Here is a 57,172-nt window from a genome sequence, read left to right as displayed (position 1 = left end):
AAGGGCACGGGTCCGAAGGGCCGCATTACGCAGGCCGACGTGACCGCCTTCATCAAGGGCGTGATGACGGGTCACGGTGCTGCGCCTGCAGGTGCTGCCGCACCGGCTGCCGCAGGTGGCGGGTTGAACGTGCTGGCGTGGCCGAAGGTCGACTTCGCCAAATTCGGTCCGGTCGATCCGAAGCCGCTGTCGCGCATCAAGAAGATTTCGGGCGCGAATCTGCATCGCAACTGGGTCATGATCCCGCACGTCACGAACAACGACGAAGCGGATATCACCGAACTCGAAGCGCTGCGCGTGCAGTTGAACAAGGAAAACGAAAAGGCCGGCGTGAAGATCACGATGCTGGCGTTCGTGATCAAGGCTGTCGTGTCGGCCCTGAAGAAATTCCCGACGTTCAATGCGAGCCTCGACGGCGATAACCTCGTGTTCAAGCAGTATTTCCACGTGGGGTTTGCTGCGGATACGCCGAACGGTCTGGTTGTGCCGGTGATTCGTGACGCCGACAAGAAGGGTCTGGTCGAGATCGCGAAGGAAATGACCGATCTTTCCAAGGCGGCTCGCGACGGCAAGCTGAAGCCGGATCAGATGCAAGGTGGCTGCTTCTCGATTTCGTCGCTGGGCGGGATTGGCGGTACTAACTTCACGCCGATTATCAATGCGCCTGAAGTGGCTATTCTTGGTCTGTCGCGTGGGGCGATGAAGCCAGTTTGGGATGGCAAGCAGTTTGTGCCCAAGCTCATGCTGCCGCTTTCGTTGTCCTATGACCACCGCGTTATCGATGGGGCCGAAGCTGCGCGCTTCAATGCGTATCTTGGGGCGCTTCTTGCCGATTTTCGGCGTGTGATTCTTTGATGTGATGTTGCGCGGGGCGCTGGGTTTGTTTCTGTGATCCGCGCGCTTTTGCAGAACCTGCTTTCTTGGTGGTCTATTAGCGTCGCCCCTGTGCGGGGCGGCACCTACTTTTCTTTGTCTTCCAAAGAAAAGTAGGCAAAAGAAAGGCGCGTCCTTCGGCGGACAGCAAAGGATGATTCTGTTCGCCGCGTTGCCAGCTTTTAGGTCCTTAGGGGTGGGTTCTTCCTCATCACGTCAATAAGAGAAGGGGACACTATGAGTCTCGTCGAAGTAAAAGTGCCGGATATCGGTGACTTCAAAGACGTCGATGTCATTGAAGTCAATATCAAAGCGGGCGATGTCATCGAGAACGAACAGGCGCTGATGACGCTCGAGTCCGATAAGGCCTCCATCGAAGTGCCCAGCGATACCGCCGGCACAGTCAAGGAAGTTCGCGTCAAAGCCGGTGACAAAGTCTCGCAAGGCACCGTGATCGCGCTCGTCGAAACCTCGGCGGAAGCGGCTCCGGCTAAAGACGCACCGAAGGCCGCGGAAAAAGCACCGGCGCAAGCCGCTGCTCCGGCACCCGCGCCCGCTGCTGCACCGAAGGCGGCAACGCCCGCGCCGCAAGCCGGCAGCTTCGCCGGTAACGTGGACATCGAATGCGACATGCTCGTGCTCGGTTCGGGTCCCGGCGGCTATTCCGCTGCGTTCCGTTCGGCCGACCTCGGCATGAAGACGGTGCTGGTCGAGCGTTATTCGACCCTCGGCGGCGTCTGTCTGAATGTCGGTTGTATTCCGTCGAAGGCGTTGTTGCACACCGCGCTCGTGATCGATGAAGCCGAAGCGCTTGGCGCGCACGGCATCACGTTCAGCAAGCCGCAGATCGATCTGGACAAGCTGCGTGACTTCAAGTCGGGCGTCGTCAAGAAGCTCACCGGCGGTCTCGCCGGCATGGCCAAGGCGCGCAAGGTCGAAGTGGTGACGGGTACCGGCGCGTTCGTCGATCCGAATCACATGGAAGTGCAGACCGAAGGCGGCAAGAAAGTCGTCAAGTTCAAGCAGGCGATCATCGCCGCGGGTTCGGAAGCGGTGAAGCTGCCGTTCATTCCGGAAGATCCGCGGGTGGTCGATTCGACCGGCGCACTCGAACTGCGTCAGATTCCGCAACGCATGCTGGTGATCGGCGGCGGCATTATCGGTCTCGAAATGGCGACCGTGTATGCGACGCTCGGCGCGAAGATCGACGTGGTCGAAATGCTCGACGGCCTGATGGCCGGCGCGGACCGCGATCTGGTCAAGGTCTGGGAGAAGTACAACAGCAAGCGTTTCGCAAACGTGATGCTGAAGACCAAAACGACCGGCGCCGAAGCGAAAGACGACGGCATCTATGTGTCGTTCGAAGGCGAAAAGGCTCCGGCCGAAGCGCAACGCTATGACCTCGTGCTGGTCGCCGTCGGCCGTACGCCGAATGGCAAGAAGATCGGTGCGGACAAGGCCGGCGTCGCGGTGACGGATCGTGGCTTCATCGATGTCGACAAGCAGATGCGCACCAACGTGCCGCACATCTTCGCGATCGGCGATATCGTCGGTCAGCCGATGCTCGCGCACAAAGCAGTGCACGAGGGTCACGTTGCCGCCGAAGTCGCTCACGGCGAGAAGGCGTACTTCGACGCGCTGCAGATTCCGTCGGTCGCCTACACCGATCCGGAAGTGGCGTGGGCCGGCAAGACGGAAGACCAGTTGAAGGCCGCCGGCATCAAGTACGGCAAGGCAGTGTTCCCGTGGGCCGCCTCGGGTCGCGCAATCGCTAACGGCCGCGACGAAGGCTTCACGAAACTGCTGTTCGACGAGGAAACGCATCGCGTGATCGGCGGCGGGATCGTCGGTCTGAATGCGGGCGACCTGATCAGCGAAGTCTGCCTCGCCATCGAAATGGGTGCGGATGCAACGGATATCGGCAAGACGATCCATCCGCATCCGACGCTCGGCGAATCGATCGGCATGGCCGCCGAGTTGTACGAAGGTGTCTGTACCGATCTGCCGCCGCAAAAGAAGAAGTAATCCCGCTAGCCCGTCTGTGTTCAGGCACAGACGGTCGGTTCGAAACGGCGTGGATAAAAAAACGGCGCGTCCTGTGAAGGACGCGCCGTTTTTTTTGTGTGAAGCAGGGCAGAGCGGAACGCGTGCGGTGAAGAACTACCGCTGTCAGATCATCGGGACCGGAGTTCGCACGTGCACCTAACGCAAGACGCGAACTCGTGGACGCCAGCCGCTCCAAAAAAAATCCCGGCTGCTTCGCCGGGCAAACGATACGTGGTCAGCGTATCGGAGCGTTCGGCCAATCAAACCGTGTGAGCGGCAACGGCACGACGCTGTTGCTTGCGATAACGCCGGCACAGCGGGTGCGCTGTGCCGGCGTGAGGGCGTCAACTGAAGTGCCGCCCGACGTGCTGCCTGGCTGCGCGCGAGAAGATCAGCGCGCGATGCTGCGAGAAACTTAGACCGTCTTCTTGGCCGAGCGCGATGCTTGCGCTGCGGCTTGCGAAGCTGCCTTCGACGCAGCCGTAGCAGCCGCATTGAAGTTGCTTTCAGCAATTTCGACAGCTTGCTTGGTTGCCTTGTGAACTGTTTCGTACGTGGTGTTGGCGGCGGTGATAGCCGACTTCATCACGGCGACAGCGGTTTCCGAGCCAGCCGGTGCGTTCTTCGCGACATTTTCGACGAGCGACTGGACCTTGCGGTTCTGCTCTTCGAATTGAGCTTCTGCGACGCGGGTGAATTCACCTTGCGTTGCCGACACGATTTCGTACACGTGACGACCATACGACAGCGCCTTCTCAGCCACCGGCTGAGCCAGGCTAGCTTGCAGCGCCAGCAATTCTTGCGCGTCCTTCACCGACAGCGCGCGTTGTGCATTTTCCTGGCTTTCGGCGAGCGTCGATTTCACAACTTGCAGGTTCAGCTCAACCAGCTTTTCGACGCCTTCAAATGCTTTGGTCGTCAGGCCGAACAGAGTGTCGAAGTTGGCTTTCTGGGCTGCGGCGAATTGCTCAGGGGTCAGCAGAGTCATGGTTTAGGCTCCTGGATTGCGGTCTGTCTGTGCGGACCGCATTGGGTTGGTGGCGAGACACAGTGGATTGTCTGCCCGGACTGCGATGTATTGTGCATCGCAGCAATGGTTCCCATTTTAGGATGGCCACGGTGAATGTCAAGTGCTTTTTGTGCGTCGCACAATATTAAGAAAGTGCTGATAAAACAATGCCTTATGCTATCGGCATGACACCTGTATGACGTCAGTCGATTTGACCGGCGGCACCGCGCTGGTGCGGAAAAAAAGCCGATGGCCCGCCGTTGTGCGAGCAATTTTTACCGTTCACCCAAGGTTCTCCCGACTGAAACGGTAACCCGTCCTATCTCAGAAAAAATCCTCAATTAGGGATTCGATGTAAACCGGAAAGTGTCATGGAACGTTAATGCAGGGTACCGGTCGAATGCGCGTTGGCGGTCTCCAGCAAGCGTTTAACAGCTAGGCGGCGAGCCCCAACGTTGTTTTCTCGCATCGGCGGCGCTGTACCTGCCCATGCACTAACCGTATTTCCCCTGATCAAGGTTGTCTCGAAATTGCCGTAATGCTGGAAGAATCAACTCGATTCTGGCGGGCGGCGGCAAAAGTGAGACGTAGCGCGCTAGCGATCGTTTTTTTCGATCGATGCGCGGCACTTATTCGTGTTTTGGCGATCGGAGCTTACAAGCCGGTTTAAGGAGCGCTCATAAGTGCTTCAAATTGCTAATTTTTCGTTGTTTTACTACACTTGCGGAAACCTCTCGCCGCTCCCTACCGAACACCCATGAAAACCGACATGTTTTCGTCGCTAAAAGTGATCCACGGCGCGGCCCGCAGCACCGCTCTGTCGGTGGCCGTCTCTCTGGTCGTCGCAGCGGCGTTCGCCTCGCCCGTCAGCACTTTTGCCGCCACGCCCGCGACTACTGCTAAAACCTCCAAACACGCCAAAGCCGCCAGAAAGCCGGCTGCCGCCACCGCCAAGGTGTCGAGCCAGTCGGTAAAAGCCGGTAAAGGCGCGGCCGCGAAGACCGCCGCAGCCGACGACGATGCGCCGCGTGCCAACGTCAAGCGCAAGCGCGTGACCTTCACGGCCAGCGGACGCCATCATTCGGTCGTCCGCCGTGTTGCGTACGAGCCACGTCAGCCGACGGTCGGCCAGGCGTTCGGCCTGCACGAAACGCCGGACGCGCTCATGTTGCGTTCAAGCGTTGCGTACGTGATCGATCAGAACAGCGGTGAATCGCTGTTCGACAAGAATTCGCGCGCCGTGGTGCCGATCGCGTCGATCACCAAGTTGATGACCTCCATGGTGGTGCTCGACTCGAAAGAGCCGATGACCGACCAGATCGAAGTTACCGACGAAGACCGCGACTACGAGAAGAACACCGGTTCGCGTTTGTCGGTCGGCTCGGTGCTTTCGCGTGAAGACATGCTGCACATCGCGCTGATGGCGTCGGAAAACCGCGCGGCGGCGGCCTTGTCGCGTTATTTCCCGGGCGGCCGTCCGGCTTTCCTGGCGGCGATGAACGCGAAGGCCAAGCAACTCGGCATGACCGACACGCATTTCGAAAACCCCACGGGTTTGACGAGCCAGAATGTGTCGAGCGCGCGTGACCTCGTGAAGATGGTCAACGCGGCGTATCAATATCCGATGATCCGCAAATTCTCGACCGATCACAGCTACGAGGTGTACACCGGCAAACGTACGCTGGCGTACAACAGCACGAATGCACTGGTGCGTAACCCGACTTGGGATATCGGTCTGCAAAAGACCGGCTTTATCAACGAAGCGGGTGAGTGCCTCGTGATGCAGGCAACCATTCACGGTCGCCCGATGATCATCGTGCTACTCGACTCGTCGGGTAAGTACTCCCGTTTCGCGGATGCGACGCGTCTGCGCACGTGGCTGGACAACGGTGGCGATCAGCCGCGTATCACCAGCGCGGACGCCGGCGGGGCGGGTACCTGAAGTCGTTTGAAGGGCCGGTCGTGATACCCGGCCGGATCGAAAAAAAGCCTCGCAGTTGCGAGGCTTTTTTATTGCGCCGGCGCCGGATGCCCGGCGTTCCCGTTACGTGTGGTGGTGATGCCCATGCGAATGGTCATGCGGAGGCGGCGGCCGATAACCGAGCGATTCGGAGATCATTAGCGCCGTCTGGCTGACTTGCCCCAGCCACGAGTCCTGCAATCGATCCGCAGGCGCCGACAACGACAGACCAGCGACCAGCTTGCCGGTGTCGTCATAAATTCCGGCGGCGATGCAACGCACGCCGAGTTCCAGCTCTTCGTTATCCCGCGCGCAGGCTTGCTGACGCACGTGCGATAGCTCGCGTTCCAGTTTCGTCAGATCGGTGATGCTGTTCTGCGTGTGGCCCGACAGGCCGGTGCGGGTTGCGTACGCGCGCACGCGGGTCGATTCGTCGGCGGCGAGGAAAAGCTTGCCCACCGAAGTCAGATGCAACGGCGCTCGGCCGCCGATAGCCCGCACCACCTGCATGCCGGAACGTTCGGAATACGCGCGTTCGATATAGACGATCTCGTCGCCCTGACGTACCGACAGATTCACCGTCTGGCCGGTCTGGCGATGCAACTCGCGCATGGGCGTCAGCGCCGCGTCGCGCACCGACAGGCGCGCCTTCACCAGATTGCCCAATTCGAGCAGGCGCATGCCGAGCCGATAAGTGCCGGGATCCGAACGGTCGACCAGCCGGCACATCACCATGTCGTTCAGGATGCGGTGCGCGGTGGACGGATGCAACTCCGTACGGATGGCGAGTTCTTTCAGGCTGACCGGGTCGCTATGCGCGGCGAGAGCATCGAGCAGGCGCATCATGCGTTCGATCACCTGGATCGAAGTTTTGGGATCCGGGTTCGTGTCGCTCATGGGAGGAATCGGTTGACGCGTCAAACAGCGGAAATTGATTGTATCTCGTATGGTGAAAAAAGCGAACGCGGTTCGAAGGCCTATTCGAATTTGCCGTCTATTCGTCCTATGCCTTCTGGCCGTTGGTATTGTCCGCCAAACAGCGGATAATCAGGGACGTTTTCCCGAAGGAGGGCTCATGCGAGTCGGATTGTTCGTCACCTGCCTGATCGACCTGATGCGTCCCGAAATCGGGTTTTCGGTCATCAAGCTGATCGAAGGCGCTGGCTTCGAGGTGGTGGTGCCACCCGCGCAAACCTGTTGCGGGCAGCCCGCGTACAACTCGGGGGAACGTCGCATTGCGCGCGACCTCGCCGAAAAAACCGTGCGCGAATTCGAACAGTTCGATTACATCGTGGTGCCGTCCGGCTCGTGCGGCGGCATGATCCGCTCGCACTACGGCGACCTCTTTGCCGACGATCCCGAGTTGATGAACCGCTTCGGCCGCGTGCGCGCCAAAGTGTTCGAGCTGACCGATTTCCTCGTCAACGTCGCCAAGGTGCAGTTGCAGCCGGGCGAGTTCGCGGGGCAGGTGACGTATCACGACTCCTGTTCCGGATTGCGCGAACTCGATGTCAAGGCGCAGCCCCGGGCGTTGCTCGCACAAGTAGGCGTAGCGGTGGCCGAGATGAAGGATTGCGAGCACTGCTGCGGTTTCGGCGGCACGTTTGCGGTGAAATACGGCGATATCTCTACGGCAATCGTCGACGAAAAATGCGCGAATATCAGGGCGAACGGCGCGGGCACGGTCGTGCTCGGCGACCTGGGGTGCATGCTCAACATTGAAGGCCGCTTGCGACGAACTGGGGACGCCACCACGCGGGTGCTGCACATTGCTCAGGTGCTCGCCGGGGATGTTTAGCCGCACGGGTCACACGCCGCTTGGGCTCAGTTCAGCGTGCGGCCCGGAGCAACGGCAATCACCATTCCTTCACGCATTCCGTTTCGCGCGCTGAGCGTCGCGCGCTTCGTCTTCGCTTAGTGCTCGATAACGCATAAGGCCGCCATGCAGATTCAATCGATGCAGTTCAAGGCTCGCGCTGGTCAGAAACTGGCCGACCAGCGTTTGCAGCAGAACCTGACCAAGCTGTCCACCAAGTTCGTGTCGGCCCGCGCGACCGCGATGACCGCGATCGATTTCCCGGCCACCCGTGCCGCGCTCAAGGAGCGCCGCAATCGCGCGCTGGAAAACCTCGACGTGTGGCTGGAATGCTTCGAACGCGAAGCAACCCGACGGGGCGTGACCGTGCTGTTCGCCGAGACGACCCAGGAAGCGGCGCGACTCGTCGGCGACATTGCGCGTCGGCATGACGTGAAGAAGGTGATCAAGACCAAGTCGATGGTCACCGAGGAAATGCGTCTGAACGAAGTGCTCGGCCAGATGGGCGTGCAATCGATCGAAACCGATCTCGGCGAGTACATCCTCCAGATCAACGACAACGAACCGCCGAGCCACATCATCGCGCCGGTCGTCCATAAAGATAAGGACGAGATCGCGGACCTGTTCGCGAAAACGCACGGCCGGCCGCGTCTGACCGAGATCCCCGATATGACGCGCGAAGCGCGTGACATGCTGCGTCCTCATTTCATGAGCGCGGACATGGGCGTGACGGGCGGCAATTTCGTCGTCGCGGAAACCGGTTCGGTCGTCCTGGTGACGAACGAGGGCAACGAGGGCATGTGCACGGTCATGCCGCGCGTGCATGTAGCGGTCACGGGTATCGAAAAGGTGCTGCCTACGCTGGAAGACCTCGCGACGGCGATGCGTCTGCTACCGCGTTCGGCGACCGGGCAGGCCACTTCAAACTATTTTTCGCTGCTGACCGGGCCGCGCGGTGAGGGCGACCAGGACGGACCCGAGCATATGTATGTGGTGCTGGTCGACGGCGGCCGCACGGGGCTGATCGGCGGCGATTTTCAGGAGATGCTCCGGTGCATCCGATGCGGCGCGTGCATGAATCATTGCCCGGTTTATCAGAAAGTGGGCGGCCATGCGTACGGCTGGGTTTATCCCGGACCGATGGGTTCGGTGTTGACGCCGAGCTATGTCGGGATAGACAAAGCGCTGGATTTGCCGCAGGCCGCGACGTTATGCGGAGAGTGCAATAGCGTTTGTCCCGTGGGCATTCCGCTGTCCGACCTGCTGCGGAAGTTGCGCGAGAAACAGGTTGAGCGGCGCCTGCGTCCGTGGAAGGAGCGCGTCGGGTTCGCGGTTTGGGGCTTTCTGGCGCTGCATCCAGATGCTTACGCTCTTTTCACCAAGCTGGCCGTGCGGGTGCTGGAGCGCATGGGTGGGCGCAACCGGTCGATTGCACGACTGCCACTGGGTGGCGCGGGCTGGACCAATACGCGGGAGATGCCGGCGCCGGTTGGTCGTACGTTCAGGGAGTTGTATGCGGCGCAGCGCAGCCATCTCGGCTGAAGAGAGGGGTTTGCGTGTGAAGTGAGCCGGAGCGCCTGAGTGCTGGGCAGTTAGGCGCGCACCGCTATACCGACCACCACGGTGCGCGGAGCGCCTTGGCTCGACCGCGTACGGCAATTGGCTCGCGCATCAAGTTGCCCCCGCAGTCAGCGAATGCTCGACAACGTGCGAGCGTTAGCCGCTCATGCTAGCCAACGCTCGCGCACGTCAGGTAGAACTCAATGCTGGGTGAATTGCCCACCAGATTGATGGCCTGATCCGCCTGAAGCTCTTCTTGTATCCCCATTGCCGTTGCCATTGCTGTTGCCATTACCCCGGCCACCGCCATTGCCGGCCTGCTGTGGCGGCTGTGCCGGCGGCCCTCCCGCGCCCGGCCTCGGACCGTTTGGCCCGCCTGGCCCCCGCGGCCCGCCGACCGCACCTTGATGCGGCGGCCCTCCGTTCGGTGGCCCGTGGTGGCCATTGTCGCCGCCGCGGTTGTCGTGGTTTCCGTAATTACCGTTGTTCGAATGCCCGCGATCCGGATAGCCGCGAGGGCCGGGGCCCGGACCGTAATAACGCCCTGGGCCGCCGTTGTAGCCCGGTGCCGAGTAATTGCTGTACCCCATATAAACATTGGTTTGCGGCACGATCGCCGCGCCCGGCGCGTAGCCGTCGTAACCGTCATAGCCCGGGGAAGTGCCGCCATAACCGTTGCCGTACATTGGCGTGCCGTCCGGATAGACCGCGCAGCCGCCAAGCAGGGCCGCGACCATGATGCCGGCGAGTGGTGCAAAACGTTTCATTTCGTAGACCAGTGCGAGAGGATTACAACTGTAAGGCCGCTATTATCGCCATCCCTCGCAAGAGGTTTGTATGTCTTTGTAAGGATTTATTTTTTTGTGCTTTTATGTCTGATGATTGCGCCGCGAAAAATTATCAATTGACTGTTCTATTTGAAGCAACGCTGTATCTCAGGCAGGTGGTTTTTCCTGATTGCGAATTTCTATAAGATTTCGACTGGGCATAGTGGGTCACAAGCTCATGCGCCCCTAATTCGGAAAACGACATCATGAAAAAGACAATATCGGTGTACTGGCCCCTTGCCATTGTTGTGCCCCTTGCAGCTGTTGCCTACTTGCATATTTGCGCCAATATCGGCTCACGCGTGTCCCAGGCGCCGCTCGACGCGGACCAACTGACCGCTGAACTCGCGCGCGCCGTTTCATACGGAATGATCGACACTGCGTCGGCGCTGCCGGCCAAACCCATGCGTGCTGCCACGGCGATGCCGATGGCCGACGCGTCCTGAGCGCAGGTTGACGCTCGAACTGAAGGGCGGGTTAGGCGCGAGATAATCGGCAGCAGCCCTCTGCAGCTTGGCGCGCGAAGCGTGCATTCGTGGTGGTTTAGTCGGCTTGGCAACCGTGGCGCGGCGTCAGGCGAGATTTCGCGGGGCTTTGTATAATCCCGGCACTTTTCGCGAACGGTCGCTCTTACGTGTGGCGTCGCGTAGCCCCGGAAGATTCCCGATGAAAACTGTATCCGTCTGCTTCGTATGCTTGGGGAACATCTGCCGCTCGCCCACTGCCGAGGGCGTGATGCGTCATCTGGTGGGCGAGGCCAAGCTAACGGAGCGCATTCTGATCGACTCCGCGGGCACGGGCGACTGGCACATCGGCGAACCGCCCGACGAGCGGGCGCAACAGGCAGCAGGGCAACGCGGTTACAAGCTGGCTGCATTGCGCGGACGTCAGATCGCGGCGGCGGACTTTGAGCGCTTCGATCTCGTGATCGCGATGGACGACAAGAACGTCGCCGCATTGCGCCAGATCTGCCGACCAGCGCAGCGCGACAAGATTCGACTGCTGCTGGAGTTTGTGCCCGAATCGGACAGCCGTTGGGGCGGTGTTCGCGAAGTCGTCGACCCGTATTTCGGCGGCGGGGAAGGTGTTGAGCAGGTGCTGGATCAATGTGAGGCGGCCTGCCGCGGTTTGATCGCCGCGTTGCGTCCCCAGTTGCGAGTTTAGGCCCGAAGCCCGCTTCCGCGCCGGTTTCAGCAATTAAGCAAATGACCCAAATCGCGATAGGGATACTTGACTAAATCGCTCATGTATTTATACTTGACAAAACTTGTCGAGAATTGCGGTCCCACACTTATATGAGACTCACCACGAAAGGCCGTTTCGCCGTCACGGCGATGATTGACCTGGCACTGCGCCAGGAGCAGGGCCCGGTGACGCTTGCGGGTATCAGCCAGCGCCAACATATCTCCCTGTCCTATCTCGAGCAGCTGTTTGGCAAGCTGCGTCGTCACGAAATCGTCGAGTCCGTGCGCGGACCGGGCGGCGGCTACAATCTGGCCCGCCGCGCTGAAGACGTCACAGTGGCCGACATCATCATCGCGGTCGACGAGCCGCTCGACGCCACCCAATGCGGCGGCAAAGGCTCGTGCGAAGGCACCAAACAGCACGACGGCCACTGCATGACCCACGAGTTGTGGTCCACGCTGAACCAGAAAATGGTCGAGTACCTCGACTCGGTTTCCCTGAAAGACCTGGTCGATCAGCAACGTTCACGCGAAGGTGCGCCGGCAGTATTGCGCGACAGGCGCAACGAAGCTGCGCCGGCCGAGCCTGTGCGCGTCGCGCCGAAAGGGCCGAATTCCGTTTTCAACATGGCCGGTTCGTGAGGCGCGGTAACCAGAACTCACCGCAGCCTGATAGATAAAGAACCCAGAAGCCAGAGCACATGACGTCCCCGGAGCAATTGATGAACAACGACTCTCTCCATCTGCCCATTTACATGGACTACAGCGCTACGACGCCGATCGACCCGCGCGTGGTGGACAAGATGATTCCGTATCTGCGCGAGCAGTTCGGCAACCCCGCATCGCGCAGCCACTCGTATGGCTGGGACGCGGAGCGCGCAGTCGAAGAAGCGCGTGAAAACGTTGCCGCGCTGGTGAATGCCGATCCGCGCGAAATCATCTGGACGTCGGGTGCGACGGAGTCGGACAACCTGGCCATCAAGGGCGCCGCGCACTTTTACAAGAGCAAGGGCAAGCACATCATCACGGTGAAGACCGAGCACAAGGCTGTGCTCGACACGTGCCGTGAGCTCGAGCGCGAAGGCTTCGAAGTTACGTATCTGGACGTTAAAGACGACGGTCTGATCGACCTCGACGTGTTCAAGGCTGCGATTCGTCCGGACACGATTCTGGTGTCGGTCATGTCGGTGAACAACGAAATCGGCGTGATTCAAGATATCGACGCGATCGGCGAGATCACCCGCGAAAAGGGCATCATTTTCCACGTCGACGCCGCGCAAGCCACCGGCAAGATCGTAATCGACTTGCAGAAACAGAAGGTCGACCTCATGTCCTTCTCGGCACACAAGACGTATGGCCCGAAGGGCATCGGCGCTTTGTATGTGCGTCGCAAGCCGCGTATCCGTATCGAAGCGCAAATGCACGGCGGCGGTCACGAGCGCGGCATGCGTTCGGGCACGCTGGCTACGCACCAGATCGTCGGTATGGGCGAAGCGTTCCGTATCGCACGTGAAGAAATGGCAACGGAAAACGAACGTATCCGTATGCTGCGCGACCGGCTGCTGAAGGGCCTGTCGGAAATGGAAGAAACGTACGTGAACGGCGACATGGAAAAGCGTGTGCCGCACAACCTGAACATCAGCTTCAATTTCGTCGAAGGCGAATCGCTGATCATGGCGGTGAAAGATGTGGCGGTGTCGTCGGGTTCGGCCTGTACGTCGGCTTCGCTGGAACCGTCGTACGTGCTGCGCGCATTGGGTCGTAACGACGAACTCGCGCACAGCTCGATCCGCTTCACGGTGGGCCGCTTCACGACCGAGCAGGATGTCGATTACGTGATCAACCTGCTGAAGACCAAGATTTCGAAGCTGCGCGACTTGTCGCCGCTGTGGGAAATGCACAAGGACGGGATCGATATTTCGACTATCCAGTGGGCAGCGCACTGACGCGCCGTTGGCACAGAATCGAATTTATCGAATTGCAATTGCAGGTTGAAACGGATCAAGGAGTGTAATCATGGCTTATAGCGACAAGGTTCTGGACCATTACGAAAACCCGCGCAACGTCGGTTCCTTTGCGAAAGACGACGACGCGGTCGGCACCGGCATGGTCGGCGCACCGGCATGCGGCGACGTGATGAAGCTGCAGATTCGCGTGGGCGCAGACGGCATCATCGAAGACGCGAAGTTCAAGACGTATGGCTGCGGTTCGGCAATTGCGTCGAGCTCGCTCGTCACCGAATGGGTGAAGGGTAAGACGCTCGATCAGGCCATGTCGATCAAGAACACGCAGATCGCCGAAGAACTGGCGTTGCCGCCGGTGAAGATCCACTGCTCGATCCTCGCGGAAGACGCGATCAAGGCAGCGGTCGCCGACTACAAGCAACGTCACGGCGAAGCGGCAGCGGTCGAAGGCGACAAACAGCACGCCTGAAGTTAAGGCATGCTGCGGCGGCGCGGCCGGCCCGCTTATGGGGGCCGGCCGCGAGCAATAGCCGCCAAGTTGAGTAGCAAATCGAAGCGGACGGTGCAGTTGAAGTTCAAAGCGCCGTTCAGCATGAGCGATATTTGATGCAGGCAGGGTAGCAGTGCGGCAGCAGGCAAACGGTGATAAACCGGGCGCCGGGCACGTGCTGCGCAATGAGAAACGCTATGGCAATTACGTTGACCGAAAAGGCAGCACAACACGTCCAGAAATATCTGACCCGTCGCGGTAAAGGCGTCGGTCTTCGCGTTGGCGTGCGTACCACCGGTTGCTCCGGCTTGGCCTACAAGCTCGAGTACGTGGACGAGCTCGCGCCCGAAGACGAAGTGTTCGAATGCAACGGCGTGAAGATCATTGTGGACCCGAAGAGCCTCGCTTATATCGACGGCACGCAACTCGACTTCGCGCGCGAAGGGTTGAACGAAGGCTTCAAGTTCAACAACCCGAACGTGAAGGACGAATGCGGCTGCGGCGAATCGTTCCGGGTCTAGGATCGACATTTTCCGCGTGCAGCGGATCAAAGGCGGCGCGGGCCGCCTTTTTAGTTTGATCCGCGAAATTTTTTTGACTGCACTCCCGTGCGCTTTCCTGAACGGACCTCTTCTATCCGATGGCCTCGCTGAACGACAGCCACTTCGACCTGTTCGATCTGCCAGCGCAATTCGCGCTCGACTCCGCCGCGCTCGATCACGCGTACCGCACGGTGCAGGCGCAAGTGCATCCGGACCGCTTCGCGGCGGCCGGCGACGCGCAAAAGCGTATCGCAATGCAATGGGCGACGCGAACCAATGAGGCTTATCAGACGCTGCGCGATCCGTTGAAGCGTGCAACCTATCTGCTGTCGCTGCGCGGCATCGATGTCGGCGCGGAGAACAATACGGCGATGGAGCCGGCGTTCCTGATGCAGCAGATGGAATGGCGCGAGAGTATCGAAGACGCAGCCGCGGCGAAAAACGTCGACGCGCTCGACGCGTTGCTCGACGAATTGCGCAATGAAGAGCGCATGCGGTTCGACAAGCTCGGCGCGTCGCTCGATAGCGGCGCGAATCAGGCCGCGGGCGAGGCGGTAAGGCAATTGATGTTCATCGAGCGGGTGGCGTCGGAAATCAGTGCGCAGATCGACCGGCTCGAGAACTAGTTTTTAGAGCGCGCGGCGCTAACCGGCTCATCAGTTGGCACGCGCCTGACGGCAGCGACCGTCCAGCAGGCTCAGGCAGTTCGGGCTCCAGCAGTCGGCACCCGGCAGCCGTAGCAATACACCCAGTAACGCGAAAATTTCAGGACGGGGCCACGCGGCCCCGAGAAGATCCAGATGGCCCTACTGCAAATCTCCGAACCCGGCATGGCGCCGGCGCCTCACCAGCGGCGCCTGGCGGTCGGTATCGATCTCGGCACCACCAACTCCCTCGTCGCTGCCGTGCGTAGCGGCGTGCCCGACGTGCTGCCCGACGAAGACGGCCATGCGCTGCTGCCGTCGGTGGTGCGCTACCTGGAAAAGGGCGGCCGCCGTATCGGCCGTCAGGCCAAGGCCGAGGCTGCGAGCGATCCGCGCAACACGATCGTGTCGGTCAAGCGTTTCATGGGCCGTGGCAAGGCAGAAGTGGAGGGCGCAGAAAACGCGCCGTACGATTTCGTCGATGCCCCCGGTATGGTGCAGATCCGCACGGTTGACGGCGTGAAGAGCCCGGTCGAAGTGTCGGCGGAAATTCTCGCGACGCTGCGCCAACGCGCTGAAGACTCGCTCGGCGACGAACTGGTCGGCGCGGTCATCACAGTGCCCGCGTATTTCGACGAAGCTCAGCGCCAGGCCACCAAAGACGCCGCGCGTCTGGCCGGCCTGAACGTGCTGCGTCTGCTGAACGAGCCGACCGCGGCGGCGATTGCCTATGGGCTCGATAACGGCTCCGAAGGCCTGTACGCGGTCTATGACCTCGGCGGGGGCACCTTCGACCTGTCGATCCTGAAGCTCACCAAGGGTGTGTTCGAAGTGCTTGCGGCTGGCGGCGATTCCGCGCTCGGCGGCGACGATTTCGATCACGCGTTGTATCGCCACGTGCTGGAGCAAGCCGGCATCGCGCCGAACACGCTCGCAGCGGAAGACGTCCGTCTGCTGCTGGACAACGTACGCGAGGCCAAGGAGGCCTTGTCGGCCGCGGCTGAGGCAACCCTTGCCGTCACGCTGTCGAACGGCACCAGGCTCGATCTGACGATCGGCGAGGCGGCTTTCGAGGCCATCACGAAGGATCTGGTGCAAAAAACCTTCGGTCCGACGAAAAAAGCGCTTCGCGACGCGAAGGTCACGACCCGAGAGGTCAAGGGCGTCGTGCTGGTCGGCGGCGCCACCCGCATGCCGGTGATCCGTCGCGCGGTCGAATCGTTCTTCGGCCAGCCGCCCTTGATCAACCTCGACCCGGATCAGGTCGTCGCGCTCGGCGCGGCAATCCAGGCCGATCTGCTCGCGGGCAACCGCGGCGCGGACGGCGACGAATGGCTGCTGCTCGACGTGATTCCGCTGTCGTTGGGTGTCGAAACCATGGGTGGCCTGACCGAGAAGATCATCCCGCGTAATTCGACGATTCCGGTCGCGCGTGCGCAGGATTTCACGACCTTCAAGGACGGCCAGACGGCCATGGCGATCCACGTCGTGCAAGGCGAACGCGAACTCGTCAGCGACTGCCGCTCGCTCGCACGTTTCGAGCTGCGCGGTATTCCGCCGATGGCGGCCGGCGCGGCGCGGATTCGCGTAACTTACCAGGTGGATGCGGACGGCCTGCTGTCGGTGTTCGCGCGGGAACAGGCATCGGGCGTGGAAGCGTCGGTGGTGGTGAAGCCGTCGTACGGTCTCGCCGACGACGACATCGCGAAAATGCTCGAAGAGAGTTTTTCGACCGCCGAAGTCGACATGCGCGCCCGCGCGCTGCGTGAGGCGCAGGTCGAAGCACGCCGTCTCGTCGAAGCGACCGACGCGGCGCTCGCTGCCGACGCCGAACTGCTCGACGACAGCGAACGCGCCGAACTCGACGCGTTGCTCGATGCATTGCGCAACGTCGCGCAAAGCGACGACGCCGACGTAATCGAAGCCGCGACCAAAACGCTGGCAGAAGGGACCGACGAATTCGCTGCCCGCCGCATGAACAAGGGCATTCGCCGCGCGCTCGCGGGCCGCAAGCTCGACGACATCTGAGCGTGGCGCTAGCGCGGCCGGCGGTCCATCGCTGAAGCGCAGCGCAAAAAACCGGAGCGCATCGCGCGGACTTAAAAAGTCCGCGTGTCGCCAGTAAAATGGCACGGAGCCTGTTGGCGGCTGCCGTGCCTCAGACCCAAACGGAAAATGTATGCCTCAAATCGTTGTGCTGCCCCACGTCGAACTGTGCCCGGATGGCGCGGTGCTCGATGCCGAACCCGGCATGAGTATCTGTGACGCACTGCTCGAAAACGGCATCGAAATCGAGCACGCTTGCGAGAAGTCGTGCGCGTGCACGACCTGCCACGTCATCGTGCGTGAGGGTTTCGCCGCCTTGACGCCATCCGAGGAAGACGAGGACGATCTATTGGACAAAGCGTGGGGGCTCGAACCGGCCTCGCGTCTGTCGTGCCAGGCTTTGGTGCCGGCTGAGCAGGATCTGGTCGTGGAAATTCCGCGTTACACGATCAATCACGCGAAGGAAAATCACTAACAGGAGGATGCAGCCATGAAGTGGACCGATACGCAAGACATCGCGATGGCCCTGACTGACAAGCACCAGGACATCGACCCGCAGCAGGTGCGTTTCACCGACTTGCATCGCTGGGTCACCGAGCTCGAAGGTTTCGACGACGATCCCGAGCGTTCGAACGAAAAGATTCTTGAGGCGATTCAGGCTGCATGGATTGAAGACGCGGACTATTGAGCGTGTGGCTTGTTTAGAGGCCACGACTGCTGAGCAGTCATCCGTGCCGCGTCGGCTGCTACTCCTGCTGCGTCGACCGCGGTAAAGAAAAAGGCGATTCCATCGGAATCGCCTTTTTCTCGCCTGCCGAAAACGCGTGACTTCGTTCCTGACCGGAGTTCAGCTCGCAACCAGCGAACCGTTTTCGATTCGCACATGCTCGCCTTGCTGGAACGGCGGCGCTTCGTGGTACGTGAAATAGCGCGTTTTGCCGCTTTCCATCCGCACGCGCACCGAATACGACGTCGTGCTGCGAATGTGCTTTTCCACCGAATTTCCGGCGAGACCACCGCCGAGCGCGCCAAGCACGGTCATCGCGGTCCGGCCGCCGCCCGCGCCGAACTGATTGCCCACGACGCCACCTGCCACGGCGCCCCCGACCGCACCGATACCGGTGCCATGACCTTCCTGACGTACCGCCGAAATCGCGACGACCGTGCCGCACGTCGAGCAATAGGCCGCTTGCGGAGCCGGTTGCTGCGCGAACTGCGGTGCCGCCTGTGCCTGCTGCTGCTGTGCGTACTGTTGCTGCTGCGCCGGCGTCGCAGTGGGCGGGGCGGATTGCGCCGTCTGCTGTGGCTGCTGTGGCTGTTGCGCGATCTGTTGCGAAGGGGGCGTCGACGCGTTGGTCGATGGATTCACCGGCGCGGCGGAATCGACGACGCCCGGCTGGGTCGTCACCTGTGCGGCCTGACTTTGATCGCTTTGCGCCGCGCTGCTCGACGCTTTCGGAAACAGTCCCGTCACGGCGGCCGTGGCCGCGAGACTGGCGATGATGACTGCGCCGGCAGCGACGGCTACCAGCGGATGAATACGGCGTTGCTGCGTGGGTTTGGTCACGGGATTGTCCATGTTGGCCTCCGTCTGTTGCAGAGTCGACTGTTATTGAGATCGAGTGTCCGGCAATTCGATCCCGGCGACGTTTCAATTTGTAACCGCTGGTGGGCGGCCATTCCGGACCGTCGGCATCAGAATCGCCGCCGTTCCCAACCCTCTTCAGCGTTCGCCAAATTGGAGCCGATCCGCGTGCACGACAGGCTTGCCGTAGCTTTTACCGATAGTTACAAGCGGCCGGCCAGCACGAGGCGATCTCAACGAGTACGCAGCAAGAAAAACGCCCGGCATCGAGCCGGGCGTTTTCTTCGCCAGTGACAGCGCAAAGCAGCATAAAACCAATCAGTCTTCGCGGCGCAGATGCGGGAACAGAATCACATCGCGGATGCTCGGGCTATCGGTCAGCATCATCACCAGACGGTCGATACCGATACCGCAACCGCCGGCCGGCGGCATCCCGTATTCGAGCGCGCGAATGTAGTCCGCGTCGTAGAACATCGCTTCTTCGTCGCCGGCGTCTTTCTGATCGACCTGCTTCTTGAAGCGGGCGGCCTGGTCTTCCGGATCGTTCAGTTCTGAGAAGCCGTTAGCGATCTCGCGACCCGTGATGAACAGCTCGAAACGCTCGGTGATGCCCGGCGCGTTGTCCGATGCCCGCGCCAGCGGCGACACTTCGACCGGATAGTCGATGATGTACGTCGGCTCCCACAATTGCGACTCGGCGGTCTCTTCGAACAGCGCCAGTTGCAGCGAGCCCACGCCGGCATTCAGGAACTGCGGCTGCGACGCGTCAACGCCGAATTTCTTCAATTCGGTGCGCAAAAATGCGCTGTCGGCAAGCTGCTCGTTCGTGTATTGCGGTGCGTATTTCTGGATTGCCTGCGTGATCGTCAGACGATGGAACGGCTTGGCCAGATCCAGCTCACGACCCTGGTAGGTGATCGTGGCGGTGCCGAGCGAATCGATGGCAGCCTGGCGGATCAACTGCTCGACGAAATCCATCAGCCATTTGTAATCGGTGTACGCGGCGTAGAACTCGATCATCGTGAATTCCGGATTGTGGCGCACGGACACGCCCTCGTTACGGAAGTTACGGTTGATCTCGAACACGCGCTCAAAGCCGCCGACCACCAGCCGCTTCAGGTACAGCTCAGGCGCGATACGCAGGAACATCTGCATATCGAGCGCGTTGTGGTGCGTGGTGAACGGCTTGGCCGCGGCGCCACCCGGAATCGGGTGCAGCATCGGCGTTTCGACTTCCATGAAGTCGGCGTCGGACATGAACTTGCGGATCGACGAAATCGCTTTGGTACGCGCGACGAACGTCTTGCGCGTTTCCGGCGTGACGATCAGGTCGACATAGCGCTGGCGATACTTCATTTCCTGGTCGGCCAGACCGTGGAACTTGTCCGGCAGCGGACGCAGCGACTTCGACAGCAGGCGCAGTTCGGTACAGCGCACTGACAGCTCGCCCTTGTTGGTCCGGAACAGCACGCCGCGCGCCGCGACGATGTCGCCCATGTCCCACTTCTTGAACGCGTCGTAGGTTTCCTGACCGATATCGGCCGGCGTGATGAAGAACTGGATCTGACCCGAACCGTCGCGCACGGTCGCGAAGCTCGCTTTACCCATCACGCGCTTGAGCATCATGCGGCCGGCAATCGCGACTTCGAGCGGGTTCGCTTCGAGCGCTTCCTTGTCGGACTGCTCGTACTTCGCCTGCAGATCTTCGGCGTGGTGCGTAGGACGGAAGTCGTTCGGATAGGCGACGCCTTGCTCACGCAACTCGCGCAGCTTTTCGCGGCGCTCGGTCATGATCTTGTTGTCGTCCACCTCGGGCGCGACAGTCGGCTGGGCCGCATTGGGCTGGGTCGGTTCGGTCATGGTGAATTTGGTGTTCGGTGGTCCGCATGGAAGGCACCGGAGTGCGGCGCATGCGGAAAGCCAGTCAGTGTAAAAACCTCAGGCGGTAAAAAGATGCGGCGCGGCGTTGATTCAAGGCCGCGCCGGTTGTGCTCAGGTTCGCACGCCGTTCACGTTCGGCGCTTACACGCCCTGTTTCAGGCTCGCGCTGATGAACGGATCGAGGTCGCCGTCGAGCACGCTCTTCGTGTTGCTGATTTCGACGTTGGTACGCAGATCCTTGATGCGGCTGTTGTCCAGCACGTACGAGCGGATCTGGTGACCCCAGCCCACATCGGTCTTGCCGGCTTCGAGCTTGTCCTGCTCTTCCTGACGCTTGCGGATTTCCGCTTCATACAGACGCGATTTCAGCATGGCCATCGCTTCGGCGCGGTTGCGGTGCTGCGAACGGTCGTTCTGGCACTGCACGACGATGCCCGACGGCATGTGCGTGATACGCACCGCGGAGTCGGTCTTGTTGATGTGCTGACCGCCCGCGCCGGACGCACGGTACGTGTCGATGCGCAGATCAGCCGGGTTGATGTCCACTTCGATCGAGTCGTCGATTTCCGGGTACACGAACACCGACGAGAACGACGTATGACGGCCGCCCGACGAGTCGAACGGCGACTTGCGCACAAGGCGGTGCACGCCGGTTTCGGTGCGCAAAAAGCCGTAAGCGTATTCGCCTTCGATCTTGATCGTCGCGTTCTTGATGCCCGCGACGTCGCCGTCGGTCTGTTCCAGCACTTCGGTCTTGAAGCCCTTGCGCTCGCAGTAGCGCAGGTACTGGCGCAGCAGCATGGACGCCCAGTCGCACGCCTCGGTGCCGCCCGCGCCGGCCTGGATGTCCAGAAAGGCGTTGTTCGGGTCGGCCGGATTCGCGAACATGCGGCGGAATTCCATGTCGGCGACACGTTGTTCGATGCCTTGCGCGTCGGATTCGCACGCGAGGAGGGTTTCCTCGTCGTCTTCGTCGCGGGCCATGTCGAACAGGTCCTGCGCGTCGCGCAGGTCGTTATCGAGCGACGTGAGCTTGCCGACGGTGTCGTCGAGCAGTTTCTTTTCCCGGCCGAGGGCCTGGGCGTGCTTCGAGTCGTTCCAGACGTCCGGGTCTTCGAGTTCCCGGTTGACTTCGATTAGACGCAGTGCTTTGTCGTCGTAGTCAAAGATACCCCCGTAGCGAGTCTGCGCGAGTGCGCAGGTCCGCCAGTGAGGCTTCGATCGCGTTGAGACGTTCCGCTTCCATGTCGATCTTTTATAGCTTCGTAAAAAGACAAAATTATAGCCGATCGGAGACCCGCGCCGGAGGCTGTTGAGCGATCCGGCGCGGGTTTGGGGTTGATTTTGCGGAGATTTTCGGCGCTTCGACGTTGAAAAGCGAAGGCTCTGGTTTGCTGCCCTGATGCCAGGCGACGCTGCATTCCGGGCGTGCCGTCGGGGGCGACCGGTTCGCCAGGCACCTCAGTGCAACGCCGACCTCAACTCACCGCGTGCTCGACGATCAACTGCACCCGTGACACCCCGTTCCACGTATCGCTGGCCAGCCGGTAGGCGACCGTGGTGCGGGCGGGCAGCGTATCGGTATGGTTGAACCAGATCGCGTTGAAGCGCTGGCGACCGCGCATCAGTTGCAGCTTCAGATGCTTGTCCTTCACCAGCGCCTGCGATGCCACATCGAATTCGCCCGAAAACACCGGCGCCGGGAAGCCCTGACCCCACACAGCCGCGTCGAGAATCTCGACGAATTGCGGGGTGAAGTAGGCATCTTCGAGTTCGCCGTCGGTTTCCACGGTGCGCGACAGCGCGTCTTCGGACAGCCATTCGCGGCCGACTGCTTCGAACGCCGCGGTGAAGCGCGGCACGTCGGCGGCGGCGAGCGTCAGGCCGGCGGCCATCGCGTGGCCACCGAATTTGACGATCAGGCTCGGTTCGCGCTTCGAGATCAGATCGAGCGCGTCGCGCAGATGGAAACCGGGAATCGAGCGACCCGAGCCTTTGACGGTCTGGCCGCTGTCGTCGGCCAAAGCGAACGTGAACGAGGGTCGATGGAATTTCTCCTTCAGCCGTCCGGCGACGATGCCGATCACGCCCTGGTGCCAGCCCGGATTAAACAGCGTGATGGTGGTCGCGCCCTCGGGGTTGATCGACGACAGGTCGTCGAGCGCCTGTTGCTGCATGCCGGCTTCGATCTCGCGACGCTCGCGGTTCATCGTGTCGAGCTGTTGCGCGAGGTCCCACGCGCGGCCAATGTCGTCAGTCGTCAGGCATTCGATCCCGAGCGACATGTCCGACAGACGTCCCGCCGCGTTCAGCCGCGGCCCAAGCGCGAAACCGAGGTCGAAACCCGAGGCGTTGCGGGCGTCGCGCGCGGCGGCGCGGAACAGGGCCGCGATGCCCGGCTGCATCTTGCCTTTGCGGATGCGCTGCAGGCCTTGCGCGACCAGCACGCGATTATTGCCGTCGAGCTTGACCACGTCGGCGACCGTGCCGAGCGCGACCAGATCGAGCAGGCCGTCCAGACGCGGTTCAGGAAAATCGTCGCTGAACGCGCCACGGCGGCGCAATTCGGCCCGCAACGCGAGCAGCACGTAAAACATCACGCCGACGCCCGCCATGCATTTGCTCGGGAAGGTGCAGCCCGGCTGATTCGGATTGACGATTGCGCGGGCGGCGGGCAGGTCGTCGCCCGGCAGGTGGTGATCGGTGACCAGCACGTCGATGCCGAGCGCATTGGCCGCTTCCACGCCGTCCACGCTGGCGATGCCGTTGTCGACCGTGATCAGCAGTTCTGGCTTGCCCGACGCGCTGCGCGCGGCCAGTGCGACGATTTCCGGCGTCAGGCCGTAGCCGTATTCGAAGCGGTTCGGCACCAGATAGTCGATCTGTCCGCCGAACATGCGCAGCCCGCGCACTGCGACCGCGCAGGCGGTGGCGCCGTCGCAATCGTAGTCGGCGACCACCAGCATGCGGCGTTTCTGCTGGATCGCGTCGGCGAGCAGGGCGGCGGCGTCTTCACAGCCTTTGAGCGCGACCGGCGGCACGAGCTTCGCGAGGCCGGTTTCGATTTCATCGGGCATGCACACGCCACGCGCGGCATAGAGGCGTGCGAGCACCGGATGCAGGCCGTGGCGGGTGAGGACTTCGGCGTCGACCGGAGAGCAGGCGCGCGTAACGATTCGGGTCATTCGGGAAGGCCGTGGAAAGGTCTGTCAATCATTCGATGAGGAGCGACGCGAGCACCCGCCGCCGCCAGAATTTGCGCAGATCGCCGCGCGTGACCGTGAGCGTCACCGAGCCGGTGTCGCCGCACAAGGTCAGGCCCAGTTCGGCAAGCTGGCCGGACTGCAGCGCGGCCAGCGCGGGTTCGAACCAGTCCGTTTGCAGCGCGGCGAAGGCGTCGTTCCAGCGCGCCCAATCCTGTTCGATGTAGGGCGACGAGAACGGATCGAGTTCGATGAGGGTGCGGTTCGCGGAGGCCGCGTTTGCCGCGCCATTCGACGGCGTGCCCGATTGCGCGCCGCCCGTTCCGTTCGCACCGCCGGCAAGCGCCGACCACGCGGCGAACGACACCGGCGGTTCAGCCGTCCCGGCACCCGCCGTCATGGCCAGTCCACGCGTCGCCGCAGCGTCCGACAACACGCGCGCAAACGGGCTGCGCACCGTCTGCGCGGTGCCCTGCGCATGAAACCAGATCGAGTTCACAGCCGGCAACCCGCGCGCCTCGCGCGCTTCGTTCACCGGATGCTCGAACCACGCCATTTGCACTTCGTTCTGCAGCTTCATCCACGCGCGCGAGCGCTCGCCGGAATGCGCTTCGTGCGGTAGCCAGATTTCGATGTTGCGGCCGCTCGCGCGCAACGGCGACGCCCCCGCCAGCGTGCCGAAACCGTCGCCGGACAGATACCAGCGCGCGGGCTGCGGCGCCTCGATGCGCACCCCGAGTTCCTCGATTAGCGGACGGGCAACCGCCAGCAGCGCGGCGGCGTCAGCGTCCGACAGCTCGAGCGACGCCGGATCGATCAGCACCAGATGATCGTGCGCGATGCGCACATGCACCGGTTGCACGCAGGCCCACGTCGCGCTGCCTGGATCGCCGCCGTCGGCGCGCAGCATGTACGGCGCGAGCGGCGCTTCATCGGCGGCGGCTGCGCTGTCGGGCAGTGCGCCGAACTGACGGGCGACCCAGCGTTCGTGCGGCAGGGTCCGCTGAAAATCTTCGCCGATCACCCGTTCGACCAGCGTCGCGCGCGCGATCAGCCGGTCGAGGGCCGGACTCTGGATGTCGTGAAGGGCGGTGGAGGCGTCCGCTGCGGCAGGCAGCGCGAAGGGCAGGAGAAGATGAAGACGGTTGGCGAGCATGATGCTGCGCATTGTAGGGCAAAGAGTGTGCGAGTATTCCGCCATCAGCTTGTCCGCTCGACAAAACGCGGCGGCGACTGGCGCAACGGCCGGCCGCTTGCCAGACGGGTTGTCGCAGCAGCAGCCGCGCGCGGCGGCACCGCGCCCATGACGAGGGAGACCGGCATGTCGCGTGAACTCAAAACCGAGCAGGAATTGCTCGAACTGGTCGTGAAAGCGCTCGATGCAAATCCGGACACGGCCGGCTGGATACCGACGGGTTTCCACGAGACCGTCGAGGACGAGGCGGGCTGCAACTGGGACATCAGCCATCTGCATCGGGACCGCAAGGACGCGGACCGGCGCGAAGTGGCGAACAGCAAGGCGGCGGCCATCATCAACGAGTTGCGGGGTCGTTACAACCTGCGCTAATGGCGTGGGCGGTGCCGACCGGCCGCGAGCGACGCTCATACAGCGGGCGTTTGCGCGAGCGGCGGGCATTGTATGGCAAACTTCGCGCTTGATCGGTCACTGTGACGGCAGCGGCAGTCGCGTAAAACGCGCTGCGCATGAGTGACGCGGGTGGCGCGCGGATTGCTAGCACGTAGCGCTCGGGCTCGGAACCATCCGCGTCGCCATCACACCAACGATCACGACGCCCGAGCCGCGCGTCAGGCGCCTCGCGCCTTTTGCGCGCACTACAAGGTCGAAAAACGGCCCGACACACGGGCCGAAGAACGCAGAAAAGGATTCGCTTGAAATTTCCCTACGAATGGCAGATTGGCTGGCGCTACACGCGCGCCGGCAAACGCACGACCGGTAACGGCTTCATCTCGTTCATCGCACTCGTGTCGATGTCGGGCATCGCGCTGGGTGTCGCGGCGCTGATCGTCGTGTTGTCGGTCATGAACGGCTTCCAGAAAGAAGTGCGCGACCGCATGTTGTCGGTGCTCGCGCACGTCGAGATCTTTTCGCCGACCGGGTCGATGCCCGACTGGCAACTGACCGCTAAAGAAGCGCGTCAGAACAAGGAAGTGATCGGCGCAGCGCCTTATGTGGAGGCGCAGGCGCTGCTCACGCGCCAGGACGCCGTCAGCGGCGTGGCATTGCGCGGCGTCGAGCCGTCGCTCGAGCCGGAAGTCTCCGACATCGGCAAGGAAATGAAAGGCGGCAAGCTGTCCGATCTCGTTCCCGGCGATTTCGGCATCGTGCTGGGCGCGGACCTCGCGACCAACCTCGGCGTGCAGGTCAACGACAAGATCACGCTGGTCGCGCCCGAAGGCACGATCACGCCGGCCGGCATGCTGCCGCGGCTGAAGCAGTTCACCGTGGTCGGCATCTTCGAATCGGGGCACTACGAATACGACAGCACGCTTGCGCTGATCAACATCAAGGACGCGGAGGCGCTGTTCCGGCTGCCCGCGCCGACCGGCGTGCGCTTGCGTCTGACCGACATGCAGCGCGCGCCGGAAGTCGCACATCAACTGGCGCGCACGTTGTCGGGCGATCTGTACATTCGCGACTGGACGCAGCAGAACAAGACCTGGTTCTCCGCCGTGCAGATCGAAAAACGCATGATGTTCATCATCCTCACGCTGATCATCGCGGTGGCGGCGTTCAATCTCGTGTCGTCGCTGGTGATGACGGTGACCAACAAGCAGGCCGACATCGCGATTCTGCGTACGCTCGGTGCGCAGCCCGGCTCGATCATGAAGATCTTCGTCGTGCAGGGCGTGACGATCGGCTTCATCGGCACGGCGACCGGCGTTGCGCTCGGCTGCCTGATCGCGTGGAGCATCCCATGGCTCGTGCCGATGATCGAGCATCTGCTCGGCGTGCAGTTCCTGCCGCCGTCGGTGTACTTCATCAGCGAATTGCCGTCTGAACTGATTCCGGCCGACGTGGCGCGGATCGGCATCATCGCGTTCCTGATGTCGGCGCTGGCAACGCTTTACCCAAGCTGGCGTGGTGCGAAAGTCCGTCCTGCGGAGGCACTGCGCTATGAATGACCGTTCCGCCAATCTTTCCATGGTCTCTGCCGAAAACGCCTCTTATCCCTTCGTGCTGGAAGCCTCCGGCATTTCCAAAGCGTTCGTGCAGGGCGGTTTGAATGTGCAGGTGCTCAACAACACGCAACTGAGCGTGCGGCGCGGCGAAAAGCTGGCAATCGTCGGCGCGTCGGGTTCCGGCAAAAGCACGCTGCTGCATGTGCTCGGCGGGCTCGACGATCCGAGCGCGGGCCATGTCTCGGTGATGGGCAAGCCGTTCACGAAGCTCTCCGAGCGTGAGCGCAACGACCTGCGCAATCGCGCGCTCGGCTTCGTGTACCAGTTCCACCATCTGCTGCCCGAATTCACCGCGCTCGACAACGTCGCGATGCCGCTGCGCATTCGCCGCATGACGACCGAAGCCGCACGCAAGGAAGCGCTGGAAGTGCTCGAGCGCGTCGGCATGGGACATCGCGCGAAGCATCGTCCGGGCGAGTTGTCGGGCGGCGAGCGTCAGCGGGTCGCCATCGCGCGGGCGCTAGTCACCAAACCCGCGTGCGTGCTGGCCGATGAGCCGACCGGCAACCTCGACGGCGGCACCGCGGACACCGTGTTCAACCTGATGCTCGAACTGTCGCAAACGCTCGAAACGAGTTTCGTGATCGTCACACACGATCCCGAACTGGCGGGCCGCTGCGACCGCATCATGCGACTGCGCGACGGCGTGCTTTACGAAGAGCCGCCGGTGCCGGTTTAAGCGCGCACCGGTGCGCAACCGCTAGCGAGGCTCGTCATGTGGATCGATACGCACTGCCATCTTGACGCGTCGGAATTCGACGCGGATCGCGCCGACGTAGCGGCGTCGGCGCGTCGCGCGGGCGTGGGGCGTATCGTGATCCCGGCAATCGGGCGGCAGAATTTCGCAGCGGTGCGCGATCTGGCGCATCGGGTGGACGGCGGAGCCTATGCACTCGGGATCCATCCGCTATTTACGCCGGGCGCCGCAGACGGCGATCTCGATCTGTTACGCATGGAGATCGAGGCGAGTCTGGACGATCCGCTGTTTGTCGGTATCGGCGAAATCGGGCTCGACTATTTTGTCGACGGTCTCGACGATGCGCGTCAGCAGTTCTTCTACAACGGCCAACTGCAACTCGCGCGCGAATTCGACCTGCCGGTGATTTGTCATGTGCGCAAATCGCAGGATCAGGTGATCAAAGGGCTGCGGCGACATCAGATTCATCGCGGCATCGCGCATGCGTTCAATGGCAGTTTCCAGCAGGCTCAGGCGTATATCGACCAGGGTATGCATCTCGGCTTCGGCGGCAATCTGACGTTCGAACGCGCGCGGCAAATTCGCCGTCTCGCCGAACAGTTGCCGTTCCACGCGCTGGTCGTCGAAACCGACGCGCCGGACATCGCGCCTTCGTGGATCTACAAACAGCGCAACTCGCCGGAGCAGATCCCGGCGATCGGCAAGGGCCTCGCGGACCTGCGCGGGATGAGCGCCGACGAAACCGCCCTAGGCACAACGGCTAACGCGCTCGCCGCACTGCCGCGACTCGCACTTTCCTCGGCATAATCGATCTCGTTGATCTAGTGGTTCTCGCGGGGCGAAACCCACGTCCGGCGGGCCCGCTAACGCCTGTTCGTCGTGCTTTGCTGCGTCCCGCGCGATCGGGACGGAGGGCAAATGCGGGCAGGGTGGTGCGGTTTTGCGTTGGGCGTGATCGGGTTGCAGCGGCAGGCAGCATTGCCTGGGTGGGGCGGGTGGTTGACGCTAGTGGTGCTTGGGGCGGCGGCGGTTGTCGTTGCGGTGTGGGGTTTGCGTGGCGACGCTGCGGTTGGCGGTGCGTATACGACTTCTGAATCTGCATCCGGGCCGCTGGCGTCGCGTTGGCGTACGCGCAACTTCCGGCTTGGCTCGCGTCCCGGAAAGTTCGCCGGTTGGAGCGCCGTGTGGTGCGCGGCGATCTGCGCAGGTTTTGCCTACGCCGCCGTGCGCGCGGAAATGCGGCTTGCAGTGAGTTTGCCGCCGGCATGGGAGGGGCGCGATATCGATGTCGTCGGCAGTATCAAGGGCTTGCCCTCGCGCGATGAAAAAGGCGCGCGCTTCCTGTTCGAAGTCGAAAAGGCCGACGCGCCAGTCGCAGCTTTTCCCCGCGTGCTGCAACTTTCGTGGATCGCCGACGACGCCCCGGCGCCATCGCTCGAACCCGGAGACCGCTGGCGTCTGACCGTGCGCCTCAAGCGGCCTCACGGCAACGGGAATTTCGGCGTGCGCGATGCCGAAGCGACTCTGCTCGCCCGCAATGTGCGGGCGACCGGCTATGTGAGTGCGCCCGCCCATGCCAGTCGGCTGCCGGGACAGGCACGCGGCATACGCGTCACCGTGGACCGTTGGCGCGCGGCATTGCGTGCGCGGATCGATGCGGTGCTCGCGGATGCGCCGCATCGCGGGATTGTCGTGGCGCTGGCCATCGGCGCGCAGGATGAAGTCAGTGCCGCCGACTGGCTATTGATGCGACGCACGGGCACCAGCCATCTGGTGGCGATTTCGGGCTTGCATATTGGCTTCGTCGCGGGTCTTGCCGCGTGGTTCGCGGGGGCGGTCTGGCGCCGCTCCGGGTGGATCGGTCGTGACTGGCCGCTGCGCTTGCCCGCACAAATCGTCTCGGTGACGGGCGGCGCGGCGTTCGCTGCATTGCATGCGGCGCTGGCGGGTTTCAACGTGCCGGCGCAGCGCGCGTTATGGATGGCAGGGGTGGTTGCGCTGGCCTTCGTCTGTGGGCGCAATCTTGCGCGCTCGACGGTACTGGCGTGGGCACTTGGGCTCGTGTTGCTGATCGATCCGTGGGCGGTGGTGTCGGCGGGATTCTGGTTGTCGTTCTGTGCAGTAGCCGCAATTCTGTTCGCCCTATCGGGGCGGCTGAGTGTGCGGCGCGACAGCGACCGGCGTGATGACTCGAGCCCTGTCGACGCTCACGCACGTAGTCGGTTCGCCGCTTTGCGCGCGGCGCTGGGCCGCCGGATCGTTGCGTTCTGCGACCGCTTGCGCAGCGCAACGCATGTCCAGATCGCGGTGACAGTCGCGCTCGCGCCGCTCACCGTTGACTGGTTCTCGCAGATTCCGCTGGTTGGCCCGCTAGCGAACGGCTTCGCAATTCCGTGGGTGAGTCTGCTAGTCACGCCCGCGGTGCTTGCCGGCGTTGCACTGCCCGCGCCCGTCGACGCGCTGGCCCTGCACGCCGCGCACACCTTGCTCGATCTGCTGGGCGCATTTCTGCACCTCGTGTCCGGCCCTCCATGGACGCTGTGGTGGCTGCCGCAACCGGACGCCTGGACGCTTGCCGCCGCGGCGCTCGGCGTGTTCTGGCTACTGGCGCCAGACGGCTGGCCGCTTCGTTGGGCCGCGCCGCTCACCTGGTTGCCGCTTCTGATACCGACGCCGCCCGGGCCGCCTCCCGGCAGTTTCCGGCTGACTGCACTGGACGTTGGGCAAGGCACGTCGGTACTGATCGAGACCGCGCATCACACGTTGCTGTTCGATACCGGACCCGGCCCGGAATCGACCCACGCGGGCGAGCGGGTCGTCGTGCCGTTTCTGCAGGCGCACGGGGTGAGATCGCTCGATACGCTGATCGTCAGCCATGCCGATTCCGATCATTCGGGCGGCGCGCCGGCCGTCCTCGAGGCGATCCACGTCGATCAGATGGTGGCTGCGTTGGCGCCGGCCAACGCGCTGTGGTCGAACGCCACACAGCATGGCGCACAGACACTGCCATGCGCAGCGGGCCAACGCTGGCAATGGGACGGCGTCGAGTTTTCGATGTTGTGGCCGGATGCCGGCCCCTTGCGAGGCAAGCCAAACGAGCACGGCTGCGTGTTGCGTGTCAGTACGCAGCCCGCCATGGTCAGCGAGCCGGGCCGCCCCATTCAGACGACCAGGCCGCGCATTGCCGCGTTGCTGACCGCGGACATCGAGGCGCCGACCGAACGTGTACTGCTCGCGCGCGATCGCGGCGCATTGCGTGCGCAGGTGCTGGTCGTGCCGCATCACGGCAGCAAGACCTCGTCGACCGAGCCGTTCCTCGACTCTATCGAGCCGTTGATCGCTTTATTTCAGGTAGGCTATCGCAACCGGTTTCATCATCCGAATGCGGGCGTGTTCGAGCGTTATAGCGCGCGTCATATCGAACTCGCACGCAGCGACTCAGACGGCGCGGTGCGGGTCGACGTCAGTCCCGGTCACGCAGTTCAGGGGCAGGGTGGCAGTGAGGCAAATGGCGCCGTGCTGACGCTCGAACGCTACCGCGACACACAGCGCCGCTACTGGATGGATCGCTGACGCTGGGCATCGCCGGGTTTGCTGATGGCCTGCCCATTGCGATGCCCGCAGCATAAAGGTAGACACAAAGGCAGACACAAAGGCAGACATAGAGGCAGACATAGAGGCAGACATAGAGGCAGACACAACGCGCGAACGGCGGAATGCGCGCGAACAACGCGCGAACGGCGGAATGCGCGCGAACAACGCGCGAACGGCGGAATGCGCGCGAAGGCAAGAACGAAAAAAACACAAACACAGAACGGAGATAGCCGCAGTTGAAAAACGTCATTCATTTCTCACATGCGAATGGTTTCCCGGCGTCGACCTACCGGACTATTTTCGCCGAATTGTCCGACGACTACGAACTGCGCGCGATCGATCGGATCGGTCACGACACGCGTTTTCCGGTCACGCAGGACTGGCCGCATCTGGTCGAACAATTGCTCGACGACGTCGGCCGGTCATACGAGCACCCGGTATGGCTGGTCGGGCATTCGCTCGGCGGCTATCTGTCGCTGATGGCCGCGCTGAAAAAGCCGCAGTGGGTACGGGGCGTGGTGATGCTGGACTCGCCGGTCATCGCCGGTTGGCGCAGCAGCATGCTGCGCGTGTCGCAGTGGACTGGCCTCGACGAGCGCCTCTCGCCCGCCGCCGCCACGCGTACGCGCCGTACGCAGTGGGCGAGTCGCGACGAAGCGTGGCGGCATTTTCACTCGAAGCCGGCGTTTGCGAGGTGGGACGAGCGCATGCTGTCCGACTACATCGACTTCGGCATTCCGCAAACTTCACCTGACGGCTCCCGCTCGCTCGCATTCGACCGTCGCACCGAATATCAGATTTATAAAACCTTGCCGCATACGCTCGGCTCGCGACTGGCTCGCGGCGCGGCGGTGCCGGTCGGGTTCATCGCTGGCACGCGCTCGAAGGAAATCCGGCAGGCGGGCCTGGATGCGACTCGCCGCGTGACCGGCGGCCATCTGGAATGGATCGAAGGCAGCCATCTTTATCCAATGGAAAAGCCGATTGAAACCGCGCGCGCAGTGCAGCGCATGTTGCGTGAACTGGAGCAACGGGCTTGACGTGGCAGGGAATGACAGCGTGTGACGGGTAGGGCGGAAACAAAAAGCGCGGCTGACCCAGCAGGAGAAATTGCGACGCCAAGCGGCCAAGTAGAGCGACGGGCAAACGCGGCAGCACGATCGCGCTTCTATGGGCGGCCGGCGGCGCATAGGGAAAGGGTCGTGCGGCATAAACTGGCAGCCTCCACGTCACATTGACCGGAAGCGTCACTGTCGCCTGACACGCGCAACGGCAAACCGTGCCGCAAAAACAGTGCATGATCGGCCCGCGGCAAAGGCGACCGCGATGGCACACCTGCGTGCAGATGTCGCTCGGATTTTGCTGGGTTGAGACCCTGCTTTACGGTATAATCCGTTTTTCCCGCGAGCATCCAGCGATGACCAAATATGTTTTCGTCACCGGCGGCGTAGTATCTTCCCTCGGCAAGGGTATTGCCGCCGCTTCCCTCGCCGCGATCCTCGAATCGCGCGGTCTTAAAGTCACCCTCCTCAAGCTTGATCCGTACATCAACGTCGACCCCGGCACGATGAGCCCGTTTCAGCACGGCGAAGTGTTCGTCACGGAAGACGGAGCAGAGACTGACCTGGACCTTGGCCACTACGAGCGCTTCATCAGCACGAAGATGCGTAAGGCCAATAACTTCACGACTGGCCAGATTTACGAATCGGTGATCCGCAAGGAACGCCGGGGCGATTATCTCGGCAAGACGGTGCAGGTCATCCCGCACATCACGAACGAAATTCAGGCGTTTATCGAGCGCGGCGCGGCTTCGGCCACGTGCGGCGAGCCCGATGTCGCGATCGTCGAAGTGGGCGGTACGGTCGGCGATATCGAGTCGCTGCCGTTCCTTGAAGCAGCCCGTCAGATGAGTCTGCGTATGGGCCGTAACAGCGCGTGCTTCGTGCACCTCACGCTGGTGCCCTGGGTCGCCACGGCCGGCGAACTGAAGACCAAACCTACGCAACACAGCGTGCAGAAGCTGCGTGAAATCGGCATCTCGCCGCACGTGCTGCTGTGCCGCGCCGACCGTCGCATTCCGGACGACGAGCGCGCGAAGATCTCGATGTTCTCGAACGTGCCGGAAGACGCCGTGATCTCCGTGTGGGACGCGGACAGCATCTACAAGATTCCGCAGATGCTGCACGATCAGGGTCTGGACGCGATTATCTGCGAAGAGCTCAAGCTCACGCCGCAACCGGCCGACCTGTCCATGTGGTCCGGCCTCGTCGAGAAGCTCCAGCATCCGAAACACGAAGTCACCATCGGCATGGTCGGCAAATATGTCGATCTGACCGAGTCGTACAAGTCGCTGATCGAAGCGCTGCGCCATGCGTCGATGCATACCTCCACGAAGGTCAACATCGAGTACATCGATTCGGAAGAAGTAGAAACGCAAGGGGTCGAAAGCCTCAAGCATCTCGACGCGGTGCTGGTTCCGGGTGGCTTCGGCCGTCGCGGCACCGAAGGCAAGATCGCTGCGATCCGCTATGCGCGTGAAGCGAAAGTGCCGTACCTCGGCATCTGCCTCGGCATGCAACTCGCCGTGATCGAATTCGCCCGCGACGTGGTCGGCCTGAAGAACGCGAACAGCACCGAGTTCGATCAGGAAACCGAAAACCGCGTGGTCGCGCTGATCACCGAGTGGTACGACCGCGAAGGCAAGGTCGAGAAGCGTACCGAAGAATCGGATCTGGGCGGCACGATGCGCCTCGGTTCGCAACGTTGCCCGATCAAGCCCGGCACGATGGCCGAAGAGATCTACGGCAAGGACGTGAACGAGCGTCATCGTCACCGTTATGAAGTCAATAACCGCTTCGTGCCCCAGCTCGAAGCCGGTGGCCTTATCATCAGCGCCCGTACCCCGAGTGAAGATCTGCCGGAAATGATGGAATTGCCGCGCAGCATGCACCCGTGGTTCGTCGGCGTGCAGTTCCACCCGGAATTCACGTCCACACCGCGTGACGGCCATCCGCTGTTCAAGTCGTTCGTCGAAGCAGCGCTCGCGCATCATCTGTCGAGCACGGCGAACGCAGTTGGGGAGAAAGCATGAAACTGGGCGATTTCGAAATCGGGCTCGACAAGCCGTTTTTCCTGATCGCCGGCACTTGCGTCGTCGAATCTGAACAGATGACGATCGACGTGGCCGGCCGGCTCAAGGAAATCTGCGCGAAGCTGAACATTCCGTTCATCTACAAATCGTCGTACGACAAGGCTAACCGCAGCAGCGGCAAGTCGTTCCGCGGTCTGGGCATGGACGAAGGTTTGCGCATCCTGTCGGAAGTGAAGCGTCAGCTCGGCCTGCCGGTGCTGACCGACGTTCACGCCGAGCACGAAATCGAGCAGGTCGCGTCGGTGGTCGACGTCCTGCAAACGCCTGCTTTCCTGTGCCGTCAGACGGACTTCATTCACGCTTGCGCGCGTTCGGGCAAACCGGTCAACATCAAGAAGGGCCAGTTTCTCGCACCGCACGACATGAAGAACGTGATCGACAAGGCGCGTGATGCAGCGCGTGAAGCCGGTCTGTCGGAAGACCGCTTCATGGCGTGCGAGCGCGGCGTGTCGTTCGGCTATAACAACCTCGTGTCGGACATGCGTTCGCTCGCGATCATGCGCGAAACCAACGCGCCGGTCGTGTTCGACGCGACCCACTCGGTGCAGTTGCCGGGCGGGCAGGGCACGAGTTCGGGCGGTCAGCGCGAATTCGTGCCAGTGCTGGCGCGTGCCGCGGTCGCGGTCGGCGTCGCCGGCCTCTTTATGGAAACGCACCCGAATCCGGCGCAGGCTAAATCGGACGGCCCGAACGCCGTGCCGTTGAACCGCATGGCTGATCTGCTCGAGACGCTGGTAACGCTCGATCAGGCCGTCAAGCGGGCGCCGTTCCTCGAAAGCGATTTCAACTGATTCATACGTTTTCCGAGTGTCACGACGCGCCTGCATAATGGGCGCAGTCGTCGGCGCGCGGCAAAAGTAACGCAATGGTCGTCGAACGTATCGGCGCGAGTGGTGTGTTGGGGAGACCGGCGCTCTGCTTGAGACCGGATTAAGCGCTAATGCGTCAACTCCGGATCGACACGCCAGATACAGTGTCACAGTAAAGAATTCAACGTCATTTCTTGAGGAAACCATGAGTGCTATCGTAGATATCATCGGTCGAGAGATTCTCGATTCGCGAGGCAACCCCACCGTCGAATGCGACGTGCTGCTCGAGTCGGGCACGATGGGCCGCGCTGCGGTGCCGTCGGGTGCATCGACCGGCTCGCGTGAAGCCATCGAGCTGCGCGACGGCGAAGCCGGCCGTTACGGCGGCAAGGGCGTGCTGAAAGCCGTTGAGCACATCAACACTGAAATCTCCGAAGCGATCATGGGCCTCGACGCTTCCGAGCAGGCCTTCCTCGACAAGACCCTGCTGGAACTCGACGGCACCGACAACAAGTCGCGCCTCGGCGCAAACGCGATGCTGGCCGTGTCGATGGCCGTCGCGAAGGCAGCCGCTGAAGAAGCCGGTCTGCCGTTGTACCGCTACTTCGGCGGTTCGGGCGCAATGCAACTGCCGGTCCCGATGATGAACATCGTCAACGGCGGCGCGCACGCGAACAACAGCCTGGACATCCAGGAATTCATGATCGTTCCGGTCAGCCAGCCGACTTTCCGCGAAGCACTGCGCTGCGGCGCCGAAGTGTTCCACGCGCTGAAGAAGATCCTGTCGGATCGCGGCATGAGCACGGCAGTCGGCGACGAAGGCGGCTTCGCACCGAACTTCGGCAGCAACGACGAATGCCTGTCGACCATCCTGCAAGCTATCGAGAAAGCAGGCTATCGCGCCGGTGAAGACGTTCTGCTCGCACTCGACTGCGCAGCGAGCGAGTTCTACCACGACGGCAAGTACCAGTTGGCGGGTGAAGGCCTGCAACTGTCGTCGACGGAATTCGCGGACTACCTCGCGAACCTGGCCGACAAGTTCCCGATCGTGTCGATCGAAGACGGCATGCACGAAAGCGACTGGGCAGGCTGGAAGACGCTGACCGACAAGCTCGGCAAGAAGGTGCAGCTGGTCGGCGACGATCTGTTCGTCACCAACACGCGCATCCTGAAGGAAGGCATCGACAAGGGTATCGCCAACTCGATCCTGATCAAGATCAACCAGATCGGTACGCTGACGGAAACCTTCGCAGCGATTGAAATGGCGAAGCGGGCCGGTTACACGGCTGTGATCTCACATCGCTCGGGCGAAACCGAAGATTCGACGATCGCTGACATCGCGGTCGGCCTGAATGCCGGTCAGATCAAGACGGGTTCGCTGTCACGTTCGGACCGCATCTCGAAGTACAACCAGCTGCTGCGTATCGAGGAAGATCTCGGTGATATCGCGAGCTACCCGGGCAAGTCGGCGTTCTACAATCTGCGCTAAGTTGGTAAATGGCTAATTTGCTGCCGCTAACCGATGAGCCGGTTATCCCCCGTTTCTGATTGACCTCGCCGCCCTGCGTATAGCGCAGGGCGGCGCGTATTTATTGTGCTTACTTCATGCGGCTCGTCACTGCTGTCCTGATCGTTCTGCTGGCGCTGATCCAGTACCCGCTCTGGTGGGGCCATGGTGGCTGGTTGCGCGTGCACGAGTTGCAGCAGCAACTGGCGCAGCAACTGCAGAAGAACAATGATTCGAAACTGCGCAACGAGCGTATTCAGGGCGAAGTGCAGGATTTGCAGAGCGGCACCGCTGCTGTTGAAGAGCGCGCGCGCTACGAAATGGGCATGGTCAAAGATGGCGAAGTGTTCGTGCAGTTCGTCTCGCCGAATGCGCCGCTGCCGACTGCGAATACGCCTTCGGTAACGACTTCTACACGTGGTGAGGTATCGGCGGCGCCGTTGCATGTGGTGCCGAATCCGGAGTCGCGTGCGAAGCCGGATCGCAAGCATGGTGGTAAGGCGGCGAAGGACAAGAAGGCCGCGACGACGCACTGAACGCTGTGCGTTTGCTGCACCAGGTCAGCAGGAAGCGACGGATGAAAAAAAGGAGCTGTTCAGCAATGAACCGCTCCTTTTTCTTGGGGCCTGCATTTTGAGCGCGATACCTGTGTATTGCTACGCGCGTTGGCCTACCACCCCCAGTTGGGCCCAAACCCCACACCGATGCCCGACCCCCAGCCGCGTCCCCAGCCACCGCTGGAATAGCCGCCCCAGACGCTGACCGGCGGCGAGTAATAACGCGACCACGCCTGGGCGGCGTTCTCGGCGGCAATCGCCTGATCCTGTTCGAACAGCACCTGACGGTCGATCGCGTCGTAGCGTGCGAGCTCTTCAGGTGTGAGCTGTGGCGGCGCGTTCGCGGTGCCGACGGTATCGGGCTGATCGGCTGGCAAACGGCTCAGAATCGGCGACGGCCCGGGCGGATCAATCTGGCAGCCACCTAGCGCGGCGCTGGCGGCAACGACGGTCAGAAGGACGGAAAACAGGCGTACGCGGTGACGGGAAAGGGCGTGGCGGGTCGACGAAACAGGACGGCTCATGTTCGATCTCCATCAATCAGTCAGTCGGATGCCTAAGCAAAAACGCGCAGCGTCCACCGCCAGGACTCAACGAAACGATCAACAGGTAGCGCTGAAGGTAATCGCGCCGCCCGCGTCATTAAATGACGATGGGCGGCGCGATAACAACTGCCGTTATGCGACTGCAATCGGATCCTGCTCAGCGGGTCTGAGACCCACGTCACAGGTCTTAATGCCGTTGGTCGGCCGCAGGCGACACACCCTGTGAGAGTGCGTTGGCCGTGAAAAGTTGCGCTACGTCGACCGGATCGAATTCGTACCGCTGATTGCAGAATTCGCAGTGAATTTCCACGTGACCGCGTTCTTCGATCACGCCATCCACTTCCTCGCGACCCAGCATTTTCAGCATTCCGCCGACTTTCTCGCGCGAGCACGTGCATTCGAAACGTGCGGTCGCCGGCTCGAAATGCTGGACGTTTTCCTGCCAGAAAAGGCGCCGGAAAACCGTTTCCGGCTCTTCCTTCAGCAGTTCGTCTTGTGACAGCGTGCCGCCCAGCGTGCATACGCGTTCCCACGTATCCGCGTCCAGTTCGCCCGGATGCGGCACGATGCCACCGTCGCCCGGCAGCTTCTGCAGCAGCATGCCGACCGCGCGCTCGGTGTTCGCGGCGAGCCACAAACGCGTGTCGAGCTGTTCCGAGTGATGCATGTAGTGCTCGAGCACTTCGGCCATTGTGCTAAGCGGGCCATCCAGGCCCGACAGCGGCACGATACTTTGATACGGCTGTTGACCGGGTTGCTTGCCGGTCGGATCGAGTGTGATCACGCAGCGGCCGTGACCGCTTGCGTTCAGCAGTTCGACCATCGAGGCCGCATCGCCGATCGTACTGCCAGCCTCGCCGGAGAGCTTGGCAGTGGCGCGCATCGACAGATCGGAGCTGCACTGGACCACCAGCATCTTGACCGGGCCATCGCCGAAAATCTGCATGACGAGCGTGCCGTCGAACTTGAGATTCGCCGACAGCAGCGCGCATGCCGCCATCATCTCGCCCAGAATCGTCCGCACGGGCGCCGGATAATCGCGGCGCGTCAGCACTTCCTGCCACGTATTGCGCAGAGAGACGATCTCGCCGCGCACAGGCGCCGCGCTGAACATGAATTTTTGCAACTGGTCGCTCACAACTTTTCCTCGGTGGAATGGCGCGGCTCATGCCGCACCTTGCGCGCCCGGCGCGCCGGCTTGCTAGCCGATGCGTACGAGCTGCGCCTTGAAATATTCGCGGCGCTCGGCGTAGCTTGCCGCGCCGCGCTGCATATTGGCGATATCCGTCTCGGTCAGTTCGCGCACCACCTTGGCGGGCGCGCCGAGAATCAGCGAATTGTCGGGAAACACTTTGCCTTCCGTGACGATGGCGCCCGCTCCGACCAGACAGTTGCGGCCGATTACCGCTCCATTCAAGACCACGGCCTGAATTCCGATCAACGAACCTTCCTTGATGGTGCAGCCGTGCAGCATGACCTGATGGCCGACCGTCACGTTGGGCTCGATCGTCAGAGGAAAGCCTGGGTCGGTATGCAGGACGGCGTTTTCCTGCACGTTGCTGCCGACGCCGATGGTGATTGCCTCGTTGTCGCCGCGGATCGTTGCGCCAAACCAGACGCTGGCGTTTTCCTCGATCGTTACATTGCCGATGATAGTCGCCGAGTCCGCGATGAACACGCTTTCATGGATAGTCGGGGCGGCTTCGCCAAGCTTGTAAATCGTCACAATGTCTCCTCTTGCTCAGTCGCTGCATACGCTGAAGTGGGGCGGTGGCTTGCCCGCCATGTAAGGCCTGGCTGGGCTTCCCGCGGGATGTGCCGCTTTGCCAGCGCGCCTGGCGCGCCGGGTAGTCGAATCGGGTATTGTAAACGGTTGTGTGGTTGGGCCGCCTGGCGTAGTGCCGGGGCGTGCGGTGTTGCCGGGTCCGGGTTCGAATTTGCAGGCCCGCTTCGGTGCCCGCATCGGTCGAGGCTGCACGGCGTGGGCCTGCGAGCACGTCCTGCTGCACAGCCACGCCGGTCGGACCCGCCATTCTCTGACGGACCTTGCGTCGAGCCCGTTTCGCTCTCTCTGTCACACGCTGCCGCGCGCCCGATCCAGAATCGCGTCCGCGCCGCTTCTTTTATCAGCCTGCCTGCCATGATGTCAGCCGCTTCGTTTAGCTTGTCCACCGCGCCTGTCGTTAGCCCGGCCCCTGACGCCGCAAATTGCCGCCGTCAGGCCGATTGCGCGCGAACCGCCGCGCTTGCCGCCTTACGCGAGAACGATCCGGTGACGAAAGCGACGGCCACCCGTGCGCTCCACGCCGCAGTGCTGGCGGGCCAGATGACCTGTTCCGCCGGCCTCGAACTGGACGAACCGCCCGACCTGCCGGGCCGGCCGGCGCAACCCGAGTTGGTCGATCCGCGTCGCTTGAAACGGCGCAGCATGCAATCGCCACAAGGCCGTGCGGTGCTGCTGCACGCGCTTGCGCACATCGAATTCAACGCGATCAACCTCGCGCTCGACGCCGTCTGGCGTTTCGCCGCCATGCCCGCCGCGTTCTACACCGACTGGCTCAAAGTTGCCGCCGAAGAGGCCTATCACTTCTCGCTGCTGACCGCGCGGCTCGCGGAATACGGCCACGCGTACGGAGATTTTCCCGCGCACGACGGCCTCTGGGACATGTGCGAACGCACCCGCGGCGAGGTGCTCGCGCGCATGGCGCTCGTGCCCCGCACGCTCGAAGCACGCGGCCTCGACGCTTCGCCGCCGATCCGTGCCCGTCTACAACAGGCCGGCGATCACACGTCCGCGGCCATCCTCGACGTGATCCTGCGCGACGAAATCGGCCACGTGCTGATCGGCAACCACTGGTTTCGTCACTTGTGCGACCAGAGCGGCCTCGATCCGCACGAGACCTACACTCGCCTGGCCGGTCAGTATCACGCGCCGAAATTACGCGGTCCGTTCAATTTCGAAGCGCGCCGCGACGCTGGCTTCGACGAGGCCGAACTGGCCGCGCTGGCCGACCTCGATCTCGGGCAACCGCTCCCTTCAGCCAGCCCCGACTGACGTTATCAGGAACCGACTGAGACCTTCTTCCACGATCGGGCCCCTCGCATCGTCTGGCTATCTCGTTATAATCGAACGACCATTCTTTTTTCGGGGCGCGCGTTCATGAACACTTCGCAGTCTGAATTCATTGCCGTGCGCGGCATCCGTCTGCATGTGCGGCGCTGGGGCAATCCGGAGGCGCCTGCGCTGTTCATGCTGCACGGCTGGATGGATGTCGCAGCGTCGTTCCAGTTCGTCGTCGATTCGCTCGGCGGCGACTGGCAGATCATCGCGCCGGACATGCGCGGTTTTGGTCTTTCGGACTGGCCAGTGGCCGAGCGGGGCAGCGGCAGTTACTGGATGCAGGACTATCTGGCCGATCTCGACGTGCTGCTCGACCACTACGCGCCGCACGGCGAGGCGAACCTGATCGGCCACAGCATGGGCGCGAACATCGTGTGCCTGTATGCGGGCGTGCGCCCGGAACGGGTGCGCCGTGTCGTCGATCTCGAAGGTTTCGGTCTGGCGCCGGCCCACGCGGCACAAGCACCTAAACGCCTGCTGACGTGGCTCGACGAATTGCGCGATCCGCCTCAGCTCAAGCGTTACGCGTCGCTCGATGAAGTCGCCGCGCGTCTGATCAGAACCAACCCGCGCCTGGCTCCGCAGCGTGCGCAGTTTCTCGCGCAGCACTGGTCCAAGCCCGACGGCGAAGGGCGCTACATGTTGCTGGCCGACCCGGCGCACAAGGTGCGCGGCCCGACGCTGTATCGGCTCGACGAGGTGATGGCCGTGTGGCGCAAGGTGAGCGCGAAAGTGCTGCATGTCGAGGCTGCCAGTTCGCCGACGCTTGCGGCCATTGCCGGCGATATTCCCTTGGCCGAATTCAAGGCACGTTTCGAGGCTTTTCCGAACTGGCGCGAGAAGATCATCGACGGGGCGGGGCATATGGTGCATCACGACCAGCCTGAGCAGATCGCGGCGCTGATTGAAGGGTTTTGCGCCTGAGCCTCGCAGATTGTGGGAATCGCGCGAGCGGTTGAATCGAGATAGCTCTGTGGCCGCTTACTGCGTTGCAGTAAAATGAATACAGAACCTTTCCACGACCACGATGAACGCCGACCTACACTGTCATTCCACCATTTCCGACGGCCAGTTTTCGCCTGCCGACGTCGCACGCCGCGCGCAGGCGGGCGGCGTGACGCTCTGGGCGCTGACCGATCACGACGAAGTGGGGGGGCAGCTCGAAGCGCGCCGCACGGCCGAGGAACTCGGCATGGCCTACCTGAGCGGGGTCGAAATTTCAGTGACGTGGGCGTCGCGCACGGTGCATATCGTCGGTCTGGGGATCGATCCGGCCAACCCGGCCCTGATCGACGGGCTGGCCCGCACGCGCGACGGCCGCGCGGCGCGCGCCGAAGCGATCGGCGAGCAACTGGCCACGCTCGGTATCCCCAATGCATATGAAGGTGCGCTCAAATACGTGTCGAATCCCGACATGATTTCGCGTACGCATTTCGCGCGCTTCATGGTCGAAAGCGGCCACTGCAGCTCCACGCAAGATGTGTTCAATCGCTATCTCGGCGACGGCAAGCCGGGCTTTATCGCGCATCGCTGGGCCAAACTGGCCGACGCGGTCGGCTGGATCCAGCAAGCGGGTGGCGAAGCAATCGTCGCGCACCCGGGCCGTTACGCGTACTCACCAGTCGAATTCGACGCGTTTTTCGCCGAATTCATCGACCTGGGCGGGAAAGCGATCGAGGTCGTCACCGGCAGCCATACGCCGGACCAATACCGCGAATATGCGGATGTCGCACGCCGATTCGGATTCGAGGCATCACGCGGGTCCGACTTCCATGCGCCTGGCGAAGGCCGCATCGAACTTGGCACGCTGCCGCCGCTGCCGTCCGATCTCAAGCCCGTCTGGGAACGCTGGCTGTGATCGTGCGCCGTGCCATGGCGGCACGTAGTGCGCGAGAACCGTCCGGGCACGCCGCGTGCGGTTTTCGTCCCGCTTCACATCTGACTTTTCGTTGCATTTTGATCGGAGTTTTCGTCCGGTCTGCCGTTCGTTGCTCGTTGCAACCCGTCCGCGGCTCCGCCGTCGTTCGTCTGTAGCCATCGTTAGACATCATGTCCCAATACTTTCGGCTTCACCCTGATAACCCGCAGCCGCGCCTCGTCAAGCAGGCCGTGCAGATCATCAAGGAAGGCGGCGTGGTCGCGCTGCCCACCGATTCGAGCTATGCGCTCGCCTGCCAGCTCGACGATAAGGACGCAGTGGAGCGTTTGCGGCGCATTCGCGGACTCGACGAGAAGCAACTGCTGTCGTTGCTGGTGCGCGATCTGTCGGAACTGTCGAACTTCGCGATGGTGGACAACCGGCAGTACCGGCTGATCAAGTCGGTCACGCCGGGTCCTTACGTGTTCGTGCTGCAAGCCACCAAGGAAGTGCCGCGGCGCCTGTCGCATCCGTCGCGCAAGACCATCGGCCTGCGGGTGCCCGATCACGCGATCACGCTGGCGATTCTCGAGGAACTGGGCCAGCCGTTGCTCGGCTCCACGCTGATCATGCCGGGCGAAACCCAGCCGCTGAACGATCCCGAAGAGATTCGCGACCGGCTGGAGAAGCAACTGGATCTGGTGATCGACGGCGGCGCGTGTGTGTGCGAGCCGTCCACCGTGATCGATCTGACCGGCGCAGAGCCGGTGCTGGTGCGGGCAGGGCGAGGTTCTCTCGCGCCCTTTGGTCTCGAAGAGACGGCATGAGCGGAAGCGGACAGACGCCCGCAACCGCGTTGTTACAATAGTGAGCTATGGATTCTTCCCTGATACAAACCATTGCGGTGTACGCGCTGCCAGTGATTTTCGCGATCACGTTGCACGAAGCCGCCCATGGCTACGTCGCCCGCTGGCTGGGCGATAACACCGCTTACGTGCTCGGCCGCGTATCGATCAATCCGATGCGGCACATCGACCCGCTCGGCACGATCGCGATTCCGCTGCTGCTGTATTTCGCGACCAGCGGCGCATTCATGTTCGGGTACGCGAAGCCGGTGCCGGTCGCGTTCGGCAATCTTCGCAATCCGCGCTGGGGCAGCTTGTGGGTCGCGGCGGCAGGTCCCGCGTGCAACTTCATCCAGGCGCTGATCTGGGGCGTGGTTGGCGTGGCGCTCGCGGTGCTGGGCGTCGAGGAGCCGTTCTTTACGCGCATGGCCGGCGCGGGCGTGGGCGTGAACCTCGTGCTCGGCGTGCTGAATCTGTTCCCGTTACCACCGCTCGACGGCGGCCGTGTGCTGATGGCGCTGTTGCCGCCGAAGCAGTCGATCGCATTGTCGCGCCTCGAGCCTTACGGTTTTTTCATCGTGATGGCGCTGGTCATGACGGGCACGCTGACACGCTACTGGCTGAATCCGCTCGTGACGCTCGGCTATGGTGCGATTACTGCGGTGCTGACTCCCCTTGTCTCGCTTTTCTAAAACCATGTTCCCAGATCGTATCGTTTCCGGCATGCGGCCTACCGGCTCGCTGCACCTCGGCCACTATCACGGCGTGCTGAAGAACTGGGTGCGTTTGCAGTCGGAATATCCGTGCTTTTTCTGCGTGGTCGACTGGCATGCGCTGACGACGCACTACGAAACGCCCGAGTTGATCGAAAAGAATGTGTGGGACGTGCTGGTCGACTGGCTCGCGTCGGGTATCGATCCGGCGCAGGCTACGCTGTTCATTCAGAGCAAGGTGCCGGAGCATGCGGAACTGGCGTTGCTGCTCGGTATGAGTACGCCGCTCGGCTGGCTCGAACGCGTGCCGACCTACAAGGAACAGCAGGAGAAGCTGAAGGACAGGGATCTTTCCACTTACGGCTTTCTCGGCTATCCGGTGCTGATGGCGGCGGACATTCTGCTGTATCGCGGCTCGCTCGTGCCGGTCGGCGAAGACCAGGTGCCGCACGTCGAAATGACGCGTGAAATCGCGCGCCGGTTCAACTATCTGTACGGTCGCGAACCCGGTTTCGAACAGAAAGCGAACGACGCCGCGAAGAAGCTCGGCGGCAAGCGCTCGAAGCTTTATCACGAGTTGCGCAACGCGTATCAGCAGGAAGGCGACGACGAAGCGCTCGAACAGGCACGTGCGATGTTGCAGGAATCGCAGAGCCTGTCGATGAACGACCGTGAGCGTCTGTTTGGCTACCTCGAAGGCTCGCGCAAGATCATTCTGGTCGAGCCACAGGCGATGCTGACCGAGGCGTCGCGCATGCCCGGCCTCGACGGGCAGAAAATGTCGAAGTCGTACGGCAACACCATCGGCCTGCGCGAAGACGCGGAAACCATCACGAAGAAAGTGCGCACCATGCCGACCGATCCGGCCCGCGTGCGCCGCACCGATCCGGGCGATCCGGACAAGTGCCCGGTGTGGCAGCTGCACCAGGTCTATACGAACGACGCGACGCATGAATGGGTGCAGAAGGGTTGCCGCACGGCAGGCATTGGTTGCCTCGACTGCAAGCAGCCGGTGATCGAAGGCATTCTGCGCGAACAGCAGCCGATGCTCGAGCGCGCGCAGAAATACATGGACGATCCGTCGCTACTGCGCGCGATCGTCGCCGACGGCTGCGACAAGGCCCGCCGATTCGCGATGGAAACGATGCGCGATGTCCGCGAGGCCATGGGCCTGTCGTACAACTGACGCGGCGTGCTCTGTCTGTGATGAATACGCCCGCAACCGCGATGCATGGATTGAGCGCGCCGTCGCCGTGGGTGCGCCAATGGGCGCATCTGGTCGCGGCGGGTGGCGCGGTGCTGGACGTGGCGTCGGGGGCGGGGCGGCATGCACGGTTTTTTGCGTCGCGCGGGCATCCGGTGACTGCGATCGACCGCGACGCGGCCGCGCTCGACACGCTGCGTGACGAGCCGCTCGTTACCACGCTTGCCGCGGATCTCGAAAGCGCCGCGTGGCCGTTGGCCGACGACGTCCGGTTCGCCGCGATCGTGGTGACGAATTACCTGCATCGACCGCTGTTCGCGCCGCTTTTGCGCTCGCTCGCGCCCGGCGGCGTACTGGTTTACGAGACCTTCGCGCAAGGAAACGAAAGGGTCGGCAAACCTTCTAATCCGTCGTTCTTGCTTGCTCCTGGCGAGCTTCTGGAGCGGGTGCGCGGCCAGCTTCGGGTCGTCGCGTTTCAGGACGGTTTTCTCGCGCAGCCGCGCCCGGCCTACATCCAGCGGATCTGCGCAATCCGGCAGGCGGAGCACTCAGACGACCCTGCGCACGCACTCCCTTCGCCTTGTTACGAGTTGGCTGGCTAATCCGCTACAATCGCGGTTTACCTGATCAAATTCATGGCGTTTCATGACTAACGGCAATCAAAGCAGCACCACTGACGGCGTTCAGATTCGCGGCAGCATTCCTGCCATCATCACCCCGATGCTCGAAGACGGCAGTCTCGATCTGCCGGCGTTCCGCAAGCTGATCGACTGGCATATCGACGAAGGCACGAATGCACTCGTCGTCGTCGGCACGAGCGGCGAGTCCGCCACGTTGTCGGTTGAAGAGCACGTGCTGATGGTCAAGACCGCAGTCGAGCATACGGCGGGCCGGATTCCGGTGATCGCGGGCTCGGGCGGCAATTCCACCACCGAAGCCATCGAACTCACGCAGCAGGCGAAAGACGTCGGTGCGGACGCCACGCTGCAGGTCGTGCCTTACTACAACAAACCGACCCAGGAAGGCATCTATCGCCACTTCGCGAAGATCGCCGAAACGGTCGACTTGCCGGTCATTCTGTATAACGTGCCGGGCCGTACCGTTGCCGATATGAGCAACGAAACCATTCTGCGTTGCGCGCAGGTGCCGGGCATCGTCGGCGTGAAGGAAGCGACGGGCAACATCGACCGTGCTGCGCATCTGATCAAGTCCGCACCCGCGCATTTCGGCATCTACAGCGGCGACGATCCCACCGCGATCGCGCTGATGCTGCTCGGCGGCCACGGCAATATTTCGGTCACTGCGAACGTCGCACCGCGCGCCATGAGCGATCTGTGCAAGGCCGCCCTTGCTGCAGACGCAAAGACCGCGCGTGAGATTCATCTGAAACTCCTGTCGCTGCATAAGAACCTGTTCATCGAATCGAACCCGATTCCGGCGAAATGGGCGTTGCAGCAACTGGGTCGTGTGCAGGGCGGAATCCGCCTGCCGCTCACGCCGCTCGACGCGAAATACCACGAAGTGGTGCGCGGCGCGCTGCGCGAAGCGGGTCTGCTGGGTTAAGCGGATTCACCGCGTACGCGCCAGCACTACGAAAGCCTGCCACCGGCATTCCCTTAACCGACGTCGATCCAGCCACGTTCCCTGCACACAGAACCAGGCACCGCGTTCCAGCATCACGAAGGACCTCATGAAACGTTCCGCACTTTCCCTCCACGCAACCCGCATGGCGGCGCTGGCGCTTGCCCTGACGACGCTCGCCGGCTGTGACACGCTGAACGACTGGTTTGCGTCGGATCGCGTCAATTACAAGGGCGCGGGCAGTGCTCCGCCGCTCGCTGTTCCGAGTGACCTGAGCACGAGCCCGAACGATCAGCGCTACGTTGCGCCGCCGGCCAATCTGGCCTTGGGCGGTGCGCCGACGCGCGCGGTCACCGCAGCCGGCAACGCCACCGAAGGTCAGCCGAATGCGCAGGATCCGCTTGGCATGCACGTCGAACGTGACGGCGATCGCCGCTGGCTGGTGGTCGACGGCCGCTCGCCGGAGCAACTATGGCCGCAACTGCAGGAGTTCTGGCAGGAAAACGGTTTTGCGTTGAAGACCGATGCGCCGGCTACCGGCATCATGACGACCGACTGGGCTGAAAACCGCGCGAACATTCCGGACGACTGGTTCCGTCGCACGGTCGGCAAGGTGATCGATTTCGCGTACTCGTCGGGCACGCGCGACAGCTTCCGCACGCTGGTGTCGCGCGGACCGGCCGACACAACGGACATTTCCATTACGCACAGCGCAATGGAAGAAATGCTGACGGGTCAGGACAAGACGTCGTCGAAGTGGGAAGAGCGTCCGCGCGACCCGGCGCTCGAAGCGCTGTTCCTTGCCAAGCTGATGGAAAAATTCGGCCTGACCGAAGCGCAATCGAAGCAACTGCTGACGGACGCTAAACCGGCTACCGCATCGGCCACGATCGACCAGAGCGCAGGTACGTCGACGCTCGATCTGCAGGAATCTTTCGACCGCGCCTGGCTGCGAGTGGGCCTGGCGCTTGACCGCACCAACTTCACGGTGGATAACCGCGATCGCGCGAAGGGCATCTACTACGTGCGTTACGCCGATTCGATGCAGGAGTTGAAGCGGGATGGCCTGTTCGGCAAGCTGTTCTACAGCGGCAATTCGGCGAAGAAGCCGGGTCAGGAATTCCTCGTCAACGTGCGCTCCAAGGGCGACGCTGTGACGCAGGTGGCGGTGCTCGACGCGAATGGTCAGGTCGACAATTCGTCCGACGCGCAGCGCATCGTGTCGCTGTTGCACGCTCAACTGAACTAAGCGAGCCGTGCGGTTCGCCAGTCTCGGTAGCGGCAGTGAAGGTAATGCTTTGCTGGTGGAAGCGCAAAGCGGCGCGACCACCACGCGCGTTCTGCTCGATTGCGGTTTTTCGGGCAGGGAAGTCGAGCGGCGCCTGGCGCGGCTCGGCGCGAGCGTCGAAGGTCTCGACGCTATTCTGATCACGCATGAACATAGCGACCATATTGGCAGCGCGTTGACGCTGGCGCGCAAGTGGTCGATTCCGCTGTACATGAGTTGGGGCACCGCCCGTGCGGTGGGCGCCGATGAAGCCGATGTCGACCTGCAAGTGCTGTGGGGTGACGAAGCGGTGGCGATCGGCGACCTCAGCATCCTTCCTTACACCGTTCCTCACGACGCCCGCGAACCGTTGCAATACGTGTTCTCGAATGGCGCGAGCCGGCTTGGCGTGCTGACTGATGTCGGCACGTCGACGCCGCATATCAGCACGGTGCTGAGCGGTTGCGACGCGCTGGTACTCGAATGCAATCACGATGCGCGAATGCTAGCGGGGAGCCGCTATCCGCAATCGTTGAAGGCGCGTATTGGCGGCAATCACGGGCATCTGAACAACGAGGCGGCTGCGGAGATTCTGGCTTCGCTCGATCGTTCGCGACTGCAGCATCTGGTTGCGGCGCATTTGAGTCAGCAGAACAATCTGCCGGAACTGGCTCAAGCCGCAATGGCTGGCGTGCTGGGGGCTGCGAGCACCGAAGTGGTGATCGCGTCACAGGATGAGGGTTTTGCGTGGCTGAGCGTGTGAAGTCCGATTGATCTCCGTTCACTTTCCGCAGGAATGAACGTCGATAAAAAAAGCCCATCACGATGATTTGTGATGGGCTTTTTTCTACGGCTGGCGCATTGAGCGCCGGGCCTGAAGGATCTTAGTTGCGGTTGCCGCCGAAAATACCGAGCAGCGCGAGCAGGTTGACGAACACGTTATACAGATCCAGATAAATCGCTAGCGTTGCGGTGATGTAATTCGTCTCGCCGCCATTCACGACGCGCTGGACGTCGAACAGAATGTAGACCGAGAAAATCACGATCGCCATGACCGAGACCGTGAGCATCAGCGCCGGCAGTTGCAGGAAGATGTTCGCAACCGAAGCCAGGATCAGCACGATCACACCCATGAACAGCCACTTGGCGAGACCTGAAAAGTCACGCTTACTGACCGTTGCGATCGTTGCCATCGACGCGAAGATCACACCAGTGCCACCAAAGGCAAGCATGATCAGCGACGGGCCGTTCGAAAAACCGAGCACGAAGCTCAGGATGCGCGACAGCATCAGGCCCATGAAGAACGTGAAGCCAAGCAGCACGAAGACGCCAGCGGAACTGTCTTTGGTCTTCTGGATCGCGAACATGAAGCCGAAAGCGATCGCGAAGAACGCCAGCATGCTCATTGCGGGGCTGGTGGCAGCGAACAGCGAGAAGCCTGTGGCAAGGCCGACCCACGCGCCGAGTACCGTCGGAATCATGGACAGCGCTAGCAGCCAGTAGGTGTTCCGTAGCACACGGTTGCGCGTTTCGGCCGTGCTGACCGCGCCATTGCGGCCAAAGCTATACGGATGATCGTTCATGGTTTCTCCTTACCTCAGGAAGCGTGGTGTGTGACAGTGGTACTGCGAGTTGTACAGCATTTTTAGTGTGGCGCCAGCCGGGACTATCGCCGCAAAGGCGGGGGTCTTCACCCTAAGATTAGTGCCGAAGCGGGGAGTTTCAATGCCCTGAAAATGCCCACACGGCCTACGCTACCAGTATTTTGAGACTTGTGCTGACTGCCTTTCAATTCTGTAAGGGTTCAATCGCAATCATACACGGGAACATGCTACAATAGCGGATTCATTTGAATCTGTAACCTCTTAATTTTTTGGAGTTTTTATGGCGATCGAACGCACCCTGTCGATTATCAAGCCGGACGCAGTGGCCAAGAATGTGATCGGCCAGATCTACAGCCGTTTCGAAAACGCTGGTCTGAAGATCGTGGCATCGCGCATGGTTCAACTGTCGCGCGCTGACGCTGAGAAGTTCTACGCTGTGCACGCTGCACGTCCGTTCTTCAAGGATTTGGTCGAATTCATGATCTCGGGCCCGGTTGTCATTCAGGCGCTGGAAGGCGAAAACGCAATCCTGAAGCACCGTGACCTGATGGGCGCAACGGACCCGAAGAAGGCAGAAAAGGGCACGATCCGCGCTGACTTCGCTGACAGCATCGACGCAAACGCGGTTCACGGCTCGGACGCAGCAGAAACGGCAGCAGTCGAAATCGCGTTCTTCTTCCCGGAAGTGAACGTCTACTCGCGTTAAGCCGCTTTTTGTCCTGGCGATCCGCGCAGCCGAATCGTTTTATCGCACGAATCGCCCGGCAAAGTAGTAAGGTAAAAGCAGCAGGAATGGGCGCGAACGGCATTGCGTTCATGCAGCTTGTTGCATGAACGTAGTCTCGCACTGAAATGGCAGGATTCGATATGACGAGCAGTCCCACCGTCAACCTTCTCGACCTCGACGCACAAGGGCTTGTCGCCTATTGCGACAGCCTGGGCGAGAAGCCGTTTCGCGCCAAGCAATTGCAGCGCTGGATCCACCAGTACAACGCTGCCGACTTCGACGGCATGACCGATCTCGCGAAGTCCTTGCGCGAAAAGCTCAAAGGGCGCGCCACGATCTCGATGCCGGGAATCGTCAGCGACAATATTTCTTCCGACGGCACACGCAAGTGGCTGGTCGACGTCGGCAATAGCAACGCGGTTGAAACCGTTTACATCCCTGAAGAAACGCGCGGCACGTTGTGCGTGTCGTCGCAGGCCGGGTGTGCGGTCAATTGCCGTTTTTGTTCAACCGGCAAGCAGGGATTCTCCCGCAATCTCACCACCGCCGAAATCATCGGTCAGTTGCGCATGGCCGAGTTTGCGCTGCGCGCGTCGCGTGGCCTGGCGGGCGGCCGCGCCAATGGCGGTGACGGCAAGGGTGATCGCGTGGTCACGAATGTCGTGATGATGGGCATGGGCGAGCCGCTGCTCAATTACGACGCCGTGGTGCCGGCCATGCGCCTGATGCTCGACGACAATGCGTATGGCCTGTCGCGCCGTCGCGTCACACTATCCACGTCGGGCGTCGTGCCGATGATGGACCGTCTCGGTGCGGATTTGCCGGTGGCGCTCGCGGTTTCTCTCCATGCGCCGACTGATCCGCTGCGCGACATGCTGGTGCCGCTGAACAAGAAGTATCCGTTGCGCGAATTGATGGCGGCTTGCCAGCGCTATCTGAAAGTCGCGCCACGCGATTTCATTACGTTTGAATATTGCATGCTCGACGGCGTGAATGACAGCGAAGCGCAAGCGCGCGAACTGCTGGCCGTGACGCGCGACGTGCCGTGCAAATTCAATCTGATCCCGTTTAATCCGTTCCCCGAATCGGGCCTTCTTCGCTCGAAGAATGAGCAGATCAAGCGGTTTGCACAAGTGCTGATGGATGCAGGCGTCGTCACCACAGTGCGTAAAACACGCGGCGATGATATCGACGCTGCCTGCGGTCAGTTGGCCGGTGCGGTGCAGGACCGCACGCGCCTTGCTGAGCGCACCGGGAAGGCAGCCAGGGTGATCGAGGTTCGCGCCGTGTAATCGGGCGGTTGAAAGGGCGTCGGTGGTCGTGAGAGCTTCACGGGTGCGCGAAAGTCCTTCATCCGGCGTCGATTGAAAAGAAAGTTTGCAGAAGCGATCGGAAGCGGCACACAAGGCCGCACATTTTGTTATAAACGGTCTGCGATTCAGGCGCGAGGCTCAAGCCCGTCCGGGTTGCACAAGTAAAGAAGAATCGACGCGAAAGGATTTGGGATGAGTGAGCCGCAGCACCCGCAGCCGCAGGACACAGACGCACACGAAGGCCATCCGGCGCAGGTCGCGCGGGCGGTGGTTCAGCCTGTTGTGCAGCCGGGTATGGATTCGTTGGCGGCAGTGGGTGCGCGCTTGACTCAGTTGCGTGAATCGAAAGGCTGGACGATCGAAGACGTATCGGCGCGTTTGAAGGTGTCAGTGGTCAAGCTGCGCGCGCTCGAATCGGGCGATATCAGCCATCTGCCGGACACGACGTTCGCCCTTGGCGTGGTGCGCAGCTATGCGAAGATGCTCGGCGCAGATCCTGCGCCGTTCACTCAGGTGCTGCGTCGCGAGAAAGGCGTGCCTGCGCCGGATCTGTCGATGCCAGCGTCGTCAGGCAAGGATTTGCCACGCGGCAAGGTATCGTTGTCGCTCGGTGGTAGTGGTCAGAAGAGCCGTTCGTGGTTGTGGGGCGTGGCGGCAGTTATCGTCGCGGTGATCGCACTTGCCATGTGGCACACCAATGGCGGCGATTCGTCGGCGTGGCTTGCGCGTTTGAAGGCGAGTGCGAACGGTGCGTCGGGTAGTACGAACGGTGCGTCGGGCGCGGTGGTTCAGGGGCAGGCGGCAGGCTCCGACGCAGCGGTGGTGTCCGAGGAAGGCGCATCGACGCCGGACACGCAGGCGGCGACCAACCCGGCGTCGGCTGTACCGATGCCGGCACCGCTGGGTACCGATGCTGCACCTTCGTCGGCGCCTGTGGTGACGACAATGGCGGCGGCTCCCAAAGCAGGTTCGCAGGCGAAGGCCGTAGCAGCAGCGCCAGGCGCGAGCGCGCCGGCGGCTGTCGTGGCGGGTGCCTCATCGGTTGCAGCGGCTGACGCGGGTGAGGCGATTGTCGCGCTGCGCGTTACGCAAGACAGCTGGTTTAGCGTGCGGGACAAAGATGGCAAGGAAGTATTCTCCGGCCTCGTCCACGCAGGCGATACCAAGGAAGTGACCGGTACGGCACCTTTCAAGGTCACGCTCGGCAATAAGGCTGGTCTCGAGTCATTGACGCTCGACGGTCAGCCGGTGGCTGCGTCGAAATATTCGGCAGCCAAGGGTAACGTGGCGCGTTTCGCGTTGCCTTGACAGATATGGTATGCGCCGCGGCCAGTCCGGCCGCGGCGCTTTTTCAATTCAGGCGCGACGTCTTTTGTGTGGCGCATGCGGCGTAAATGGGTTTTTCGATGCAATCCGAAGCTCAATCCCAATCCAGTAGCAAGATCGTTTCCAACGAGCCGGTGTTCGGCGGCCACGCGGCGCGGCGCAAGTCGCACGCGGTCGATGTCCGTTGGGGCGGCCAGCTCGTCACCATCGGCGGCGACTCGCCAGTGCGCGTCCAGTCGATGACGAATACCGACACGGCGGACGCGATCGGCACGGCGATCCAGATCAAGGAACTGGCGCAGGCCGGTTCGGAGCTGGTGCGTATCACGGTGAACACGCCGGAAGCGGCTGCAGCCGTGCCGGCCGTGCGCGAACAACTCGACCGCATGGGCGTGTCGGTGCCGCTGGTCGGCGATTTCCATTACAACGGCCATTTGTTGTTGCGCGACTATCCCGCGTGCGCGGAATCTCTGTCGAAATACCGGATCAATCCGGGCAACGTCGGCCACGGCGCGAAGCGCGACACGCAGTTTGCGCAAATGATCGAAGCGGCGGTGAAGTACGGCAAGCCGGTGCGTATCGGCGTGAACTGGGGCAGTCTCGATCAGGACCTGCTCGCGAAAATGATGGACGAAAACGCGTCGCGCTCCACGCCGTGGGAAGCGCAAAGCGTTATGTACGAAGCGCTGATCCAGTCGGCGATCGGCTCGGCCGAACGCGCGGTCGAACTCGGTCTCGGGCGCGACAAGATCATCCTGTCGTGCAAGGTGAGCGGCGTGCAGGATCTGATCGCCGTTTATCGCGAACTCGCGCGCCGTTGCGACTTTGCGCTGCACCTCGGTTTGACCGAAGCGGGCATGGGTTCGAAGGGTATTGTTGCGTCGACGGCGGCGTTGTCGGTTCTGTTGCAACAAGGTATCGGCGACACGATCCGTATCTCGCTTACGCCGGAACCCGGCGGCCCACGTACGGGTGAAGTGATCGTCGGCCAGGAAATTTTGCAGACCATGGGTCTGCGCTCGTTCACGCCGATGGTGATCGCGTGCCCGGGTTGCGGTCGTACCACCAGCACGCTGTTCCAGGAACTCGCGTCGCAAATCCAGACGTATCTGCGCACGCAGATGCCGGTGTGGCGCGACCAGTATCCTGGCGTCGAGAAGATGCACGTCGCGGTGATGGGTTGCATCGTCAACGGTCCGGGCGAGTCGAAGCAGGCGAATATCGGCATCAGCTTGCCGGGTTCGGGCGAGAACCCGGCCGCGCCGGTGTTTATCGACGGCGAGAAGGTCAAGACGCTGCGCGGCGAGAACATTGCGCAAGAATTCCAGCAAATCGTGAGTGACTACGTCGAGCGCACCTATGGTCGCGCTGACGCGCTCAACTAAATATCGGCTATCGAAAGACAGATGACTGAACAGAAGAAAAAGCTCGAAAAGCTGTCCGGCGTGAAGGGCATGAATGACATCCTTCCGCAGGAAGCCGGGCTGTGGGAATTTTTCGAAACCACCGTCAAGTCGATGCTGCGTTCGTACGGATACCAGAATATTCGTACGCCGATCGTCGAACATACGCAGCTGTTCAAGCGTGGCATCGGCGAAGTGACCGACATCGTCGAAAAAGAGATGTACAGCTTCACCGATGCGCTGAACGGTGAAAACCTGACCATGCGCCCGGAAAATACCGCGGCCGTGGTGCGTGCGGCGATCGAGCACAACATGCTGTACGACGGCCCGAAGCGCTTGTGGTACATCGGTCCGATGTTCCGCCATGAGCGTCCGCAGCGCGGGCGTTATCGCCAGTTTCATCAGGTGGGTGTCGAAGCGCTGGGCTTTTCGGGTCCGGACGCGGACGCCGAAATTATCATGATGTGTCAGCGTCTGTGGGACGACCTCGGGTTGATGGGCATCAAGCTCGAAATCAATTCGCTGGGTCTCGCGGAAGAGCGCGCGGCACACCGCGTCGAACTGATCGCTTACCTCGAAAAGCACATGGACGTGCTAGACGAAGAAGCGAAGCGTCGTCTGTACACGAACCCGTTGCGTGTGCTGGATACGAAGAATCCGGCCATGCAGGAAGTCGCGCAGAACGCACCGAAGCTGATCGATTTTCTCGGCGACGAGTCGCGTACGCATTTCGAAGGTTTGCAACGCATTCTGAAGTCGAACAACATCCCGTTCACGATCAATCCGCGTCTCGTGCGTGGTCTCGACTATTACAATCTGACCGTGTTCGAATGGGTGACCGACAAGCTCGGCGCACAGGGCACGGTCGCTGCGGGCGGCCGTTACGATCCGCTGATCGAGCAGCTCGGCGGCAAGGCGACCGCGGCATGTGGCTGGGCAATGGGCGTCGAACGTATCCTCGAATTGCTGAAAGAAGAGCAACTCGTGCCCGAAGCCGAGGGTTGCGATGTGTACGTGGTCCATCAGGGCGACGCAGCACGTGAGCAGGCTTTCATCATCGCCGAACGTCTTCGCGATACGGGGCTCGACGTCATCCTGCATTGCAGTGCCGACGGTCAATCAGCCAGTTTCAAGTCGCAAATGAAGCGTGCTGATGCCAGTGGCGCGGCCTTCGCAGTCGTGCTCGGCGAAGATGAAATTGCCAATGGCACAGTAGGTGTGAAGCCACTGCGCGATACAAATTCTAACGGTGGTAAAAGCGAGCAACATAACGTTCCCGCTGAAGACTTGACCGAATTTCTAATCAATGCGATGGTTGCAACCGCCGAAGACGGCGACGACTGATCGCGATGTCGTCGGGCCGGTTGGCTCGACATGCACACGTAGCAAGAAAGAGGAAATCGCCGGGCAATGAGTTACCACGACGAACAAGAATCGATAGAAAGTCTGAAAGCATGGTGGACGCAGTGGGGCAATTCAACCACGTGGATCGTCCTGGTTGCGTTGGTTGCAGCAGCTGGCTGGAACGGCTGGAATTACTGGCAACGGCATCAGGCGGCTGAAGCCGCGGTGCTGTATGACCAGGTGCAACAAGCCGTGGCATCGGGCGACAAAGCGAAAGTCACGCGCGTCGCCACCGACATGGAAGACAGATACAGCCGCACCGCGTATGCGCAGATGACCGCGCTGAGCGCAGCCAAGGCGCTGTATGGCGCCGGCGACGAAGCGGGTGCGAAGGCCCAGTTGCAGTGGACGATCGATCACGCGAAGGACGACGAGTTCAAGCAGATCGCGAAGTTGCGCATGGCCTCGCTGCTGCTCGACGACAAGGCTTACGACCAAGGCCTTGCGTTGCTCGCAGAACCACAATCCGACGCGTTCAAGGGCATCGTGGCGAACGCCCGCGGCGACCTGCTTGCCGCCCAGGGCAAGCGCGACGATGCGCGTGGTGCTTACAAGCTCGCGCTCGATTCGCTGTCGAAAAACGATAGCTCGGCACGTCAGTTGATCCAGTTCAAGCTGGACGCGCTGGGCGGCTAATTATCGCGCGCACTGCGTTGCATACCTGTCCGTATGCAACGCCTCGCACAACGATCAACCGGTCTCTTTTAACTAATTTCCTGAATGCTTCGTCCACCGATGAATCTGCTGAAACGTTACGCTGTGCCCGTTATCTGTGCGATGACCGTCCTTACCATGGCGGCTTGCTCATCCACGAAAGACGAGCGCCGCGTGCCGACGCCGCTCACCGAGTTCAAACCCGTGCTCGACGTGCAGCAGGCGTGGACGGCGAGCGTCGGCAAGTCTGGCCGCTATCTGTTCTCGCCGGTGGCAGTCGGCAATGCGGTGTACGCTGCTGGCGCGAACGGTTCGGTTGCGAAGATCGACGCACAAACCGGTAAGGACATCTGGCGCGTCAAGTTGCGCGACGACCTGTCGGCAGGCGTCGGCAGCGACGGCACGCTCACCGCGGTTGGCGGTCTGAAGGGCGATGTCTACGTCCTCGGCGCGGACGGCAA

Annotated in this window: 54 protein-coding genes (2 of these 54 cut by a window edge); 42 read left to right on the top strand and 12 right to left on the bottom strand. The window is 62.0% G+C overall.

Annotated features, from left to right (window positions below; translation table 11 throughout):
• Positions 1-855, top strand: partial view of a dihydrolipoyllysine-residue acetyltransferase gene (gene aceF / locus LMG28727_RS15255; RefSeq protein ID WP_201643164.1) — the 3' portion only. 798 nt of this gene lie to the left of the window's left edge; 855 of the gene's 1,653 nt are visible here — the last part of the coding sequence; its start codon lies beyond the left edge, outside the window; it ends in the stop codon at positions 853-855.
• 255 nt (positions 856-1,110) lie between these two features.
• On the top strand, positions 1,111-2,898 hold the full coding sequence (lpdA, locus tag LMG28727_RS15250; RefSeq protein WP_201643163.1) for a dihydrolipoyl dehydrogenase: 1,788 nt from the start codon (positions 1,111-1,113) through the stop codon (positions 2,896-2,898).
• A gap of 436 nt (positions 2,899-3,334) precedes the next feature.
• Here lpdA and LMG28727_RS15245 read toward each other — a convergent pair whose 3' ends face one another.
• Positions 3,335-3,907 carry a phasin family protein gene (locus LMG28727_RS15245; RefSeq protein WP_201643162.1) on the bottom strand — a complete coding sequence of 191 codons (573 nt, stop codon included), beginning with the start codon at positions 3,905-3,907 and terminating at the stop codon, positions 3,335-3,337.
• 778 nt (positions 3,908-4,685) lie between these two features.
• On the opposite strand from LMG28727_RS15245, the gene pbpG reads away from it, so the two are divergent.
• Positions 4,686-5,870: a D-alanyl-D-alanine endopeptidase gene (gene pbpG / locus LMG28727_RS15240; protein WP_201643161.1), complete on the top strand. Its 1,185-nt coding sequence runs from the start codon at positions 4,686-4,688 to the stop codon at positions 5,868-5,870.
• Between the two features lie 102 nt (positions 5,871-5,972).
• On the opposite strand, the gene LMG28727_RS15235 is transcribed toward pbpG, so the two are convergent.
• Positions 5,973-6,785 (bottom strand): IclR family transcriptional regulator, encoded by an 813-nt coding sequence (locus tag LMG28727_RS15235; protein ID WP_201643160.1) that lies wholly within the window; start codon positions 6,783-6,785, stop codon positions 5,973-5,975.
• A 178-nt stretch (positions 6,786-6,963) separates the two neighbouring features.
• On the opposite strand from LMG28727_RS15235, the gene LMG28727_RS15230 reads away from it, so the two are divergent.
• Together LMG28727_RS15230 and LMG28727_RS15225 are read left to right on the top strand one after the other, a co-directional pair.
• Positions 6,964-7,686: a (Fe-S)-binding protein gene (locus LMG28727_RS15230; protein WP_201643159.1), complete on the top strand. Its 723-nt coding sequence runs from the start codon at positions 6,964-6,966 to the stop codon at positions 7,684-7,686.
• Positions 7,687-7,830: 144 nt separating this feature from the next.
• Positions 7,831-9,246 (top strand): lactate utilization protein B, encoded by a 1,416-nt coding sequence (locus LMG28727_RS15225; RefSeq protein WP_201643158.1) that lies wholly within the window; start codon positions 7,831-7,833, stop codon positions 9,244-9,246.
• Positions 9,247-9,464: 218 nt separating this feature from the next.
• Here the strand turns inward: LMG28727_RS15225 and LMG28727_RS15220 are convergent, their stop codons facing one another.
• A complete protein-coding gene (locus tag LMG28727_RS15220) occupies positions 9,465-10,031 on the bottom strand; it encodes a hypothetical protein (RefSeq protein ID WP_236591911.1) in 567 nt (188 codons plus the stop codon).
• A 266-nt stretch (positions 10,032-10,297) separates the two neighbouring features.
• Here LMG28727_RS15220 and LMG28727_RS15215 point away from each other — a divergent pair, with 266 nt between their 5' ends.
• From LMG28727_RS15215 to iscX, 10 genes are all read left to right on the top strand, one after another.
• On the top strand, positions 10,298-10,537 hold the full coding sequence (locus LMG28727_RS15215; RefSeq protein WP_201643157.1) for a hypothetical protein: 240 nt from the start codon (positions 10,298-10,300) through the stop codon (positions 10,535-10,537).
• Between the two features lie 220 nt (positions 10,538-10,757).
• Positions 10,758-11,255, top strand: coding sequence for a low molecular weight protein-tyrosine-phosphatase (locus LMG28727_RS15210; protein WP_201643156.1), 498 nt, complete (start codon positions 10,758-10,760; stop codon positions 11,253-11,255).
• A gap of 131 nt (positions 11,256-11,386) precedes the next feature.
• On the top strand, positions 11,387-11,917 hold the full coding sequence (gene iscR / locus LMG28727_RS15205; RefSeq protein ID WP_201643155.1) for a Fe-S cluster assembly transcriptional regulator IscR: 531 nt from the start codon (positions 11,387-11,389) through the stop codon (positions 11,915-11,917).
• An 80-nt stretch (positions 11,918-11,997) separates the two neighbouring features.
• Positions 11,998-13,221, top strand: coding sequence for an IscS subfamily cysteine desulfurase (locus tag LMG28727_RS15200; RefSeq protein ID WP_074764422.1), 1,224 nt, complete (start codon positions 11,998-12,000; stop codon positions 13,219-13,221).
• A 70-nt stretch (positions 13,222-13,291) separates the two neighbouring features.
• Entirely contained in the window at positions 13,292-13,708 is a 417-nt protein-coding gene (gene iscU / locus LMG28727_RS15195; RefSeq protein ID WP_201643154.1) for a Fe-S cluster assembly scaffold IscU, read from the top strand.
• A 218-nt stretch (positions 13,709-13,926) separates the two neighbouring features.
• On the top strand, positions 13,927-14,250 hold the full coding sequence (gene iscA / locus LMG28727_RS15190) for an iron-sulfur cluster assembly protein IscA (protein ID WP_201643153.1): 324 nt from the start codon (positions 13,927-13,929) through the stop codon (positions 14,248-14,250).
• Between the two features lie 119 nt (positions 14,251-14,369).
• Positions 14,370-14,897 carry a Fe-S protein assembly co-chaperone HscB gene (gene hscB / locus LMG28727_RS15185; protein ID WP_201643152.1) on the top strand — a complete coding sequence of 176 codons (528 nt, stop codon included), beginning with the start codon at positions 14,370-14,372 and terminating at the stop codon, positions 14,895-14,897.
• A gap of 174 nt (positions 14,898-15,071) precedes the next feature.
• Positions 15,072-16,943 carry a Fe-S protein assembly chaperone HscA gene (hscA, locus tag LMG28727_RS15180; protein ID WP_201643151.1) on the top strand — a complete coding sequence of 624 codons (1,872 nt, stop codon included), beginning with the start codon at positions 15,072-15,074 and terminating at the stop codon, positions 16,941-16,943.
• A gap of 151 nt (positions 16,944-17,094) precedes the next feature.
• Positions 17,095-17,436, top strand: coding sequence for an ISC system 2Fe-2S type ferredoxin (gene fdx, locus LMG28727_RS15175; protein WP_201643150.1), 342 nt, complete (start codon positions 17,095-17,097; stop codon positions 17,434-17,436).
• A 15-nt stretch (positions 17,437-17,451) separates the two neighbouring features.
• Positions 17,452-17,649 carry a Fe-S cluster assembly protein IscX gene (gene iscX / locus LMG28727_RS15170; RefSeq protein ID WP_074764412.1) on the top strand — a complete coding sequence of 66 codons (198 nt, stop codon included), beginning with the start codon at positions 17,452-17,454 and terminating at the stop codon, positions 17,647-17,649.
• Positions 17,650-17,808: 159 nt separating this feature from the next.
• On the opposite strand, the gene LMG28727_RS15165 is transcribed toward iscX, so the two are convergent.
• From LMG28727_RS15165 to LMG28727_RS15145, 5 genes are all read right to left on the bottom strand, one after another.
• Entirely contained in the window at positions 17,809-18,540 is a 732-nt protein-coding gene (locus tag LMG28727_RS15165; RefSeq protein WP_201643149.1) for a glycine zipper 2TM domain-containing protein, read from the bottom strand.
• A gap of 324 nt (positions 18,541-18,864) precedes the next feature.
• Positions 18,865-20,406 (bottom strand): lysine--tRNA ligase, encoded by a 1,542-nt coding sequence (gene lysS, locus LMG28727_RS15160; RefSeq protein ID WP_201643148.1) that lies wholly within the window; start codon positions 20,404-20,406, stop codon positions 18,865-18,867.
• A 162-nt stretch (positions 20,407-20,568) separates the two neighbouring features.
• Positions 20,569-21,673, bottom strand: a protein-coding gene (gene prfB, locus LMG28727_RS15155) for a peptide chain release factor 2 (RefSeq protein ID WP_175149361.1) whose coding sequence is annotated in 2 segments (ribosomal slippage) — positions 20,569-21,591 and positions 21,593-21,673 — 1,104 coding nt in all. Because the reading frame shifts where the segments join, the coding sequence is not laid out codon by codon here.
• A 232-nt stretch (positions 21,674-21,905) separates the two neighbouring features.
• Positions 21,906-23,612, bottom strand: coding sequence for a single-stranded-DNA-specific exonuclease RecJ (recJ, locus tag LMG28727_RS15150; protein WP_201643147.1), 1,707 nt, complete (start codon positions 23,610-23,612; stop codon positions 21,906-21,908).
• A gap of 28 nt (positions 23,613-23,640) precedes the next feature.
• On the bottom strand, positions 23,641-24,798 hold the full coding sequence (locus tag LMG28727_RS15145; protein WP_201643146.1) for a regulator: 1,158 nt from the start codon (positions 24,796-24,798) through the stop codon (positions 23,641-23,643).
• 153 nt (positions 24,799-24,951) lie between these two features.
• Between LMG28727_RS15145 and LMG28727_RS15140 the strand changes: the two genes are divergently transcribed.
• The 10 genes from LMG28727_RS15140 (at position 24,952) to ftsB (ending at position 37,125) form a co-directional block, all read left to right on the top strand.
• On the top strand, positions 24,952-25,197 hold the full coding sequence (locus tag LMG28727_RS15140) for a hypothetical protein (RefSeq protein ID WP_201643145.1): 246 nt from the start codon (positions 24,952-24,954) through the stop codon (positions 25,195-25,197).
• Positions 25,198-25,520: 323 nt separating this feature from the next.
• Positions 25,521-26,774: a lipoprotein-releasing ABC transporter permease subunit gene (locus LMG28727_RS15135; RefSeq protein ID WP_201643144.1), complete on the top strand. Its 1,254-nt coding sequence runs from the start codon at positions 25,521-25,523 to the stop codon at positions 26,772-26,774.
• Entirely contained in the window at positions 26,767-27,510 is a 744-nt protein-coding gene (gene lolD, locus LMG28727_RS15130) for a lipoprotein-releasing ABC transporter ATP-binding protein LolD (RefSeq protein ID WP_201643143.1), read from the top strand. The genes LMG28727_RS15135 and lolD overlap by 8 nt, the downstream gene beginning before the upstream one ends.
• Before the next feature lie 36 nt (positions 27,511-27,546).
• Positions 27,547-28,335: a TatD family hydrolase gene (locus LMG28727_RS15125; protein WP_201643142.1), complete on the top strand. Its 789-nt coding sequence runs from the start codon at positions 27,547-27,549 to the stop codon at positions 28,333-28,335.
• Positions 28,336-28,446: 111 nt separating this feature from the next.
• The gene (locus tag LMG28727_RS15120) at positions 28,447-31,101 is read left to right on the top strand and encodes a DNA internalization-related competence protein ComEC/Rec2 (RefSeq protein WP_201643141.1); all 2,655 of its coding nucleotides are present in this window, start codon (positions 28,447-28,449) and stop codon (positions 31,099-31,101) included.
• Between the two features lie 257 nt (positions 31,102-31,358).
• Positions 31,359-32,162 (top strand): alpha/beta fold hydrolase, encoded by an 804-nt coding sequence (locus tag LMG28727_RS15115; RefSeq protein WP_201643140.1) that lies wholly within the window; start codon positions 31,359-31,361, stop codon positions 32,160-32,162.
• A 377-nt stretch (positions 32,163-32,539) separates the two neighbouring features.
• Positions 32,540-34,213, top strand: a complete 1,674-nt coding sequence (locus LMG28727_RS15110; protein ID WP_201643139.1) for a CTP synthase — start codon at positions 32,540-32,542, stop codon at positions 34,211-34,213.
• Complete coding sequence (gene kdsA, locus LMG28727_RS15105; RefSeq protein ID WP_201643138.1) at positions 34,210-35,064, top strand: 3-deoxy-8-phosphooctulonate synthase; 855 nt, start codon at positions 34,210-34,212, stop codon at positions 35,062-35,064. Before LMG28727_RS15110 ends, kdsA begins: the two co-directional genes overlap by 4 nt.
• A 223-nt stretch (positions 35,065-35,287) precedes the next feature.
• The gene (eno, locus tag LMG28727_RS15100) at positions 35,288-36,571 is read left to right on the top strand and encodes a phosphopyruvate hydratase (RefSeq protein WP_201643137.1); all 1,284 of its coding nucleotides are present in this window, start codon (positions 35,288-35,290) and stop codon (positions 36,569-36,571) included.
• 116 nt (positions 36,572-36,687) lie between these two features.
• Entirely contained in the window at positions 36,688-37,125 is a 438-nt protein-coding gene (ftsB, locus tag LMG28727_RS15095; RefSeq protein WP_201643136.1) for a cell division protein FtsB, read from the top strand.
• A 134-nt stretch (positions 37,126-37,259) separates the two neighbouring features.
• On the opposite strand, the gene LMG28727_RS15090 is transcribed toward ftsB, so the two are convergent.
• The 3 genes from LMG28727_RS15090 to LMG28727_RS15080 all read right to left on the bottom strand — a co-directional run bounded on the left by LMG28727_RS15090 (position 37,260) and on the right by LMG28727_RS15080 (position 39,417).
• Positions 37,260-37,670, bottom strand: coding sequence for a hypothetical protein (locus LMG28727_RS15090; RefSeq protein WP_201643135.1), 411 nt, complete (start codon positions 37,668-37,670; stop codon positions 37,260-37,262).
• Positions 37,671-37,878: 208 nt separating this feature from the next.
• Positions 37,879-38,829: an Hsp33 family molecular chaperone HslO gene (gene hslO, locus LMG28727_RS15085; RefSeq protein WP_201643134.1), complete on the bottom strand. Its 951-nt coding sequence runs from the start codon at positions 38,827-38,829 to the stop codon at positions 37,879-37,881.
• Positions 38,830-38,892: 63 nt separating this feature from the next.
• Entirely contained in the window at positions 38,893-39,417 is a 525-nt protein-coding gene (locus LMG28727_RS15080) for a gamma carbonic anhydrase family protein (protein ID WP_201643133.1), read from the bottom strand.
• A gap of 414 nt (positions 39,418-39,831) precedes the next feature.
• Between LMG28727_RS15080 and LMG28727_RS15075 the strand changes: the two genes are divergently transcribed.
• The 10 genes from LMG28727_RS15075 (at position 39,832) to LMG28727_RS15030 (ending at position 49,043) form a co-directional block, all read left to right on the top strand.
• On the top strand, positions 39,832-40,746 hold the full coding sequence (locus LMG28727_RS15075) for a ferritin-like domain-containing protein (RefSeq protein WP_201643132.1): 915 nt from the start codon (positions 39,832-39,834) through the stop codon (positions 40,744-40,746).
• A 105-nt stretch (positions 40,747-40,851) separates the two neighbouring features.
• Positions 40,852-41,736 (top strand): alpha/beta fold hydrolase, encoded by an 885-nt coding sequence (locus LMG28727_RS15070; RefSeq protein ID WP_201643131.1) that lies wholly within the window; start codon positions 40,852-40,854, stop codon positions 41,734-41,736.
• Positions 41,737-41,839: 103 nt separating this feature from the next.
• Positions 41,840-42,670: a 3',5'-nucleoside bisphosphate phosphatase gene (locus LMG28727_RS15065; protein WP_201643130.1), complete on the top strand. Its 831-nt coding sequence runs from the start codon at positions 41,840-41,842 to the stop codon at positions 42,668-42,670.
• Between the two features lie 191 nt (positions 42,671-42,861).
• Positions 42,862-43,497, top strand: a complete 636-nt coding sequence (locus tag LMG28727_RS15060) for an L-threonylcarbamoyladenylate synthase (protein WP_201643129.1) — start codon at positions 42,862-42,864, stop codon at positions 43,495-43,497.
• Positions 43,498-43,544: 47 nt separating this feature from the next.
• Positions 43,545-44,207 (top strand): site-2 protease family protein, encoded by a 663-nt coding sequence (locus LMG28727_RS15055; protein ID WP_201643128.1) that lies wholly within the window; start codon positions 43,545-43,547, stop codon positions 44,205-44,207.
• 4 nt (positions 44,208-44,211) lie between these two features.
• On the top strand, positions 44,212-45,414 hold the full coding sequence (locus LMG28727_RS15050) for a tryptophan--tRNA ligase (RefSeq protein WP_201643127.1): 1,203 nt from the start codon (positions 44,212-44,214) through the stop codon (positions 45,412-45,414).
• A 20-nt stretch (positions 45,415-45,434) separates the two neighbouring features.
• Positions 45,435-46,034 carry a class I SAM-dependent methyltransferase gene (locus tag LMG28727_RS15045; protein ID WP_201643126.1) on the top strand — a complete coding sequence of 200 codons (600 nt, stop codon included), beginning with the start codon at positions 45,435-45,437 and terminating at the stop codon, positions 46,032-46,034.
• A gap of 43 nt (positions 46,035-46,077) precedes the next feature.
• Positions 46,078-46,995 carry a 4-hydroxy-tetrahydrodipicolinate synthase gene (gene dapA, locus LMG28727_RS15040; protein WP_074764364.1) on the top strand — a complete coding sequence of 306 codons (918 nt, stop codon included), beginning with the start codon at positions 46,078-46,080 and terminating at the stop codon, positions 46,993-46,995.
• A gap of 127 nt (positions 46,996-47,122) precedes the next feature.
• Positions 47,123-48,262: an outer membrane protein assembly factor BamC gene (gene bamC / locus LMG28727_RS15035; RefSeq protein ID WP_201643125.1), complete on the top strand. Its 1,140-nt coding sequence runs from the start codon at positions 47,123-47,125 to the stop codon at positions 48,260-48,262.
• 7 nt (positions 48,263-48,269) lie between these two features.
• On the top strand, positions 48,270-49,043 hold the full coding sequence (locus LMG28727_RS15030) for an MBL fold metallo-hydrolase (RefSeq protein WP_201643124.1): 774 nt from the start codon (positions 48,270-48,272) through the stop codon (positions 49,041-49,043).
• Positions 49,044-49,164: 121 nt separating this feature from the next.
• Here LMG28727_RS15030 and LMG28727_RS15025 read toward each other — a convergent pair whose 3' ends face one another.
• Positions 49,165-49,863: a Bax inhibitor-1/YccA family protein gene (locus LMG28727_RS15025; protein WP_201643123.1), complete on the bottom strand. Its 699-nt coding sequence runs from the start codon at positions 49,861-49,863 to the stop codon at positions 49,165-49,167.
• Between the two features lie 301 nt (positions 49,864-50,164).
• On the opposite strand from LMG28727_RS15025, the gene ndk reads away from it, so the two are divergent.
• The 7 genes from ndk to bamB form a co-directional block, all read left to right on the top strand.
• Positions 50,165-50,590, top strand: coding sequence for a nucleoside-diphosphate kinase (gene ndk / locus LMG28727_RS15020; protein WP_074764355.1), 426 nt, complete (start codon positions 50,165-50,167; stop codon positions 50,588-50,590).
• A 161-nt stretch (positions 50,591-50,751) separates the two neighbouring features.
• Positions 50,752-51,903, top strand: a complete 1,152-nt coding sequence (rlmN, locus tag LMG28727_RS15015; RefSeq protein ID WP_201643122.1) for a 23S rRNA (adenine(2503)-C(2))-methyltransferase RlmN — start codon at positions 50,752-50,754, stop codon at positions 51,901-51,903.
• 213 nt (positions 51,904-52,116) lie between these two features.
• On the top strand, positions 52,117-53,232 hold the full coding sequence (locus tag LMG28727_RS15010) for a helix-turn-helix domain-containing protein (protein ID WP_201643121.1): 1,116 nt from the start codon (positions 52,117-52,119) through the stop codon (positions 53,230-53,232).
• A gap of 86 nt (positions 53,233-53,318) precedes the next feature.
• Positions 53,319-54,635, top strand: a complete 1,317-nt coding sequence (ispG, locus tag LMG28727_RS15005) for a flavodoxin-dependent (E)-4-hydroxy-3-methylbut-2-enyl-diphosphate synthase (protein WP_201643120.1) — start codon at positions 53,319-53,321, stop codon at positions 54,633-54,635.
• 21 nt (positions 54,636-54,656) lie between these two features.
• A complete protein-coding gene (gene hisS, locus LMG28727_RS15000; protein ID WP_201643119.1) occupies positions 54,657-55,997 on the top strand; it encodes a histidine--tRNA ligase in 1,341 nt (446 codons plus the stop codon).
• Positions 55,998-56,063: 66 nt separating this feature from the next.
• Positions 56,064-56,693 carry a YfgM family protein gene (locus tag LMG28727_RS14995; RefSeq protein ID WP_201643118.1) on the top strand — a complete coding sequence of 210 codons (630 nt, stop codon included), beginning with the start codon at positions 56,064-56,066 and terminating at the stop codon, positions 56,691-56,693.
• A gap of 99 nt (positions 56,694-56,792) precedes the next feature.
• Positions 56,793-57,172 carry the 5' end (the start) of an outer membrane protein assembly factor BamB gene (bamB, locus tag LMG28727_RS14990; RefSeq protein ID WP_201643117.1) on the top strand. Its footprint extends 766 nt past the window's final position, so the window shows 380 of its 1,146 coding nt (coding positions 1-380); its start codon is at positions 56,793-56,795; its stop codon lies beyond the right edge, outside the window.

Source organism: Paraburkholderia metrosideri (assembly GCF_904848625.1).
GTDB classification, from domain to species: Bacteria; Pseudomonadota; Gammaproteobacteria; order Burkholderiales; family Burkholderiaceae; genus Paraburkholderia; species Paraburkholderia metrosideri.
This window is presented reverse-complemented; position numbering and strand designations above follow the sequence as displayed.

Coding starts and splice junctions, on each gene's coding strand:
- lpdA (WP_201643163.1), top strand. CDS start 1,111: ATGAGTCTCGTCGAAGTAAAAGTGCCGGATATCGGTGACTTCAAAGAC.
- LMG28727_RS15245 (WP_201643162.1), bottom strand. CDS start 3,907: ATGACTCTGCTGACCCCTGAGCAATTCGCCGCAGCCCAGAAAGCCAAC.
- pbpG (WP_201643161.1), top strand. CDS start 4,686: ATGAAAACCGACATGTTTTCGTCGCTAAAAGTGATCCACGGCGCGGCC.
- LMG28727_RS15235 (WP_201643160.1), bottom strand. CDS start 6,785: ATGAGCGACACGAACCCGGATCCCAAAACTTCGATCCAGGTGATCGAA.
- LMG28727_RS15230 (WP_201643159.1), top strand. CDS start 6,964: ATGCGAGTCGGATTGTTCGTCACCTGCCTGATCGACCTGATGCGTCCC.
- LMG28727_RS15225 (WP_201643158.1), top strand. CDS start 7,831: ATGCAGATTCAATCGATGCAGTTCAAGGCTCGCGCTGGTCAGAAACTG.
- LMG28727_RS15220 (WP_236591911.1), bottom strand. CDS start 10,031: ATGAAACGTTTTGCACCACTCGCCGGCATCATGGTCGCGGCCCTGCTT.
- LMG28727_RS15215 (WP_201643157.1), top strand. CDS start 10,298: ATGAAAAAGACAATATCGGTGTACTGGCCCCTTGCCATTGTTGTGCCC.
- LMG28727_RS15210 (WP_201643156.1), top strand. CDS start 10,758: ATGAAAACTGTATCCGTCTGCTTCGTATGCTTGGGGAACATCTGCCGC.
- iscR (WP_201643155.1), top strand. CDS start 11,387: ATGAGACTCACCACGAAAGGCCGTTTCGCCGTCACGGCGATGATTGAC.
- LMG28727_RS15200 (WP_074764422.1), top strand. CDS start 11,998: ATGAACAACGACTCTCTCCATCTGCCCATTTACATGGACTACAGCGCT.
- iscU (WP_201643154.1), top strand. CDS start 13,292: ATGGCTTATAGCGACAAGGTTCTGGACCATTACGAAAACCCGCGCAAC.
- iscA (WP_201643153.1), top strand. CDS start 13,927: ATGGCAATTACGTTGACCGAAAAGGCAGCACAACACGTCCAGAAATAT.
- hscB (WP_201643152.1), top strand. CDS start 14,370: ATGGCCTCGCTGAACGACAGCCACTTCGACCTGTTCGATCTGCCAGCG.
- hscA (WP_201643151.1), top strand. CDS start 15,072: ATGGCCCTACTGCAAATCTCCGAACCCGGCATGGCGCCGGCGCCTCAC.
- fdx (WP_201643150.1), top strand. CDS start 17,095: ATGCCTCAAATCGTTGTGCTGCCCCACGTCGAACTGTGCCCGGATGGC.
- iscX (WP_074764412.1), top strand. CDS start 17,452: ATGAAGTGGACCGATACGCAAGACATCGCGATGGCCCTGACTGACAAG.
- LMG28727_RS15165 (WP_201643149.1), bottom strand. CDS start 18,540: ATGGACAATCCCGTGACCAAACCCACGCAGCAACGCCGTATTCATCCG.
- lysS (WP_201643148.1), bottom strand. CDS start 20,406: ATGACCGAACCGACCCAGCCCAATGCGGCCCAGCCGACTGTCGCGCCC.
- recJ (WP_201643147.1), bottom strand. CDS start 23,612: ATGACCCGAATCGTTACGCGCGCCTGCTCTCCGGTCGACGCCGAAGTC.
- LMG28727_RS15145 (WP_201643146.1), bottom strand. CDS start 24,798: ATGCGCAGCATCATGCTCGCCAACCGTCTTCATCTTCTCCTGCCCTTC.
- LMG28727_RS15140 (WP_201643145.1), top strand. CDS start 24,952: ATGTCGCGTGAACTCAAAACCGAGCAGGAATTGCTCGAACTGGTCGTG.
- lolD (WP_201643143.1), top strand. CDS start 26,767: ATGAATGACCGTTCCGCCAATCTTTCCATGGTCTCTGCCGAAAACGCC.
- LMG28727_RS15125 (WP_201643142.1), top strand. CDS start 27,547: ATGTGGATCGATACGCACTGCCATCTTGACGCGTCGGAATTCGACGCG.
- LMG28727_RS15120 (WP_201643141.1), top strand. CDS start 28,447: ATGCGGGCAGGGTGGTGCGGTTTTGCGTTGGGCGTGATCGGGTTGCAG.
- LMG28727_RS15110 (WP_201643139.1), top strand. CDS start 32,540: ATGACCAAATATGTTTTCGTCACCGGCGGCGTAGTATCTTCCCTCGGC.
- kdsA (WP_201643138.1), top strand. CDS start 34,210: ATGAAACTGGGCGATTTCGAAATCGGGCTCGACAAGCCGTTTTTCCTG.
- eno (WP_201643137.1), top strand. CDS start 35,288: ATGAGTGCTATCGTAGATATCATCGGTCGAGAGATTCTCGATTCGCGA.
- ftsB (WP_201643136.1), top strand. CDS start 36,688: ATGCGGCTCGTCACTGCTGTCCTGATCGTTCTGCTGGCGCTGATCCAG.
- LMG28727_RS15090 (WP_201643135.1), bottom strand. CDS start 37,670: ATGAGCCGTCCTGTTTCGTCGACCCGCCACGCCCTTTCCCGTCACCGC.
- LMG28727_RS15075 (WP_201643132.1), top strand. CDS start 39,832: ATGATGTCAGCCGCTTCGTTTAGCTTGTCCACCGCGCCTGTCGTTAGC.
- LMG28727_RS15070 (WP_201643131.1), top strand. CDS start 40,852: ATGAACACTTCGCAGTCTGAATTCATTGCCGTGCGCGGCATCCGTCTG.
- LMG28727_RS15065 (WP_201643130.1), top strand. CDS start 41,840: ATGAACGCCGACCTACACTGTCATTCCACCATTTCCGACGGCCAGTTT.
- LMG28727_RS15060 (WP_201643129.1), top strand. CDS start 42,862: ATGTCCCAATACTTTCGGCTTCACCCTGATAACCCGCAGCCGCGCCTC.
- LMG28727_RS15055 (WP_201643128.1), top strand. CDS start 43,545: ATGGATTCTTCCCTGATACAAACCATTGCGGTGTACGCGCTGCCAGTG.
- LMG28727_RS15050 (WP_201643127.1), top strand. CDS start 44,212: ATGTTCCCAGATCGTATCGTTTCCGGCATGCGGCCTACCGGCTCGCTG.
- LMG28727_RS15045 (WP_201643126.1), top strand. CDS start 45,435: ATGAATACGCCCGCAACCGCGATGCATGGATTGAGCGCGCCGTCGCCG.
- dapA (WP_074764364.1), top strand. CDS start 46,078: ATGACTAACGGCAATCAAAGCAGCACCACTGACGGCGTTCAGATTCGC.
- bamC (WP_201643125.1), top strand. CDS start 47,123: ATGAAACGTTCCGCACTTTCCCTCCACGCAACCCGCATGGCGGCGCTG.
- LMG28727_RS15025 (WP_201643123.1), bottom strand. CDS start 49,863: ATGAACGATCATCCGTATAGCTTTGGCCGCAATGGCGCGGTCAGCACG.
- ndk (WP_074764355.1), top strand. CDS start 50,165: ATGGCGATCGAACGCACCCTGTCGATTATCAAGCCGGACGCAGTGGCC.
- rlmN (WP_201643122.1), top strand. CDS start 50,752: ATGACGAGCAGTCCCACCGTCAACCTTCTCGACCTCGACGCACAAGGG.
- LMG28727_RS15010 (WP_201643121.1), top strand. CDS start 52,117: ATGAGTGAGCCGCAGCACCCGCAGCCGCAGGACACAGACGCACACGAA.
- ispG (WP_201643120.1), top strand. CDS start 53,319: ATGGGTTTTTCGATGCAATCCGAAGCTCAATCCCAATCCAGTAGCAAG.
- hisS (WP_201643119.1), top strand. CDS start 54,657: ATGACTGAACAGAAGAAAAAGCTCGAAAAGCTGTCCGGCGTGAAGGGC.
- LMG28727_RS14995 (WP_201643118.1), top strand. CDS start 56,064: ATGAGTTACCACGACGAACAAGAATCGATAGAAAGTCTGAAAGCATGG.